Source organism: Pseudoalteromonas sp. SG44-17 (genome assembly GCF_014164235.1).
Classification (GTDB): Bacteria; Pseudomonadota; Gammaproteobacteria; order Enterobacterales; family Alteromonadaceae; genus Pseudoalteromonas; species Pseudoalteromonas rhizosphaerae.
Window position 1 is genome coordinate 1 of sequence record NZ_JACJEV010000006.1, and the last position, 57671, is coordinate 57671.

Genomic DNA, 57671 nt, shown 5'->3' on the forward strand with positions numbered 1-57671 from the left:
CTAACAATACCATCACCAACCTTTCCCTTACTCACTTTCCCCTTGCTAACTTTACCCTCGCTATCTTTACCCTTGCTAACTTTCCCCTCGCTAGCTTTGCACCATAAAAAAAGCCGCTTAGTTTAACTAGGCGGCTTTGGAGGTTAGTCTCACATTATTTTGGGCGTGTCTCCAAAATACTGCGAATACGTTACCAAGGAACTTTTTGTTTATTACGCTTAGATTGACTCTAAGGCAATTTTAACCATTTCATTGAAGGTGCTTTGACGCTCTTCACTTGGGGTTGCTTCACCGGTGATCACGTGGTCACTCACGGTAAATAATGCCATGGCCTTTGCACCATATTCAGCAGCAACGCCGTATAAACCGGCTGTTTCCATATCTACCGCTAACATGCCTAGTTTATCAAGTTCTTGATAAAAGCTGTTATCGGCTTGATAAAAGGTATCTGTGGTAAATACGTTACCCACTTTCGCTTTAATACCTAGCTCTTTTGCTGCATTAACGCCGTTTAATAGTAAATCAAAATCAGCAATTGCTGAGAAATCATAACCACGTACACGTGCACGGTTTACATTTGAATCTGTGCTTGCGCCTTGTGCAAAAATAACGTCACGAATTTTAATGTCGCTACCAATACCGCCACAGGTGCCGATACGAATTAGATTTTTAACGCCGTAGCTGACGATTAATTCGCGTGCATAAATCGACATTGATGGAATGCCCATACCAGAACCCATAATGCTTACTGGTTTACCTTTATAAGTGCCAGTAAAACCATACATGTTACGAACGCCGGTTACTTTTACAGCATCATCAAGAAAATTTTCAGCAATGTATTGCGCACGTAATGGATCACCCGGCATTAATACCGTTTGTGCAAAATCGCCATTATTTGCGTCAATATGTGGAGTACTCATTATTCGTTTCCTTTTACTTTTAGCGCGTTAAGCTTATCAATAAAGCCATCGCCATATTCAAGTGCAGGTAAGTTAAACCACTGGGCAAGTGTTTGACCTATATCTGCAAAACTAGCACGTTCACCAAGCGGGGTATTTTCAAGCCCTACCTGATAAGCAAGTACAGGCACATATTCGCGGGTGTGCTCACTGCCCGGGAATGTTGGATCACAACCGTGATCCGCCGTAATAATTAGTACGTCGTCGGCTTTAAGCTGCTTAAGTATCGTTGGTAAGTAATCGTCCAACTGTTTAAGCGCTTTTGCATACCCAACAGGGTCGCGGCGATGACCAAATTTTTCATCAAAATCAACTAAATTAGTAAATATCAAACTGTGATCTGGCGCTGATGCCATTACCTCAGTGGTTTTTGCTAACAAGTTTTGTAAGCCTGGGGCTTTGTGTTTTTGGGTAATACCTTGATGCGCATAGATGTCAGATATCTTCCCTATGCTAATCACTTCACCACCGTCATCTGCTAGTTTGTCTAGCAATGTTGGCGCTGGCGGTAACACTGAATAATCTCGACGATTGCCCGTTCTGGCAAAGTCTTGATTATTGGAACCCAAAAATGGCCGCGCAATCACTCGTCCTATGTTCATTTCATCAAGCAGCGCCCGTGTGATTTCGCAGACCTGATAAAGTTTTTCTAGACCGAAAGTTTGTTCATGCGCGGCTATTTGAAACACGCTATCAGCTGAGGTGTAACAGATTGGTTTACCTGTTTTTATGTGCTCTTCACCTAGCTGTTCTAAAATCGTAGTACCCGAGGCATGGCAGTTGCCTAAAATCCCTGGGATACCGGTACGAGCAATCAGCTCGTCAATTAACTGTTGTGGAAAACTCGGTTGTGTTTTAGGGAAATATCCCCAATCGAATAACACAGGTACACCTGCCATTTCCCAATGACCTGATGGAGTATCCTTGCCGCTAGAAAGCTCTTTTGCGTAACCCCAAGCAGCAATCGGTGTTTGACGGTCGCTAACAAGGCACGGTTCATTGCCTGCAGCTTCACATGCATCAACTAAACCTAATAACGATAGGTTAGGTAGTGATAGCCGTTCGCCGGTTTCTTCAAAGTATGCTTTAAGCAAATGTGCAAAAGTGTTTGCGCCCAAGTCGCCAAACTTGTCAGCGTCTGGTGCTGCACCTATGCCTAGGCTATCTGCCATTAATATAATTGCTCTTGCCATACTCACCTCGATTATCCAATGTAGCTACTTTATATTTTTGTGCTTTTTAACGTACAGGACATAAGTCCTGTTTCATAAAACCTAAACATTATAAATTTCACACCTTAAAGCGAAGCAAGAGAGATTATTCGTGTCTTTTTTGCTATTGTGATCTACCAACAATGTATCCTTCTGTGTGGATGAGAACTTTAGTGACACGAACAATAATAGCCATTGCTGGCGCTTCTGCGTCTGGCAAATCTCTTTTTAGCCAAACAATTTATAATGAATTGGTGAATGAGCTTGAACCAGGCGCCATCGCCGTGATTGAAGAAGATGCGTACTATAAAGACCAATCGCATTTGCCGTTTGATCATCGTACGCAAACGAATTACGACCATCCTGATGCGTTTGAACATGAGTTAATGTGTAAACATTTAACACAGTTACGTGATGGCGAAGCGGTAGAAGTACCTACCTATGATTATGCGCAGCATACTCGCAGTGACAAAACACGCACTGTGATGCCAGCAGAAATTCTCATAGTTGAAGGGATTTTATTGCTTAGTGATAAAGCGCTACGTAAAGAATTTGATATCAAAGTGTTTATTGATACACCGCTTGATATTTGCCTGATGCGCCGTATGCAACGTGATATGGAGCAACGAGGCAGAACATTACAGTCCGTTGTTGAACAATATCAAGCTACTGTGAGACCGATGTTTTATCAGTTTATTGAGCCTTCAAAGCACAAGGCTGATTTAGTGGTTACACGTGGTGGTATGAATCGTGTTGCGATTGATATAATTAAAAGTAAAATAAAATATTTACTGCAAAAATAACAACGGGAATAAGCAAAGATGACAACATTTATGAGCTTAGTCGGCATGTGTATGCTGCTAGGCATTGCATTTGCGGCTTCGACAAATCGCAAAGCAATTAGTTTTAGAACTGTCGGTATCGCTTTTGCCCTGCAATTTATAATTGGTGGTTTTGTCCTGTTTTCAGACGCAGGTAAAAATGCATTAGTTGGCATGTCAAAAGCCGTATCATCAGTGATCGGGTTTGCTAATGATGGGATCAGCTTTTTATTTGGACCGTTAGCAAATCAGGATACGTTAGGGTTTATTTTTGCTATTCAGGTATTGCCAGTTATTGTGTTTTTCTCAGCATTAGTTGCTGTGTTATATCACTTAGGCATTATGGATTGGATAATTAGAATATTAGGCGGTGGTTTACAAAAACTGTTGAAAACCTCACGCACGGAGTCGCTTTCAGCAACCGCAAACATTTTTGTTGGTCAAACTGAAGCGCCACTGATTGTTAAGCCGTTCATTGCAACGATGACTAAGTCAGAGTTATTTGCAGTAATGGTAGGTGGCTTAGCAACGGTAGCGGGCTCAGTAATGGCCGGTTACGTGATTATTGGTGTAGAGCTTAAATATTTAATTGCAGCCAGCTTTATGGCAGCGCCGGGTGGTTTCTTAATGGCCAAGATGATTGTGCCAGAGACCGAAACACCAAAAGATACTTTAGCTGATTTAGAGCTTGACGAAGACAAGCCTGTTAACGTAATTGATGCAGCAGCATCGGGTGCAGCAAACGGTATGCATTTAGCCTTGAATGTAGGCGCAATGTTACTGGCATTTGTAGCTTTAATTGCGCTGTTAAACGGTTTATTAGGTGGTATTGGTGGTTGGTTTGATTATCCAACCCTAACACTACAAGAAATTTTAGGTTATATATTTGCGCCGGTTGCCTGGTTACTAGGTGTACCGTGGAATGAAGCAATTATAGCTGGTAGCTTTATTGGTCAAAAATTAGTAGTAAACGAGTTTGTTGCTTATTTAGACTTTATGAATTATCGCGATACGTTAAGTGCGCACACACAAGCGATTGTCACATTCGCGTTATGTGGGTTTGCTAACTTATCATCGATAGCCATTTTACTAGGTGGATTAGGCGGTATGGCGCCTAGTCGGCGAAAGGATATCGCACGCTTAGGGCTCAGAGCAGTGTTAGCAGGATCTATGGCTAACCTCATGAGCGCCGCAATTGCAGGTTTTTTCCTCTCGCTAGCTTAGAAACTTTGAGATGAGCCTTGGTTGCAAAACAATAGGATAAGCCTTTAAGGGGTTAAAGACTTATCTTACTTGAACGATACTTCACAAAGGGCCTTTATGGCCCTTTTATCGTTTTTAATTCACTGTTTACTTTCATAATACTTTTCCTAGTTATTGCTATACTCAAAGTTCTATCGTCAAAAAGAGAAAATAAATGCGGCTATTTATTAATCTGCTACTTCTTTGTATCAGTGTCCATAGTACTGCAAATCAAAACTTAATGGTTGTGACCGAGTTGTCACCGCCGAATCAAGTTTTGCTGAATAATCAGGTAACTGGTTATAGTACTGAGTTAGTAAATATGATTATTTTAGAGGCTAAGCTCAATGCCCCAATCAACATGTACCCTTGGGCACGTGCTTATAAAATGGCGGTTAATAATAGCAACACCTTAATTTACAGTATGGCACGCACAACGGATCGCGAGACACTATTCCATTGGATAGGGCCAGTAGCACAGTTTGAAATGGGCTTTGTAAAACTCTCTGAGCGCAGTGATATTAACTTTGATAATACAGAGCAAGCTAAGCAATATAAAATTGCCGTACAGCGCCATGACCTTGCATCGCAAGTATTAGTAAAACGTGGTTTCGAAGTATTGCTGACCACTGATATTCAAAAGTCATATCAGTTACTACTAGCAAGAAAAGTTGATCTGGTAGTCGACGATGCTAATTATCTAGCTTCAATGAGTGAGCAGCTAGCGATCAATGCTAACGCACTGACGTTCGTACATGCCATAGAAGGACTGGCAGTTGCTGGTTACTTAGCTGCAAATATCAATACTGATGAAGATATTATAAAAGCACTGCAGCAGGCTTTTTTAAAGGTTAAAAGTACTGAAAAATACCGTCAATTAATAACGGCTCATTAACTAGCTATTGTACATAACGATGCCGATAAGCGTCAAAGTTATCCACCGCTTTAAGTTTTTCTAACTGCTCATTGAAGCGTTCAACTATTTCAATAGGCATCTCTTTATTAAATACTACGTAGTTACCCTGTAATGTATTTACTGGTAGCTCAACTAGTTTGACGACTTCTTTACCACCATGACCAAATTGCTGCAGTTGGTAATCTAAGGCAAACTCTGAGCCGAGAATTAAATCGATTTTATTTTTAAAAAATAGGTTCATATATTCATAGTGATGAGCTACTTTTAATAAGTTTTTATCTTGTTGGAAACCAATACTCTCCACTAGCCCCTCATAAATATTGCCTCTAACGACACCTAAGGTGTATGCACTAACTTGAGTAATATCAGTTGGATTAATGTGTTTGTTGTCGCGAAGACGATAAAAAAATGTACGTGAAGAAACCAATGGGCCAACCCAGTAAAATAAATCTTCTCGCTCAGCACTGCGAGCGGTTGATACTAGCCCTGAGAGCTGATTTTTTTGCACTAAATCGTATGCCCTTGCCCAAGGCAACAGCTCAAATTTGCACTCCACTTGTGAAAGCTCACACAACGTACGCACAATATCTAAATTAATCCCTTGCAGCTGCCCTTTATTCGAAAAATTATAAGGGGGAAACTGTTCAGTAAAAATAGTAATTATTGGCTTTGCAGCGCAAGTAAAAGTGAATCCAAGGCTAAACACTAGGATAAGTAATCGGTAGATAATCTATCTCGTTACAGAATAATAATAATAGATAAAGAATAGGAGGGGGAGCAAGTTACGTCAATTTTAAAACACAAAAAAGCAAGCCTAAGCTTGCTTTTATTATTCTACCTAAAAGGTAAAATTATACAGCAGTGATGTTCTCTGCTTGTGGACCTTTTTGACCTTGTGAAAGAGTGAACTCTACACGTTGGCCTTCAGCTAAAGTTTTGAAACCTTCGCTTTTGATTGCTGAGAAATGTGCGAAAACGTCTGGGCCATTTTCTTGCTCGATGAAACCAAAACCTTTAGACTCGTTGAACCACTTAACTGTACCTGATACGATGTTTGACATTGTAATATCCTGATATAAAAATAAAATAATTGCTCTAGTGAGCGATGTAGCAAAAAATGAGATGGTACTTTAAAAACTTCAGGACGGTACTACAAGTATTACTTATACAACATCGAAATGGAGATTTATAGCTTTCATGCTTTCTTTCTAGCTGCAGCAAACTATACAGGGTTAATAAGTTATGTCAACCCCCTTTCGAGTCTTTATTTACCTTAGCCAATACTTAAGGCGCGTTGAGTAATTTTTTCTATCACGGATGAGTGTTACTTTTTTTGTTACAGTTGATTGCTCAGCATCATTTTTTGCAATCTATCACATATTTGAAAACTCACTGAAAAAATTGCGTAAAAGTAAAAATATATTCCATTCTTAGTGAGATTTCACCACTTATCGCAGCTAATAATCGCCTTATCTCAATAGGTGAGATCATTAGTAGTTATCTGCAGTATGCTTGGGCCATTGAGCACATAGTGATGTTTGCCCCATTTAATTGCGCTTTGCTGCTATTTTTTGTGCACTTCAACTTTTATGACAGCAGGCACCTGCTGATTTACAAAGCGCTTACTGCGCTTATATCGGCACAATTTAATTTTTAAAAATGATAAGAGAAAAATAATGAAACACTTATTAGCAACCGCGATCAGTTCAGCGTTATTATTAACAGCCTGTTCTGAGCCCCAAACAACAGCAAACAACATTAAAGCCGAACAAACGGCTACAGCTGATCAAGTACAGCAAGCTAATCCACTGTTAGTGAAAAGCGTTTTACAATACGAAACGCCAGATTTCAATGCGATTAAAGACGAACACTTTATGCCGGCTTTTAATCAAGGTATGGCTGAGCAAATGGCTGAAGTACAAACGATTATCAATAATCCTGCTAAGCCTGATTTTGCTAATACAATTGTTGCGCTTGAAGAAAGTGGGGAATTATTAACCCGTACCCGTAGCATTTTCTATAACCTAGCAGGCAGTGACTCAAACCCAACGCGTCGTGAGATACAAAAAGAGCTAGCGCCAAAAATGGCAGCACACAGCGACAACATTTTCTTAAATAAAGCATTATTTGAAAAAGTAGCAACATTACACGCAGAGTCAGACACTCTGGCTTTAACAGCTGAAGAAACTCGCTTACTCGACGTTTACTACAAACGCTTTATTAGAGCGGGCGCGAAATTAAACGCAGAACAAAAACAACAAATTCGTGATATCAATACCAAGCACTCAAGCTTAACCACTCAGTTTTCACAAAACTTACTAGCATTGACTAACAGCAATGTTGTTATCGTTGACGATAAAGCGCTGCTTGATGGTTTATCAGCAGGCCAAATAGAGCAACTTGCCAATGCTGCAACACAAGCGGGTCACTCAGGTAAATATCTGATAAAAATCACTAACACAACGCGCCAACCAATTTTAGCAGCGCTTAAAAACCGTGAACTACGTGAAAAAGTATGGCGTGCATCATCAGAGCGTGCGCTATCGGGTGAAAATAGTAACCGCGAAATCGTGGCTGAACTAGCTCAGCTACGTGCTCAAAAAGCAAAACTACTTGGTTACGACAGTTGGGCTGCGTTTGGATTAGAATCACAAATGGCGAAGAAACCAGAAGCAGTATTTGATATGTTTGCCAGCATGATCCCTGCGTTGATGCAAAACGTTAATGCTGAAGCTGCTGCGATCCAAGCGAAAATCGATGAGTCTGGCGATCAATTTAAGCTACAGCCTTGGGATTGGCTATTCTACGCAGAGCAAGTACGTAAAGATAAGTACAACTTAGACGAAAATGCAGTAAAAGAATACTTTGAGTTTAATCGTGTATTAGAAGACGGCGTATTCTTTACCATGAACCGCTTATATGGCATTACTTTCAAACCACGCACTGATATTCCGGTTTATCACCCAGATGTAAAAGCATATGAGCTATTTGATGCTGATGGTAAGAGCCTTGCGATTTTCTTTGCTGATTACTTTGCGCGTGAAGGCAAACGTGGTGGCGCATGGATGAGCTCGTTTGTAAAACAATCTGGCTTAAAAGAACAAAAGCCTGTGGTTGTGAATGTAATGAACATTCAAAAAGGCGCCAAAGGTGAACCAACGCTAATCAGCTATGACGAAACAACAACTATCTTCCACGAATTGGGTCACGGCCTACATGGTATGTTCTCGAACGTGAAATACCCAACTTTATCGGGTACTTCAGTATCTCGTGACTTCGTTGAGTTCCCATCAACGTTTGAAGAAGATTGGGCTATGTATCCTGAAGTTATCGCAAACTATGCAAAACACCACGAAACAGGTGAGCCAATTCCTGATGAGTTACTGACTAAAGTAATTCAATCACGTAGCTTCAACCAAGGCTATGACACCCTTGAGTACGTTGCAGCGGCACTTTTAGATATGGAATGGCACTCATTGCCTGCTGATGCCCCGTTACAAGATATTGAGAAATTTGAGCAACAAGCACTAACTAAGCACGGTGTAAATGTGCCATTTGTGCCACCGCGTTATAAGTCTGCGTTCTTCTCACACTCAATGGGTGGCGGTTACTCAGCGGGCTACTACGCATACATGTGGAGTGAAATTTTAGCGGCCGATGCATTTGCTTACGTTCAAGAGCAAGGCGGTTTAACCCGTAAAATGGGCGATAAATACCGTAAAGAGATCTTAGAAGTTGGTAACTCACGTGACCTAATGGAGTCGTTCAAAGCGTTCCGCGGTCAAGAGCCTGACACCTCAGCGTTATTAAAACGCCGTGGTTTAAAAGCAACCGTTCAGTAAAAACAAGCTACGGAGGGGAAAGTTAGAAACTAGCTATTTCCTGCTTAACGATCAAGGCGCGAAACTAATTTCGCGCCTGTAACTAGCAATGGCTATATACCGCCTCATTATGAGTGTATAAATTAGTAGGCTGAATAGATGTACTTAGTTCAGCTCACTAACTTTACTGTTTTTAACTCGCTAGCCCCTCACTGCACCACAAAATCAAAATAAGTATTTGGATAGGCTTGTGGCTGATAGGTAAAGTGCCACCACTCCATTGCGTAAGGCGAAAATCCAGCGGCCAGCATGATATTTTTTAACTTATATCTGTTTGCTTGTTGGTCTTGAGTAATACGCGGATCATCGGTATTTGAGATGGTATCGAACATATCAAACAATGAGCCCATATTTAATGCTTTGCCTTGACTATCAGTCAAAGTTAAATCAATTGTTGAACCACGGCTGTGGCCTGATTTAGCTGCGATATAATCACCGAGTAACTGATCTTTTCCTAAATTAGGGTAATACGCTGCTTTGGTTTTTGTGTCAGTTGCGTCGTTAACCCAACGCACAAAGTGGTCAACGGCTCGTTGTGGTCGATAACAATCATAAATTTTAAAATTATAACCTGCTTGCTCCGCCTGAGAATGTGCTTTTACCAGCGCTGCAGCTGCCGTTTTATGCAATAAGCATTTAGGCGCGTTATAACCTTCGATTGGTTTACCAACAAAGTTTTGCCCACTAAAATAGCGAATATCAAATAATGCGGTCGGTATTAACGTTGCAACATCAACAAACTCACTACGATAGCTTTGAGCTGGGTCGGAATATGTAGCGTTAGCGTCATGGGCAATTGCTGCACTGCTTAAAGCATACACTCCAAGCAGTGACATTAGTTTAAAACTGATATTTAACAACATTGTAGTAGCTTATAACATTAAAAACAGGCTATTAATATTGCATAGTTAAAAGCCATTGCCAATAAATTATTCCTGCTCGACAAGTTCAGATTGGATAAACTGAGAATCAATAATACACCGATTACGACCCGTTTTTTTCGCTTTGTATAAAGCCTGATCCGCTTGTTTGAGTATCTCTTCAACACTCAATTGCATCAGTGGCCAGCCAGAAATACCTATTGATATGTTGATACTTCCTACTGGTTCGATGATTGTTTCTGATACACGCATACGTAATCGTTCCGCAAGTTGATAAGCTGATTTGGCGTTAATATTTGGTAATATAACAATAAACTCTTCTCCCCCCGTACGTGCAACAAAATCATTTTCACGGGTTACATCAACAATAATTGTAGCCAACGATTGCAAAACAATATCACCAATATCATGGCCAAACTCATCATTAACACGCTTAAAAAAATCAATATCGATAGCAAGCACAGTGAAAGGCGTTTGCTGTAAAGTTAATTGATCTAACATGAGCTCCAGGCTACGTCGGTTATGTAAGCCCGTAAGTGGATCTGTTTGTGCTTCATGCTGTAATAGACCAATCTGGTTTTGTAATAAGCCGACTCCTTTTAGCATAGCTAAACGCAGTTCAGAGCTTTCATAATACCAAGACCGCACTTGCTTTAACTGTTGCGAAGTTGACGGGTTATCAAGTGTTTTAGCCGTTTCTGCAAGTTGCCTTAACGGCTTTGAAATTAACCGAGCTAGCACCCAAATAAATATAAAGGTTGCCAACCCTACTGGCAGGGTTCGATATAAAACATTCATCATTAAATCGTCTAATGGCGCAAATGTAGCGTCTAATGGTCGTTGTGTGACAATGCCCCAAGAGGCACTTTTTAATGGTGCATAACCTGCCAGCATGACAATGTTTTGACTATTAATTAACTGCCTAGTGCCGCTTTCACCTCTTAGCACCGCTTCGATCACTGGATTGCCAAAAACTTGTTCACCGATCCGAGCAACATCAGGGTGATAAAGTAAGCGCCTATTCTTATCAACAACATAGATATATGAGCCGTCTTTATGAAAATGTACTTGCAGTAAGTCGTGTAAAATCCCTTTTTGTTTTAGATATAATGTCCCTCCTATGTAGCCAAGGTATTCACCTTGAGAGTTAAATATCGGATGCGAAATAACTATCACGAGGTTCCCTACCGCAGAAATATAAGGCTCACTGATCATTGGCTTTTTATTCGCTAGTGCTTGTTTTGCACCATCACTTTCTAAAAGTTGACCTTTTAGCTTTAGACTCAATGGTGAATGGGCTAATACCACACCATTTTTGTCAACGACAACCGTTGAGTTAAAGCTATCAGTTTGCAACCTAAGTCGCTGCGCCTCTTGCGCAAGAGTGTTTGCATCATTAAATTGGATTGCAAGAATTTTTGCTGAATAAGCGAGTTGCTGCTGAGCAGCCAGTAGAAACCGGTCAGTGGCAGAGACAAGTTTAGCGGCATACGCATTATGGTTTTTTAAGGTTTGCGATTGTAGCTGCTGTTTTTGTACTTGGTAGCTGGAATAAAAGCCATTTAGAAAGGTGATCACAGTCACTGAAATAGCTAAAAATAAGATTAACTTTTTTAAATCAAGATTGATATTAACACGGCCTAGCAAAATACTTACTTCTCTATGCTGGCCTTGTATTTCCTTGGCAATTATACTAACGATAAATGATAGCAAATAGCTCCCATACGATCCAGCTAAAAGCTCGTAAAGTACTTATTTCTGTTGTTCCCAACGGCTAATAATTTATCTCTATGCAATTTTTAGACCGCGCTCAGCTTGGCTCTCGCGACATAAAAATTTTAAATTCAAATACTTGTAATATTATTTGAATTTTCACTACATGCCAGTTGAACTTATGCAACAACTTGTTGCTGAGCTTGCGCTAAGCGATTGCTGTTTCCCCATAGAAAAATCAATTTATCTGTTTGCGCTTTTAACAAAATAAGCGAAGAAAATTTACCTTGCTCAAAATGAATAAATTATTACAATTAAAAGACAAATAACAAATAAAAGAACATTATGGTTAAACATCACTGCCAGAATATATTGTCACAATTACCCAGTCATCGTTTGCTCGCCTTAGATGTACTGCGAGGGCTCACTATCACTGCGATGATTCTAGTAAATAACCCAGGGAATTGGTTATATATGTACTGGCCGCTTAAACATGCTGATTGGCATGGCCTAACACCCACTGATTTAATTTTCCCATTTTTTATTTTTATTGTTGGGATGTCGATCACACTATCGGTTAATGCCATGCAGGCAAAAGGAATTACGAAACAAAGTATACTCAGATCTGGTGTAGTGCGTACGGTAAAGCTAGTTGCATTAGGTTGGTTTTTAGCCCTGTTCTACTATAATTTTCGCGATCCTAATTTCAGCTGGCTAGATGAACGTTTAGCAGGTATTAGGATCATGGGCGTTTTACAACGCATCGGTCTAGTTTATCTGATTGCCTTAGCTTGTTACCTTTATATAAAACCAAAGTATATTGCGCTTACCTTTGTTAGCTTACTCATCGGGTACGGCGCATTAATGATATATACGCCCTATTCATTGCCTAACGGTGAAATCGTTAAAGGGCTGTGGCTGCATGGTAATAACCTCAGCGCTTGGCTTGATAATTTACTGCTCGGTGCAAATCATGTTTACTATGCTACAGCAAAACCTTTAGCATTTGATCCAGAAGGAATACTCTCAACCTTACCTGCAATTGCAACGGCATTATCAGGAATATTGTGCGGATACTATATAAGCACTGAAAAAAACCTTGGCAAACAAGTCAGAATATTTACCCTAGTGGCTATTACAAGCATTGTTTGCGGGTGCTTACTTTCACTTTTAATACCAATAAACAAAGCACTATGGACACCAAGCTATGTAATAATCAGCTCAGGACTAGCGATGTTATGCTATGCACTGTGTAGCTATATTCTCGATATTCGTAAAGTTCGCTTGTGGAGTGCGCCGTTTTTAGTGTTTGGCGCTAACGCTATTTTGTTCTTTATGTTTGCTGGCATCGTAGCGCGAATTTTAATTATGATCCCAGTGGCTGATACAAGTTTAAAAAGTGCTATATTTAATCAAGTATTACAACCGCTATTTGGTAATTATTTAGGCTCTTTTAGCTATTCGTTGCTATTTTTACTCGCCTCTTATCTAGTGATGTATGCGTGCTATAAACGCGGGATTTTTTGGAAAGTATAATGTCTAAGCCTCATCAAGAGGCTGCTTGACTCACTTTATCTAATAAATACAGCACAGATTGGTAGTTAATACCACTGTGCTGAGTTAAGCCAATTTCACAACTGCGGCTATTAGAAATACCGCTACTGCAATTTTGAGGCACTTGGTTACGCAGCGTTTTTAATGCATTAGCATTTAGCTCTGGCAAGTTAAAGCCCTTATCGCCGGCAAAGCCACAACATTCAATATCAGCCGGAATAATTACTTCGTTACTGCATGCTTTAGCTACGGCAACAAGTTGTTGTTCACTGCCACGGCGCTTGCTACTACAGGTAACATGTAACATAACCGGCTCTGGTTGGGCTGTGATGGTCAGCTTAGGCAATAAATATTGATAAGCAAACTCAGCGCTTTCGAGTACTGTTAAACCGCGCTGTTGCGCTGCTTCATTGCTTGTTAATGCACATGGACTGGCGTCAAAAATAATCGGGTAACGACCATTTTCAGACACCTGCTGCGCGATATCGAGTAACTGCTCAGCTTTACTTTTTGCCTGTTCAGGTAAGCCTTTACTGGCAAAGGGCATGCCACAACATAGCTCATTAATTTGCATCGGCAGTAACAGTTCAATTCCCGCTTTAGTCGCGAGGCTATGCATAACTTGCATAATTGAGCGGCGATCATCCGCTTGCTCATCGGCTGCAAACACCCTGCTGGCACAACTGGGAAGATAAACCACTTTATCAGGCTGTTGTGCGTGTACTATGCTGTGATTAATTGGCTGCTCCCCCCTTGGCCACGCTGAATAATAAAGTGGGGTGCCAATCAGCTTATTAGTAGGTTTGGTTAAAGTACGCAGTGCCTGTGCACCAATGATGTTTCGCACCATCGCCATACTGGTTAAACCAAAGCGTGCTGTATTTGCTAATACCGCAAAATGTTTGACCGCAAAACTGGCTATGCGCGGCGCCACTTTTGCATTGAGTTGCTTTTTTGCCCTCAGGGATTTTATAAATTCACCGGTGTTAATACCGACGGGGCATTTCATGCCACACAGCCCGGTTGCTGCACAGCTATCAATACCTAAATATTGAAAATCTTTTTCGATACTGCTGAGCTGACGATTAATGTGCTGTTTTTCGCTAATATCACCGGTGTTACTAAGTTGATTAACCAATTCAGCGCGACGTCGCCACAGCGTAATACGTTGGCGCGGCGTTAAGGTGAGTCCTTTTGATGGGCATACGGTTTCGCAAAAACCACACTCAATACATTTGTCGATTATATCGTCGCTGCTAGGCATGGTTTTTAAATGTTGAATATGGCAGTTTTCATCGGTATTGATGATCACTCCTGGGTTTAAAATGTGGTCTTTATCAAACAATTGTTTAATACGTTGCATCACAGCAAAGCCATCAGTGCCCCATTCAGTTGCCACAAACGGCGCCATATTTCGCCCAGTACCATGCTCAGCTTTTAATGAGCCATTAAGTTCAACCGCCACCAGTTGCGACACGTCCCGCATAAATTGCTCATAACGCGCTACTTGCGCTGGTGTATCGAACGCTTGGGTAAATACAAAATGCAAATTACCCGCTAAGGCATGGCCAAAAATAATCGCTTCATCGTAACTGTATTTATCAAATAATTGATGCAGAGCTTTAACACCCTGAGCTAATACATCCAGCTCAAAAGCCACGTCTTCAATGATCACAGTGGTGCCATTTTCGCGCACTGCACCGACTGCCGGGAACGTACCTTTACGAATATTCCATAATGATGCATTGCGCTTAGCATCTGTTGAAAACGCCATAATCGCTAATTGATGGGCGCTAAAATGTGCGACAAGCTGATCCACTTGTTGTTGTAAATTAACTAATTTTGTTGCGTCTTCTGCACGTACTTCGATTAACAATGCTGCACTATCTGCTGGGTAGTTATGAACATCTTTAGGCATGATGTCATGATGCGCGACGCACAGGAGCGAGCGCTTATCCAATAACTCAACCGCCGCTACATCAAGCATTGCTAGCTGCTTTACTAATTCACAGACTTGGCTTATATCATCAAAAATAATAAACGCTGAGCTTTTATGAGCATGATCAATCACCGTGTGGTAAGTAATATCAGCAATAAACCCCAGCGTACCTTCAGAGCCAATCATTAAATGCTTAATGATCTCAATCGGATCAGTGTAATCAATTAGCGCGTTTAAACCATAACCCGTGGTATTTTTTAAGCGGTATTTATGAGCGATACGCTGTGCCAACTCAGGATTATTTGTAACCTGCTGGGCAAGCGCAGTGATATCGTTAATAAACGGTTGATGGCTATGTAAAAATTCAGAACGGCTTTGCTCACTGCGTGTATCAAGCACTGTACCGTCAGCGAAGATTAAGGTCATGTCCTTTATTGTATGGTAACTATTTTGTGCCACGCCACAGCACATACCTGATGAATTGTTGGCTGCCATGCCAGCGATTTTACAACTATTGATTGAAGCGGGATCAGGGCCAATTTTACGGCCAAAAGGCGCAAGTACGGCATTGGCACGAGCACCAATAATCGCTGGCTCTAACCGAATAGCAGCACCGTTATCTTCAATTTGATAGCCAGACCAGCAATCACTAAGCAGCACTAATACAGAATCTGTAATTGCTTGGCCTGATAGGCTAGTACCGGCGGCACGAAAAGTAATGGCAACTTTATATGTTGCAGCGGCACTGATGACCTGTTGCGCTTGTTGCTGATCAGCAACCAGTACTATTAATTGCGGCACTAAACGATAAAAGCTGGCATCAGTGCCAAAAGCATAGCGCCTAGGGTAATCTTCAATAAACGCCGAGGCAGGCAGCTTATCACTGAGTTGTTGTTGAAATAGTGTCAGTGCTGTTGCCATTATTTGCCCCTTTGCGTTCTGTTAATTTACTCGCTTGGCGACCCACCAAGCATTATGGAATATATTATTACTTGAAATAAGAGCGAATTACCATTAATAAAAGCTTGTCTAATATTATTTTTTTTCATCTAAATAACTATTAAATCTTAATATTTATGTAATGGTCAGGCAAGCATGTGATTCGTCGGTGGTTTTTGCAGTTCTGCAAAAAAACCGTTAATGTGATAAAAATATGTTGTATTTTAATCCAAAATGGCATTACCATCAGGAATAAAATATTCATAAATAAAATAAGCAATTCAGCTTTGGAGCCTACTGTGTTAAATAAGTTTGCCATATCATCAATTCTCTTTGGACTAGGGTGTTTATTACCAATGAAATCGACCTTTGCAGCGACCAATTTAACCCTTGAGCAACAGCTTGGCCAAAAGCTGATGCTCGATTTTCGTTATTATTGTGAGCAAGACAGCGAGAACACACCTGAGCAAAAGTGCCGTAATGCAGTCACTGAATTACCTGCAGATTTAGCCAAGGTGATCACTAAACATAATATTGGTGGGGTGATCTTATTTGCTGAAAATATCGATAATATTGCGCAAATCGTTAAATTAAATAATGCTATGCAACAAGCTGCGGCAAAGTCGAGCTTAGGCGCACCTTTATTTATTTCAATTGACCAAGAAGGCGGACGTGTTGCACGTATTCCTCGTGATATTGCCACTTCATTTACTGGTAATATGTCGATTGGCGCAAGTTATGCGGTTCACGGCACCAAGTTTGCTACACAATCTGCACAGGTGATTGCTGATGAATTAAAAGCCATTGGTGTGAATGTTAACTATGCACCAACTGTTGATGTAAACATGAACCCTGATAACCCGGTTATTAATGTGCGCTCATACGGTGAAGATCCAACACTTGTGAGTATTTTAGGTGGCGCACAAGTTGCTGGCTTTGAAGGTAATGGCGTAATTACCTCACTGAAACACTTTCCAGGCCATGGTGATACAAACGTTGATAGCCACACCGGCTTGCCAAAAGTAATGCACGATAAAGAAACTATCTGGGAAAAAGATTTACCTCCGTTTCAAACTATTATTAAAAAGCAAAACCCTGGCATGATCATGACTGCGCATATTCAGTACCCAGCACTGGATAGCAGCACATTTGTTAGTAAAGATGGCAAAACCATGATCAAACCTGCGACGATGTCGCATAAAATCATCAGCGAATTATTACGCGATGAAATGGGCTATCAAGGTGTAGTGATCACCGATGCGCTAGATATGGCTGGTATTAGCCACTTTTTCGAACCAATTGAAGCCGTTGTAAATACTTTTGCTGCCGGGGTTGATATTGCTTTGATGCCAATTGAAATTCGTAGTCCAAAAGATTTAGTCGTATTAGATAAACTGATCAGCCGCTTAGTGAGCGAAGTTAAAAAAGGTAATTTACAAGCCGACGAAGTCGCTATCTCTGCTCAACGCATCATCAATTTAAAAAGTAAATTTAAACTGACCACAGAGCTTGACGAATCGTTAGCAATGCAAAAAGCACAACTTATTCTCGGTGATGATAATCATCGCAAAGTCGAAGCTGAGCTGGCTCTTGCCGCCATTACCCAAGTTAAAAATGACCAGCACACTTTACCGATTAAACTGACGAAAAATAGTAAAGTACATATCATCATGCCTGATACCCGCAAGTGTTTGGCGCTACAACAGGCAATTGCAGAAAATACTCAGCAACCACTTGCATTTAGCTGCACCAGTTTACAAGGCTTTGAGCCCACAGCGACGTTAAAAGCAATCAATGAAGCGGATATCATCATTGCAGGCAATGCATCACCAAACCAAAGCGCGGTAGAAATTGGCGGCATGGATGACCTTGCTGATAACCCTGCATTTGCAATTGCAAAATCGGCGCAAGGTCCGGCACTTGAAAAACTGCTTCAGCAAGCGCAACAAGCTGATAAGAAAACCGTTTTTGTTAGTTTACGAGCACCATACGATATTGCCACATTTGGCCAATATGCGGATGCAATTTTAGCAACTTATGCGTATAACATAGATGTAGATAATGATGTTAAAGTAGCAGGGCCAGCTTTTACTGCTCTTGCAAAAGTACTAGTTGGTAAAAAGCCAGCGCAAGGTACTTTGCCTGTTACCGTCAGTGGCATTAACAACAACTAAAAGTTTACGAGGATACTATGCAACATAACGCATCACTTACTACGCCTTACGCTATTCGTAATATGATCAGGAATGAAGATTATACCGGTAGTACATCGGGCTTTGTTCCCGGCTTTGTACAGGCTAATTTAGTGATTTTGCCCCAGCGCTATGCGTTTGATTTTTTACAATTTTGCCAAGCAAACAAAAAAGCGTGCCCAATTGTAGCAAGTAGCCGCACGCCTGGAGCTACCAGCATTCCAAATGTTGCTCATGATTTAGATATTAGGACTGACATACCTCGCTATCGTATTTTTAAAAATGGCCAATTGATTGAAGAAGTAACGAATATCAAAGAGCAATGGCGCGACGACTTGGTCACTTTTTTAATTGGTTGCTCGTTTTCATTTGAAGAGTCGTTAAAGTTGGCGGGCCTAGAAATACGTAATATTACGGAAAATAAAAATGTACCTATGTACATGACTAATATTCCTTGCGAAAGCGCCGGTATATTTCATGCTAACATGGTCGTTAGTATGCGACCGATGAAGCCCGCCGATGCAATTCGGGCAATCCAAATATGTAGTCGCTTTCCAGATGTGCATGGAGCGCCAGTTCACTTTGGGGATCCAGCTGCAATAGGTATTAAAGATATTAATCGCCCTAACTTTGGTGAATCTGTCACCATTAAAGACGGTGAAGTACCGGTATTTTGGGCCTGTGGTGTCACGCCGCAAGTAGCCATAGCTAATGCTGCGCCTGATTTTTGCATTACACATAGTCCAGGTCATATGCTGATCACCGACATTCAAAACGCCCATATCTCGGCTTTTTAAACGGGAATAATGATGAAGCTCAATTGTGATTTAGGGGAAAGCTTTGGTGCATGGCAAATGGGCCTTGATGAAGAGGTAATGCCGCATATTGATATGGCTAATATTGCTTGTGGTTTTCATGGCGGTGATAGTGATGTTCTAGCACGCACCCTGATGCTTGCTAAACAACATAATGTCATTATAGGCGCGCACCCCAGCTATCCTGATAAACAGGGCTTTGGGCGTCGCTCCATGGCATTAACACCACAAGAGCTAAGCAATTGCCTGCATTATCAAATAGCCGCAATTGAAGGCATGGCAAAAGTTCAAGGCCTCACTTTAGAGTATGTGAAGCCACATGGCGCGTTATATAACGATATGATGGCCGATAAAACAATTTTGACCACTGTGATGCAAGCTGTTGCCAGTTACCCGAGCCCTTTAAAACTAATGCTTCTCGCCACTGCGAAAGCAGCGCAACATCAACAACTTGCTCAAAAATATCACCTTGAATTAATTTTAGAAGCATTTGCTGACCGCCAATATACCGATGACGGTCAATTAGTATCACGGAAAATTGCTGGTAGTGTGCATGATAAACCTGCGCTAATAGCGCAAGTTAAACAGTTACTCGCCACCGGCTGCGTAACCACACAATCGGGCAAACAACTGCCTTTACACGCCGACAGTTTATGTGTGCATGGCGATAACGCTGCAGGCATTGCCCTTATTCAAGAGATCAAAGCGTTATGCCACACTCGTTAAGTGATGAACAATTAAGTCAAGCAATCGAAACCATGATGGTAGAACAAAACCTACGTGGTATGCAAAATCTCTATGCCTATCAACAGACAGGTACTTATCTGCGCGCTGCAAAGTCGTTATTTGATGCCAAAAGTACGGTACTCATTGGTACCGGTTTTGCCGTCAAGCAAACCTTTGAAACCGATGGCCCTGTTGGCGCCATTGCTTTATACAATGCTTTAATTACGCTGGGTAAAAATCCTATTTTAGTCTGTGGAAACCCCCTTTACAGTGCACTGAAAAATGAATTTAACTGTTTTGAATTGCCACTGAATAATTTTACTGATGCAATGGCTTTTAGCAAAGCTGCGCTGGCTGAGTTAAAACCAGATTGCGTATTGTCTATCGAGCGCCCCGGGCTGTGTCACGGCAATAAATATTACAATATGCGTGGTATTGATATTTCGGCTGATTGTGGTTGTTTTGATTTTTTTGTCAGCCAAGCCTCCTGCCCAACTGTAGCTATTGGTGATGGCGGTAACGAAATAGGGATGGGCAATTTATCACAATATATGACCGAGCTGAGCATTATGCCGTGCCTTACTTGCTGCGATGAACTGCTGTTAGCGGATGTATCAAACTGGGCAGCTTACGGCATTATTGCGTTTTTAAGCCGCTGGCATAGCCAAGACTTACTCGCAGAAGTCGATACTTTAGCAATCCTGCAATATTTGAGTGAACGTGGCAGTGTAGATGGCGTTACTCACAAAAACGAATTAACCGAAGATGGCTTACATGCTATGCATGGCCAACAACTCATCGCAAGACTACGTCAGCTTAGCGGTGTTGCCAATCAGAATGAGGATTTATAATGAGTACGGTGTATTTAAACGGCGACTATATGAACGCAGAGCACGCAAAAATATCGCCAATGGACAGAGGCTTTTTATTTGGCGATGGTATTTACGAAGTGATCCCTGCCTATAATGGCAACATGCTTGGCTTTGCAGCGCATATTGAACGCATGAAAAATGGTTTAAATGAACTGGAAATTGTACTCGATTATACAGCAGATACATGGCGTGAAATCTGCCAGCAGCTGTGTGAGAAAAATCACGGCGAAAACCTTGGTATTTATTTGCACGTTAGCCGTGGCGCTGATACTAAGCGTGCTCATGCCTACCCGAGTGGTATTACGCCAACGGTATTTGCCTACGCCTTTGAAATTCCAGCACAACCCGTTAGTGATATCGACAACGCCACGACTTATACTGTATCCGTTGAGCAAGATAAGCGCTGGCAGCGTTGCCACATCAAGTCAACCGCATTACTCGGCAACGTGATTCATTACCAGCATGGTGCGGCGGCTGGCAATAAAGAAACCATTTTATACAATCGCTTAGATGAGCTTACCGAAGCAAGCTCAAGTAATGTGTTTATTGTTAAAGATGGTGTGATCAGCACACCCCCATTGGATAACCAAATTTTACCGGGCATCACTCGCTGGTTAATTTTAACGATATTACACAGCCACAGTGACTTTAAAGTTCAAGAACGTATTATTACTAAGCAGGAACTATTTGCAGCCGATGAAGTGTGGATCACCAGTGCCACAAAAGAAGTTGGCCCAGTGGTAAAACTCAACGGTCAACTGGTCGCTGATGGCAAACCAGGGAAAATATGGCAACAAGTACAGAGCTTATTTACTGAACATAAATTTGATTATTAATAGCGCTAAGCGGTAATTATAAAAGCCGTGTTTGTTATGTAAACACGGCTTTTAAAATCCAATTAAATTTTCGCTTACTTAGGCTGATACGGCCAAACTTCTAGTACTCCATCACTGCTTTCGCTGACAATTGTTTTATTTTCTTTATCATACGCTACAGCTAAAACTGAGCCACGAATGCGCTGTTGTGTCGCTTTATACTCAGCCAATAATGTACCATCTTTTACACGCCATAATTGTATCGTGCTTTTCGGTGAGCCGGTTAAAAACCATTTATCATCATTTACAAACCGCGAGTGGTTAAACTCTATAAAATTAGTAAATATATTTAGCTCAGCTTTTTTAATACCGGTGTTTAAATCAAGAAATATACGATCATCAACAGAATCTATCGCAAAACCTAAACTTGCATTTTCGTTTATACTGACATGATTAACACGAGTCGCTAATTTGAACTCTTTTAAAATAGTGCCATCTTTCGTTGACCATAAATAACTAAACTTATCGCTTGAACCGCTTAATGCTGTTTTTCCATCGGCAGATAGTGCTACAGAATTAATATCAAGGCGATGAACTTGAAATAGCGTATTTTGCTTCGTTAGAGAGTTGATCACATCAGCTTCACCGCTACGATAGCCTACCACTATTAACTGACCGTTTGCTGATATTGCAATATCACGAGCAATGTTTTTCCCTGTTGACCAACTACCCAGTAGTTGACCATTTGCAACTGAAAATAAATGTACTGACATGCGGTTAGAAATATAAAACTTAGTTTTATCATCACTAAAGCCAAGCAGTTCAATATGTTTTGCATCATCACCGGAAATGCAACTAAACAAGGTTTTGCTTATCTTATTATCCCATACACATACCTTACCTTGCTCTGAGACAACACTTAGCTGGCCATCATTAGATAACGCCGCTGACTCAACAATTTCTTGCGTATGACGAAATTGTGATGTTGATGGAGCTTCAAAAACTGATTCTCCTGAGCAGCCAACCAGTGCCGATAAAATCCCTATTAAAACGAGTGTTAAAATACAAAAGCGCACACGTGTTCTCACTTATATTATTGTTATTAAAAGGTAATTAAAGATCTTACAAGCTATAAAGTAAAGTCTATACTCTCATTTCATCGCCATTTTAGTCATCTGTTTTAAGCACTTAGCCCGCTACTTTGTCGTTGAACTGATGATTGGACCAATATGCGTTATTTTTAGCACTTTAATGCCACACAAGCCTAAAATTGTGTGCTTTAACTGCTTTGTCATGCAGCCTCCTTGAAAATAACGATAATAAACGGGGGTATCAAGCGTTAGTATAACCTCTGCGGTAAGTACTTTAAGAAGTTTTTCAGGAATGCTTTTATTAGGTTGATATTGAAAGGCAAAGCCATTAACGCAGGCCAATCTAAGTCATGTCTAGTGACTTTTAGCTGTTTTAATTGAGTTAAACTTAACACTAATAATTGTGCACGTTTTATAAGCGAAACAAATTCCACATCAGCGTTATCATAAATACGGTAACAACCTTGACGTTCTATGTTTGTCAGTAGACCTATACTTTCATAATGCCTAATTGCTTTAATTGACACGCCTGAACGCTTGCCATTTCACGTAGACCGGCTGCGCCCTTATCAGTAGCGCCAAGCTCAATCGCTTTGTTATCCCTGAAAATTTCCGGCTGGGGAGTAAAATAATATTAATGCTAAAATAAATATGTTAGTAAATCTCTTAACCAAAGCTCAGCTTAAATAGTCATAGCCTTTACTTTATTTATGAAGTTATTAGCGTATTATCAAAGTCTTACTAATGACACTAAACAAAACAGCAAAATGTTATGGATTTTTCTCTTTATACTAAACTGAGCCCACAACTTAGTCATAATAGTTATTGTTGTGAGTTTGACAGTAGCAGTTTTATTGACAGTGACTTTTTAAATTATCAGATTGTGTTACCGCAACAACTACAAAAGGCTGTTGTTAAACGAAGAGCTGAATACCTCGCCGGCCGTTTTTGCGCAAAACAGGTGTTAACCGCCCTCAATATCCCCTGTTTTGATATTATCTCAGGCCCCGATCGCGCGCCCATATGGCCTAAAAACATTATTGGTAGCATTACCCACACGCAAGGGATCGCAATGGCTATAGCATGTCAGCACACTGATATCGCTGGAATTGGTATTGATATAGAGCAACTAATGAGTGCCAAACAAGAGCTAGAGCTACAAAAGCAAATTTTGCATCCCGATGAATATCCACTGTTTAGGCGATTGGCTGGGCAGCTTTCACATCCATTAACCGTCATTTTTTCAGCAAAAGAAAGTATTTTTAAAGCACTATATCCAAGCGTAAAGCAATTTTTTGGTTTTGAAGCTGCACAGCTAATTGCTTTTAATCAGCAACAATTGCAGTTTAAAATTACTAAAACGCTCGCAGAACAAGTGCCTCAAGACACTTACGTAACCGTTTTCTATCAATGTAATAAAAGTGTAGTACTCACCGAGTGTGAATTTACTATCGCAGCTCAACCACTCAAAAATACTAATGTCGGCAAGTAGCCACTAATAATCAATCAGGTATTCATCGCATGATGGTGTACCTTTGGGTTTTGTTATTCTATAACGGTTAGGTGCGATAATTAATAACAAGGAATTAAAATGAAATTGATTGCCCCCGCAGCCCTCCTAACCTCGCTGTGTTTTTCAGTATTAGCCAATGATAACCTGCAAACTTTTCAACTAGAAAATGTATTCGACCTTGAATATGCCAATCAAATTGAAATGACTAACGACGGTAAAACCGTCTACTTTGTTCGAAATCGGATGGACATTAAATCAGATAGTAAAGTTAGTAATATTTGGTCTGTCGACAGTAGTTCAAAGCAATTACAACCGCTTACATCGGGTGTACATATGGATTACTCCCCTGTCTTGTCGCCAGACCAATCACGTTTAGCGTTTATTTCAACTCGTGATGGCAGTAGCCAAATTTATGTAAAATGGCTAAAAACAGGCGCTGTTGCAAAAATTAGTAATCTTACTCAAAGCCCTGCAAGTTTGCAGTGGTCACCTAATGGTCGGCAATTACTGTTTAGCCAATTTGTACCGAGTAAAGTTAGTTCTCCTATTAACTTACCAGGCAAGCCTGAAGGTGCCAGCTGGGCAGAGCCTGCTAAATTTATTGATGACGTATATTATCGTGCCGATGGCGGCGGTTATACCAAGCCTGGTTTTCGTCATTTGTTTACTATTGATGCCAATGGCGGTAATGCCCGTCAGTTAACCTCTGGCGACTTTGATCATGGCGGGCCAGTTAGCTTTTCTGAAGATGGTAACAGCCTTTATTTTTCGGCTAATCGCCATGCTGACTTTAAACTCAAACCAACAAATTCTGAAATATATCAGCTGACATTAAATGATCTACAAATAACAGCGCTTACCGACCGAGAAGGTCCTGATCAGCAACCGCAAATATCACCAGATGGGCGTTATCTTGCCTATACCGGTTATGATGATAAACGTACCAATTATGAAAATACCCAGCTATATATTCTCGATTTAAAATCGGGTGATACCACAAGTTTAACCGCTGATTTTGACCGCAGTGTCGAGCAAATTAAATGGGCTGATAATTCTAGAGGGCTTTATTTTAGTTACGCCAGTGAAGGCCAAACCGCACTCGCTTATCAACCACGTAGCGGCAAACGAAAAGTGATCACACAAAAAATAGGGAGTGTTTCATTCGGTCGCCCTTATTCTGGTGGTGACTTTGATATAAGCGACGATGGTGATGTGGCAATCACGCTTGCTGATACCCAACGTCCTGCTGATATAGCAATAGTTAAAAATGGTAAAACACAACGTTTAACAAAATTAAATGACGACGCGCTTGGTAATAAACAGCTGGCAAAAGTAGAAGAAATTTGGCTGAAATCAAGTTATGACGACTTACCAATTCAAGGTTGGGTCGCCTACCCTCCTGGGTTTGATAGTAGTAAAAAATATCCCCTTATTTTAGAAATACACGGCGGCCCTGTCGCTAACTACGGTCCACACTTTAGCGCTGAAATACAATTATTTGCCGCTAAAGGTAATGTGGTTTTATATATGAACCCGCGTGGTAGTGATTCATATGGGAAGCAGTTCGCGCAAACTATTCATCACAATTATCCTAGTAACGATTTTGATGACTTAATGACTGGCGTTGATGCGCTTATTGGCAAAGGTTTTATTGATCAGTCAAAACTGTTTGTAACCGGTGGCTCAGGTGGCGGTGTACTTACGGCGTGGATTGTTGGCCATACCGACAGATTTGCCGCCGCTGTTGTTGCCAAGCCGGTGATCAATTGGATCAGCTTTGTACTAACTGCTGACTTCTACCCATTCTTTGCCGATTACTGGTTCCCAGGTAAGCCATGGGATCATATTGAGCATTATATGAAACGCTCGCCAATTAGCTATGTTGGTAATGTTAAAACACCAACCATGCTACTCACTGGTGAAGCGGATTACCGCACTCCTATTTCTGAGACCGAGCAATTCTATCAAGCATTAAAGCTACAAGGAGTTGATACAGCAATGGTACGTATTCCTGATGCATCACATGGCATAACAAAACGGCCGTCAAACTTGATGGCTAAAGTAGCTTATATTCAATGGTGGTTTGATAAGCATAGTAAATAGAAATTAGTTAGCGGCGAGAGTAAAGTTAACAAGTTGCAAGTGTGAAGCTAGAAACCGTAGCTTGGTCCTTAACAACTTTTACTCTCGCTAATTTGTCCCTAGTCAAATCCCCTGTAAACCCCCTTTACAAAAAGTGAGTGCTCATTCACATATTCTAAAGTTTACACAAATATCGGACTTTGTAAAAAATCGAGTTAGTAAAATTTCGGTTTATGACATTTTTTGGTCATTGAGTTAGTAAAAAATCGGTTTGAGTCACTGTTTATGGCGTTCAAGTTGGTAAAAAAGTGGTTTGTAGTCGGTTAGAGTTGGTAAAAAATCGGTTTATATTTTCTGATTAATGGCTAATAACGGCCATTTTTATCAAAATCCCCCCTTTCCAAAGAGCTAAAAGCTGATTAAATCGCTAAATTGATAAGAAATACCGCCAAAAAATTTACTTGATAAAACTCTGATCCAAAAATTGAAAATAAATCTGATGCTAGTTAAATACTGATCCAAGCCTTAGTTAAAATCTGATCTGAGCGGTAAAGTTAGCAGGTGTAAAGCTGTATATCCTCTGTAATTGCTAGCATCAAAAAAAGGGCCTTGCGGCCCTTGGTAACATTGTTGAGTTGGACTGTTATGTTAGAACTGGTTCATAGTGTTTGCTTCGCCGCCAGCTTTAAGCGCATTTTCACCTGAGAAGTACTCTTTATGGGTATCTCCCATGTTAGAACCTGCTAAGTCTTGATGCTTAACGGATGCTTGTTCGCGGCGAATTTCTTGACGCTGCACATCACGTACATAAGCCAGCATACCTAAGTCACCAAAGTAGCCTTCTGACAGAATATCAGTGCTCAATGCAGCCGTGTGATAGGTCGGTAGCGTAATTAAGTGGTGGAAAATACCAGCTTCGCGCGCGCCATCACGTTGGAAGTTTTGTACTAACTCATCTGCTGCGACTGCAAGTTCAGTTGCATCCATCTCTGGTGCCATTAGCGCCTTATTATCATCAATGCTTGGATAAGCAGATAAGTCTTTACCTTCGTCTAACCACTGTTGATAAACTTGCTCGCGGAATTTCAATGTCCAGTTGAAAGAAGGTGAATTGTTATAAACCAGTTTAGCGTCAGGAACTTGCTCTTTAACCCGATTAACCAGTTCAGCAATTTGTTTTACATGTGGTTTTTCAGTTTCAATCCACAGTAAATCAGCACCCGACTGCAAGCTGGTAATACAATCTAGTACAACACGGTCTTTTTCTGTGCCTTCGCGAAATTGGTATAAACCATTATCAAGGCGAGTCGGCTTACATAATTGGCCGTTCAGCTTCATTGCCGTATCACCTTCATTTAAATCTTCAACACCGTTAATTGGTGTGGTTTCTAAAAACGCATTGTACTGACTAGCAAGGTCGCCAGGTGTTTGTGATACCGGCACTTTTTGGGTCAAGCTGGCACCAAGTGAGTCAGTACGTGCGACAATAATACCGTTATCAATACCCAGTTCTAAAAAGGCATAACGCACGGCGTTAATTTTTGCTAAAAAGTCTTCGTGTGGCACAGTTACTTTACCTGCTTGGTGACCACATTGCTTCGCGTCTGAAACTTGGTTTTCGATTTGGATAGCACATGCCCCCGCTTCAATCATTTTTTTAGCGAGTAGGTAGGTTGCTTCTTCATTACCAAAACCAGCATCAATATCTGCGATGATCGGCACCACATGACTTTCAAAGTTATCTATTTTATCAAGTACCGCTTGTACATCACCACCAGTTGCTTTGGCGTTATCTAAGTCTTTAAATAAATGGTCAAGTTCACGAGCATCGGCTTGTTTTAGGAAAGTATAAATTTCTTCAATCAACGCCGGTACTGAGGTTTTTTCGTGCATACTTTGATCCGGTAGTGGGCCGAACTCAGAGCGCAGCGCAGCAACCATCCAACCGCTTAGGTATACGTAGCTACGCTTAGTGGTTTTTTGGTGACGTTTAATCGCCATCATCATTTGTTGGGCAGTAAAACCATGCCAACAACCAAGCGATTGTGTGTATTGGCTGGTATCAGCATCATATGCAGCCATATCTTCACGCATGATGTCAGCTGTAAACTGAGCGATGTCTAATCCCGTACGAAAACGATTTTGCAAACGCATACGACTTGCGTATTCAGGATTAATTGCTTGCCATGTTTTACCTTGTGCTTGACAAAGTGTAGCTAAAGTATCGGTTTCACGTTGATAAGTAGTCATAATAAAAAATCCTCTGAACGGGTTAAAACTAAATTTTATTTATATGGTTGTGTGAGAGGCTAAGAGTTAATGCTCTGTAGCGCTTAAATCAACATTAGGCCGATTTATTGGATTTAGTAAATTTATAGTTGTTATGCTGGCTATATATTTAGTGAATGGCTAAAAGAACACCTATTGCGTATTTTTAGGTTATGGTTAACAAAAGATTGCTCACATGCAGTCAATTGCACCGCGACCGTTTAAAAGGATATCGATTATGACACTCTCTCACAGCCAATTTGGATTAACCGTAGATAACCAATTAGCCGATTTTGTTAACCAGCAACTGCTACCCGGTACAGGTATTAGCGAACAACACTTTTGGCAAGGATTTGCTGAAATTATTGATGACCTTAGTCCGCTTAACCGTGCATTATTAGTCAAGCGTGAAGACCTACAACACCAAATTGATAGCTATCACCTAGCAAATAAACACTGGGATGCAGCGCAATACCAACAGTTTTTAACTGACATTGGTTATTTAGTCCCTGAGCCCGATAATTTTTGCATTGAGACAGAAAATGTTGAGCCTGAAATAGCCCGCACAGCTGGCCCTCAGCTGGTTGTGCCAGTAAGTAATGCACGCTTTGCACTTAATGCCGCTAACGCACGCTGGGGGTCGTTATACGATGCCTTATACGGCACTGATGTACTTAGCGAAGAAGATGGCGCTGAAAAAGGCAGCAACTATAATCCTGTTCGCGGTTTTAAAGTAATGGCCTACGCAAGGCAGTTTTTAGATAAAGCGTTACCACTTGAAAATGGCTCACATATTGAAAGTACTAATTATTCGGTAGTTAATGGCCAGCTCATCATCACCTTACGTGATAGCTCACAAACAGGCTTAAAACAACCAGCGCAACTTATTGGTTTTCAAGGTGAAGCACAAAACCCCAGTGCAATTTTATTACTCAGTCATGGCCTCCATATAGAGCTACAAATAGATCATAATCATAGCATTGGTGCAGCCGACAAAGCGGGCTTAAAAGACGTCCTCCTCGAAGCTGCACTTACCACCATTATGGATTGTGAAGACTCCGTTGCCGCCGTTGACGGCGAAGATAAAGTGCAAGTGTATCAAAATTGGTTAGGCTTAATGAAAGGAACTCTCGCTGAGTCATTCACAAAAGATGGCAAAACGATTGAGCGTACACTCGCTAAAGACCGCAGTTATTCAGGTATTGATGGGAAACCGCTAAGTCTAAAAGGGCGTAGTATGATGTTTGTGCGTAATGTTGGCCATTTAATGACAAACCCTGCGATTCAAGATAGCCAAGGCCGCGACGTATTTGAAGGTATCATGGATGCAATGATCACGGTCACTGCCGCACTGCATGACTTAAATGGCAATAGCCCGGTAAAAAATTCAACTGCAGCCAGTATCAATATCGTCAAACCGAAAATGCATGGTCCTGAAGAAGTTGCTTTTACCAATACATTATTTAGTCGTATTGAACAGCTTTTACAGTTACCCAAAAACACCATCAAAATGGGCATTATGGATGAAGAGCGCCGTACATCGGTGAACTTAAAAGCCTGTATTAATGCTGCTAAACAACGTGTGGTATTTATCAATACTGGCTTTTTAGACCGTACAGGTGATGAAATTCATACCTCAATGCAAGCAGGTGTAGTATTACCAAAAGCAGCCATTAAACAACAACCTTGGATCAATGCTTATGAAGACAGAAATGTCGATATCGGTTTGCAAACCGGGTTAAGTGGTCGCGCACAAATAGGCAAAGGTATGTGGCCAATGCCCGATAAAATGGCGTTGATGATGGAGCAAAAAATTGCCCATCCGCAAGCAGGCGCTAATACTGCTTGGGTGCCCTCCCCTACTGCAGCCACCTTACATGCTATGCACTATCATGACGTTGATGTGTTTGCCTGTCAAAAAGCGATTGCCCAGCGTCAACAAGCTAGTTTAACAGAACTATTAACTCCGCCTTTGATGGTTGATCCTAATAGTTTGAGCAAAGAAGATATTCAGGCAGAGCTGGATAACAATGCTCAAGGTATTTTAGGTTATGTAGTACGTTGGATTGATCAAGGTGTAGGCTGTTCTAAAGTGCCTGACATTAACCATATAGGATTAATGGAAGATAGGGCTACACTGCGTATTTCAAGCCAACATATGGCTAACTGGTTGCAGCATGGGGTATGCACGCAGGCACAAATAGAAACTACTATGGCGAAAATGGCAAAAGTAGTGGATGGCCAAAATGAAGGGGATCCGGCTTATGTTAATATGGCAGATTCAGTGCAAAGCTTAGCACAAAGTATTGCATATCAAGCTGCATTAGCCCTTGTATTAGAAGGAGTTAAACAACCCAGTGGTTATACTGAACCATTATTGCATGCGTTTCGTATAAAATATAAAGCGCAACAATAGCTCCCCTTCGAGTTTGTTAGTGTCATATTGCCAGCCCTCGGGCTGGTTTTTTTTGCTTAAATTATCCTTTAACCATAACTTTCCTGAATAATCAGCATTCAGAAAAATAAGCTATCAACAACAAAAAAGCACATTCCAGCAATGAAATGCGCTTTTGTATCTTCTCGAAACTACTAACTTGCTAACTTTATAACTTCAGCCTAATTCACTACCGTGGCGTTATGATAAACGTTTTGTACGTCGTCACAATCTTCCAACATTGCAATAAATTTATCAAAATTAGCGATAACATCGGCATCAGTAATTTCTATATGCACTTGTGGCACGAAGGTGATTTCGTCAACTTCAAAAATAATACCTTCAAACGCCTCTTCTAATGCTGTTTTTGCTTTGTAATACTCGGTATGTGGAGCAAAAACCGATACTTTGCCATCTTCAACTTCTACATCGGTTACATCAACATCAGCCATCATTAAAGCTTCAAGTACCACTTCATCATCGTCACCACTAAAGCCAAGTACAGCTAAATGATCAAACATATGTGCTACACAGCCTGGCGTACCTATTTTTGAATCAGTTTTAGTAAACGGTAAGCGAACATCTTTAATAGTACGATTTGGGTTATCTGTTAAACAGTCAACAATCACCATACAGTTACCTGGGCCATAGCCTTCGTAACGGGCTGTTGCATAATCCTCACCAGCTCCGCCAGCAGCTTTTTCTATCGCTTTTTCGATGACATGTGCTGGTACTTGATCTCGCTTTGCGCGTTCGATTAAGCGTTTTAGCGACTGGTTTACTTCTGGATCAGGTTCACCATTTTTTGCTGCTACGTAAATTTCTTTACCGTACTTAGAATTAACTTTGGTTTTAGCATTGGCTGTTTTCGCCATGGAGCTTTTACGTACTTCAAATGCTCTGCCCATCTTATGCCTCTATTGGAAACTCGATATTGGCAACATTTTAACAATTAGCGCGGTATTGAGCTAGTGATTAAATGACTGCAAAATCACAATTATGACATTTCATTTGACAGTACTCATGTTTATAAAAGTTAAACAACGCACTATTTAACATAACATATTTAATACCTTTAAATGGAGACATTTAAAATACGTGATTGTCGTGTTTGCCCTAAATTATTTATTAAGTTAGGCAATTCAGAAAAATGGTGCAGAATATAATCAGCTTGATCTGCATATGCAGGCACATCACTCGGTGCATATAAGCAAGCACGCATATTGGCATTATGTGCAGCCTGGATATCATAAAGATAATCACCAACATAAAGTATGTGTTGCTGATCTATTCCCCATAACGTTGCAATTGCATTCAAAGCGCTCGGATCTGGCTTAGGGGGGGCATCACTACGCGTGAGTACTGTTTGAATTGGCAACGGATTATTTTTTAATTTCAGCGCAGTAGCGCGATCGTAATTGCGAGTCACGATTGCCATTGGTATTGCTTGCTCTTTTAAACACGCGATAGCTTGCGCTACGCCGGGTAACAACGTTGCATGTTGAGCATCTATAAGCTCATGTTGATGGACAATATTCATTGCTTCCTCACGCATGTAAGGCGAAGGAAGACCATCAATAAAACTAAGTAGATCAAGCTCGTCAGGACACCCGACTTGAGCTTTGATAAGAGTAAAATCAAGTTCAGATGATACTAAGGTGCCATCTAAATCAAAAATAACCCCAGCTACTGCACTTTGATACGTGTTCATACCACTCCTTGTATATGATTTAATTTTCATCCAAATTACTTACTTTAAGATAGTTTAAGCAATTGGATATGAAAAGAAACATATTCGTATTTAATTAAAAATTAATAAAAAACGCGCACAAAACCACTGTGCGCGTCGGTTGGGGGACTATTAAACTTGCCTACTTTGTTTGCTCTACCGCTGTATTAGCTGGTTCAAAGCGCGCTTCTAGCCAAGTGTCATCTTGAGTAAAGTGCAGTGTTTTCACTTTGCCTTTACCTTCAACATTAACCATATTCACTTGCGCAGGCCATAAATCGCGCAGCGCGCCGTGACTCATACGGATACCTTTAATATCCTTTGGGATCGGTGCTTCTTGGTAAACCCAAAAAAACTTACCATCAACTTGCGCACCCACTTCTTTCAACACTAGCGGCTCTCCATCGAGTGTTTGTAAAGCAACATGTGATTCGATGTAATCTACAAAGCGTTGTTGATCTTCTTTATTACTAATAATATCGGCGCCACCGGCAAATAAATGCTCCACAGCATGCTCGGTATCATGTAAATAAAAACGATGCATTAGCTCAATATTGCTAGTACGTTTATTGAATAAAACAGTAGTTACTGATGCTTTAAGTTGATGTGCCGTCGCAGGCATAGCAACTATAAAAGCAAGAATAATAAGCATAAAACGCATTATTCTTGTTCCTTAGCGTCATCTTTTTCGTCATCTGTTTTTAGTTCAGTTTTAATATCATGCATGATATCGCGGCTGACTTTGGCTTTACTTTGCTCTTTTTTATACACTTCAATACGTGAAGGAATAATACGACGAGGGTAGTTATTATTTTCAACATCTACGTCTGCAGTTTCCCAACGAGGATCAACCGTTACAGATACCAAAGGCTTGTTCTTATCAGTAATAATAAGTTTTTGCACATGTTTGTGGTTGCGACGCCAGATTTCGGCAGGGATCATACGATCTTCTTTAGTACCATCTTCATAGGTAAGCTCAAGTAAAATTGGCATTACTAGGCCGCCTAAATTCGAAAATTCAAGCACGTAATAGTTTTTATCTTCTGCAACTGCGCGATCGAGTACTTTACGCTCCCATGGCTCTAAGCCTTTTAAAAATTTATTATACGAGTTGCGCTCTTTGTTAGTAACAGTGAAGCGGTCGTTTTCATCGTAGAAATCAGTTACGTCGGAGTTTTCTTCAACCCATAGCTTTTTAGCTTCAGCCTTATTGCGTTCCACAAATAGTGGCATAGGTTTAGCCGCTTCAATATCACGTAGGCGATTAAAATCTATATCAGGATTTTTAGTATCTAAACGTAATTGATAGACTTTATCGAGCGAGATATCAACATGATCAGTGCTATAGAACCAGCCACGCCAGAACCAATCTAAATCAACACCTGATGCTTCTTCCATGGTACGGAAAAAATCAGCAGGGGTAGGGCGCTTGTACTTCCAACGCTGGGCGTACTCTTTAAACGCAAAATCAAACAGCTCACGGCCTAAAATCACTTCACGCAAAATATTTAGTGCGGCCGCAGGTTTGGTATAAGCATTAGGCCCTAAACGCAGTACGCTGTCTGACTGAGTCATTACCGGCACTTGATTTTCAGACTTCATGTAGGCAACAACGTCACGCGGTTCAACCCCCCATGGAATAGTTGGATCCCATTCACGCCCAGCAACACCATCTAAAAAGCTGTTTAAACCTTCATCCATCCAAGTCCATTGGCGCTCATCAGAGTTCACCACCATAGGAAAATAAATATGACCAACCTCGTGGATCACCACGCCAATTAAAAAGCGCTTTTCAGCTTGTGAATAAGTACGCGAACCGTCATCCTGTAACTCAGTTCGTGGGCCATTAAATGTGATCATTGGGTATTCCATACCGCCTACTGGACCATTGACTGACTGCGCAACAGGGTATGGATAATCAAATGAAAAGCGCGAATAAACTTCCATTGTATGTACGATTGCTTCGGTCGAATACTTCTTCCATAGATCGCCACCTTCTTTGGGGAAAAATGACATAGCCATCACTAATGGCTGATCATTACCTCCTTGTTGGTAACCTTTTGCATCCCACATAAATTTACGCGACGACGCCCATGCAAAGTCACGCACATTTTCCGCTTTAAAGTGCCATGTTTTGGTCTTGTCTGTGCCTTCTTTTTCATTTTCTAAGGCTTCATCTTCAGTAACGATAAATACTGGACGCTTTGTATTTTTGGCTTGTTCTAAACGGTTTCGCTGAGTACGGGTCAGCACGCTACTAGCATTATCAAGCTTACCCGTTGCTGAGACGATATGATCGGCAGGAACAGTGATCTCAACATCATAATCACCAAATTCTAGCGTAAACTCACCACTGCCTAAAAAGGCTTTATTAGTCCATGCTTCGTAATCTGTATAAGCAGCTAAACGTGGAAACCATTGAGCAAGTAAGAATATATCGTTGCCATCTTTTTCAAAATGCTCGTAACCAGAGCGAGCGCCAACGGCATCTTCTTCAACGATGTTAAAAGCAAAGTCCATGCTGAATTCGGTGTCTTTGCCTGGTTTCAGTGGTTCATTTAAGTCAATACGCATTAGTGTATCAACAACTGTGACTTTTAATTCTTTACCGTTGTCATCTTTAACATTAGCAATTGTAAAGCCAAGTTCATTGTCACTCATAAATTGTTGACGACGTAGCTGGCTTAAACTTAATTTAGTTGCTTTGGGTTGTGGATCTCCCTGCAAGGCAGAACCATTAAATGTAGCAGTACGTTCTGCAATAGAGTCACTTTTAAAAATATTTTGATCGAGTTGCAACCATAAATACTTGAGTGTGTGTGGTGAATTATTTTTATACTCTATGGTTTGACTTGCTGTTAAGCGACGCGCTTTTTCATCAAGCTTTACATCGATGTCGTAATTAACATGCTGTTGCCAGTATTTTTCACCAGGTTCACCTGCTGCACTGCGATAAACATTCGGTGTAGGCAGCACTTCATCGAGTTGGCGAAACTTATCAACATAACTGCCTTTTGTTTGCTCAACTGCAGAAGCCATGACAGTACTTGAGAGAGCTAACGGTAAAAATATAGCCCCTAAAGTTACAACTGCTTTTTTCATAATTAATCCTGTTAATTTTTCGTAAGCATACTTTGTCAAAATAGTCAGATATATTCAATAAAATAGCGATAAACCGCCGCATTTATAGGGTAAAAAATAACTTATTCTTAAATACTGATGATTAACAACAAGGCAATTATTGTAAAGGGGGTTTACAGCAACTTTTGTACGAAATTCAGGCTTAATTAATGCAAGTCTATTACAGTTAGCTTTACAATTTGTAAACACGTTAACCTAAACGATGAGTAGTAAACCCTCTTACCATAGTATTGAATAAGCTAGCTGACAGCTTGCAGGGGTAACCAATGAAATTTTACATTGTAAAAAAAGATAATAGTGTTGCGGCAATTCCAGCTCAGACTGAGCAACTAAATGAATATCAAAAGCGGGGCTTCGAGTTTGTTGAAGTCGTTGCGGCTTGCGATAAAAACGACGCACTCGATCGCTTTCCAAAACATAGTAAAAAACGTAAAAAGTGGCTTGTTTTATGCAGTAGTTTGGTGGTTATAAGCATAACTTTTAGCTTAATTTCGGCTATTTTTGTATTAATGGCTAAATAATGAAATCTTTAGTTGACCTTTATAGTCATTTGTATTTAAAATCGCCCACTTTTTTGATTTGAGGGGGTTAAAAGCATCGCTTTTCTCCTCAAAAGTGTTTCAACATACTAGTAAAATGCGGTGGGCATATGGATTTTTATATCCTAAAAAAACAACAAGAAGTAATTGCAATTCCAGCAGATGAACAAAGTTGTAAACAGTATTTAGATTCAGGTTATTTTTATATTGATAAAGTAGCTGCCTGTAACGAAACGAATGCGTTAAAAGTACTGCAGGCCAAACAAACCAAAGCACTCAAAGTACCATTAGTGCTGGCATTGTTAGCTTTACCCATGGTGATCTTTGCTTGGTATAACCTAACAAGTTAAAGATTCAGCTTGTGCCCTTGCATCTTAATTTAGCTTGGGTATATTGACGCTCTTAACTGTTTTTTAAGAGCGTGACATGAAAGTCTTACATACCTCAGATTGGCATTTAGGCCAACAATTTTACGAACACAATCGCTGCCAAGAGCATCAGGTGTTTTTCAGTTGGTTGATAGACACGCTCGTCACACAACAAATAGATCTGCTGTTAGTCGCTGGTGATATTTATCACACAGCTACCCCACCTGCTAGCAGTGAAAATCAACTCTACCAATTTATAAAAGATGCCAAAAAACAATGCCCTGCATTACAAATAGTACTTATTGCCGGTAATCATGATTCTGCAAATCGCATAATGGCCGCCCAGCCCCTGCTTGCACAGTTTGATACTCAGGTCGTAGGCCGTTTTGATGCGAATAGTCCAGCAGATGTAGTACTGCGTTTAAATAGCAACTCTGTAACAGCTCATATCGTTGCAATGCCATTTTTACGTGCCAGTGATGTTAGTTCACTTAGTCACACTGAAAACGGTCACGATTACGCTCAAGGCATAGCTAAGGCGTACCAGCTAAGTATTGATCATGCGCTCATTGATAAGCCTGCAACAACGCCGCTGATAGTGATGGGGCACTTACATGCCAAGGGCGGCGATATCTCCAGTGATTCTGAGCGAAATTTGATAATTGGCGGAGAAGAATCAGTCACAGCAAACGTGTTTAGCAATCATGCTGATTACGTTGCGCTGGGCCACTTGCATAAAGCGCAAATAGTCGCAAAGTCCGAGACAATCCGCTATAGCGGTACACCAATGCCGATGTCGTTTTCAGAGCGTAACTATAAACACCAAGTATGTGTTGCTGAGTTTACAACCACCACTGATGATACGATTGCAGTGACTGTAAACCCCCTTTACATTCCTCGCCCAACAGAAGTGATTCTATTACCTGAAGGAGAGTGCGTACCTCTTGAACAATTATGCCAACAACTATCGAGCCTAGACCTAAGCCAATATAGCCAAGCTCCGTATTTAAGAGTAAAGCTCAGTGCAGGGGATACCGATACAACTTTTCGAGAGCAAATTGAAAAAGCACTAGAGAACAAAGAAGTGCGCTTTTGCGGTATAGAACGCGTGCGACAGCATAATAAAGAGCAGCGTTTAACTGTCTTTGAAGATTTAAGCCAAGTCGAGATGCTCAACCCGCAAATGTTATTAGAGCAAGCGTTTGCCAATAACAAAGACATGGCGGGGCAAGCTGTCCCGGATGAGCTAAAAACCCTTTTAAACGATGTAATAAGCGAACTTGCGGAGCAAGAACAACTATGAAAATAACCGCAGTACGCATCCATAACTTAGCCTCAATTGTTGACGCCGAAATCGACTTTACCAAAGCACCGTTAAGGGATGCTGGTTTATTTGCCATAACGGGCGACACCGGTGCAGGAAAAAGCACTTTTTTAGATGCGATTTGCTTAGCCCTTTATACCAAAACAGCTCGATTAAGAGGTGATAAAGGTAACTTAATAGATTTTAATGGCGACAGTATAAAGTTAAATGATCCACGTAACTTATTACGTAAGGGTAAATGGGAAGGTTTTGCCGAGGTCGATTTTTTAGGCCAAGATAAACAGCTCTATCGCGCGCGCTATACCATTCAAAGAACTCATAAAAAAATAACCGGCAAGTTAAAAGTAGCTGAGCACAGCCTCTATACTTTGCCAGACGAAACGCTAATAGCTGATAAAAGCAACACCATAAAAGAAGTCGAAAGTAAAATAGGGCTCAACTTTGAACAATTCTCGCGGGCGGTATTATTAGCGCAACATGAGTTTGCGGCATTTTTAAAGGCCACGGGTGATGAACGAGCCCAGCTTTTAGAATGCTTAACTGGCACAGATAAATTTAGCTTGATTGGTAAACGTATTTTTGAGCGCCATAAAGAACAGCTAAATAAACTCGAATTGCTCAAAGCCAGTTTAGCCAGTTATACCTTACTCACTGACGAAGAACTTGCCGCGAAAACTCAACTACTTGATGATTTAAAACAGCAAATTGAAGATACTACAAAAACCTTAGCTGGCATCGAGCAGGGTATAAACTGGTATAAGCAAGCCAATAGCTTAGAGCAAGCACTGAATCTAGCACAACAAAATCAACAACAAGCCAGTACAGCGCTTAAAGCCATTGCAACACAAAGTGAACAGGCTAAACAAGCGCAAAGTGCACTGGAAATTAAAGACAATCGCAATCGTTTTAAAAGCTTAACGGCGCAAAATAATGAACTAAATACCAAGGTAAATGATTTAAAGAGTATCGATCACGCGGCACTCATTACTGATCTTGCCAGCGCACTTGAAAAGCACAACGAGAGCTTGCAAACGGCGAAACAACAGCAAAAAAGCGCAGAACCAATCATTGCTAAAGCGCGTGAGCTCGACAATCAACTTGCGATGCAAACACAAACAATAACCAGCATTACAAGGCAAAATGAAAAAGAGCAAAAACAACTTACTCATTTACAGCAGCAATTTAAACAAAGCCAAGCAAGTCATCAACAAGCAAAAAAACATTCCGAGCAACAACAGCAATGGCTAACCCAGCATAGTCAACTTAAGCAACTAGCGAGTGATTGGAATTACTATCAGCATAGCTTTAATCAGTTTTTGCACGCTAAGCAGCAATTTGCAACAACGACTGAACAAAGTACACAGCTAGCAGCTGAGCTTATACGGCAAAACGAGCAGCTGGAAACACAAACTAAAAAACTGACGCTAAGCGAACAAACACTTTTAAGCGAACAACAAAAGCTTGATCAACTCAACAAGCAACACGGCCAATTTAATATTGAGCAATGTGATGCCAAACTTAAAAGTATCGATTACTTAAAAGAGCAACGCGAGCGTTACAAACAGTTTAATCAAGAGCTAAAGCAAAGCACGCAACAACAAAGTGTTATTGCAAGCAAACTAAGTCAGGGCGAGCAAACACAAACAACGCTAACCCAGAACCTAGTAACGCGAGAACAAACGCTTAAACACAGTGAATACGCACTAAATCAAGCTCGCTTGCGTGCCAGCGAAAGTGTCGAACATTTACGTGCTCAACTTATGCCAAATGAACCTTGTGTGGTATGTGGAGCAACCGAACACCCATTCGCAGATCAGCAATTAACTAACTTAATCGCTGCTTTTGAAAATGACTATAAAACTGCAAAACAGCACTACGAAAATGCCCTAGCAGAGCTTCACTCGCATCAAACTCAGCATGCTGTACTCGTTGCTGAACACACACAACACAGCCAAGCGGTACAGACTGCACAGACTAAACAGCTTGAAATAAAACATACCATGCAAGCGGCCCGCACTGAACTTAATGACTTAACCTCAGAGCAATTGGAGGCCAGTTACATTGCGCTCAATGAACAAAAAACACAGTATTATGCAACACAAAAACAACAGCGCAACTTGCAAGAGCAGGTAAACCAACTGCAAAGTATCTTTAAAAATGAGCAGCAAGCTCAACAACAGTTACATACACGCCACCTTGAACTAAGCAATCAACAAAGCCAGCTCAATAGCAAGCTAAGTGAGCTAAGCACACAAATTAATGAGCTAACCGCGACCCTTGGTTCACAATTTCAAGAGGCTCAATTTTGGCAACAACTGCAAAATAATACGCTTGATTTAACTGAGTTAAACCAGCAAGTTGAGCAATATCAGCACAACCAAGAGCAACTTGAGCAAGCGCAAAAACAACTCGATAGCGCTGACCAACAGATGCAGCAGTTTACACCGCTGATCAGTGATGCGGAGCTGATCTTAAAAAACCTAAATGATGATTTAGCCAAAGCACAGCAACAACATAGCAGCTCGCAAAGTGAGCGCTTAGCGCTATTTAATAATGAACACATTAGTGCTGACGACTACCAAACGAAGCTAGCTGCTCAACAAGAGCAATGCCAAGCTCAGCTTCAGCACAGCCAAAAAGCGCACGATAACGCGATAAAACAACGCGACGAGCACGCGATAACGCTGCAAGGCCTCGAGCAACGGCTACTTGAAAATGCGCAAGAACAAGCCGACCTCGATACTCGCTATAATCAATGGTTTGCTGAATTTAAAAGCCGCTACAGCGATGCAAGCCACGAACAGGTCACAATTTTACTAACACTAAGTAGCGATGAAATTAAAACGCATTTAAAGCAACATGAACAATTAGCGCAAGCTTTAATAGATGAAAATGCCGCGTTAAAGCAGCACAAACACGCTTACTTACAGCATCAAAACAGCGATAAACCTAAGCAAAGCCATGCTGAGCTTATTCAACAGTTAGCCAATTTAAACGATCAGCAAGCTGCGCAGCACAAAGCACAGCTTGCAACCAATACTGTACTTGAACAGCACAATCAAAACCGTCAGGCGCTGCAAGGCAAACAAACTGAATTGGCAACCTTGCAAAAACACGTCGAGCAATGGCATGTACTTAATAAAGTCTTGGGTGATGCAACGGGTAAAACCATGCGTAACTTAGCACAAACGCAAACGCTAAAAATATTATTACACTATGCAAACAGCCACTTACGAACGTTAAACAAACGCTATGAACTTACAGCTATTGAGCAAACCTTGGATATCGCCATTGTTGATAAGGACATGGCCGATGAGCAACGTTCAGTTAATACCTTATCCGGCGGCGAGTCGTTTTTAGTCTCGTTGGCACTTGCGCTGGGCCTTGCATCTTTGTCATCCAATAAAGTAAGTATTAACTCTTTGTTTATTGACGAAGGCTTTGGTACGTTAGACAGTGAAACATTAAGCATTGCCATGGATGCACTTGATTCATTACAAGCGCAGGGGCGCAAAGTGGGCGTGATCTCCCATGTATCTCAAATGACAGAACGTGTTGCTACCCAAGTTCATGTCGCCAAGAAACCTGGTGGCTATTCGACTGTTACAATTATTTAAGGAATAGTAATGCCAACATTTACACAAGACGAAGCAACGCAGTATGATTCTCGCATTCCTCGTTTAGTACCGGGGTATGAATTGCTGCACAGCAGTACCGCAGCGCAACTACAAGCAACGCTCGGCGATGAAGCGCATATTTTGGTAATAGGCGCCGGTACCGGTAAAGAAGTCGCCCTCCTTGCTGCCTTGCAGCCTAAGTGGCATTTCACTGCACAAGACACCTCACAAGACATGCTCGATATCGCAAAGCAACGATTTGTTGAGCTTGGGATCAGCGAACGGGTTACTTTACACTTAGGCTCGCCATCCGAACTTAAACAACAAGCGGATGCCGCATTATGCTTATTAGTGATGCACTTTGTGGCAGATAACGGCGATAAAAAAGCCATGTTGCAAGCAATTAGCACACAGCTAAAAGCACATGGGCAATTATATTTAGCCGATTTAATGCGTCCAGAAACACTTTTTGAGCGTGATGCCCAATTGATACTCAGCAAACAATTAGGCTTAACTGAAACAGGGGTAGAGCGCATGCAGCATAATTTTGAGCATGAGTTTTTCCCACTTGATAGAATTCGTCTTGCCGACTTACTCGATGAAACAGGCTTCAATAGTGGCAAGTTGTATTTTAAAACACTTGGTTTTAGTGGTTATGTGGCACAAAAACGCTAAACGTAAACTAATAATTTACCTTTCACAATGCTCTATTACTACTTAGACATGCATTAAAGCATTTTTAAAACCGTTTACCCAACGCTGGTTAACGGTTTTAATATTGACACTTTATTTTTCAATATTTTACCCTAACCAAATAGATTCGTATTAGGTCTAATAAAACCACCATTACTTGGGATTGTGTATCATCCCACTAACAACAATGTACTGACACACTTAGAATCAACAATAATTTTTTCATGTGCTTTTAAGCCAAATATAAGCTTTTAACGGTTACCGTCTTATTTGGTTGTACCTATAAAGTTTGCAATAACAAAAAATAATGGTAGGCTGTACGTTCATCTTTTACAGGACGTAACTAATGAAAAAATGGATTTTTATATTAATCTCCCTCAGTTTCAGCCCGCTATGTACTGCATCCGCTGTTTACTCCCCTTTGACACAACCCCAATTAGAACAACCTGACACAACACTATTCACTCGACTAGCAGATTTTTGTAATCGCAGAGAAAACATCACAACATCAACCGATAAAGACAGCTTCGCGAATATAATTGAATCACCAATAACAGCTGGTTTTTATCTACACTCATATAACAACACGGCAAAACAGACTGCATGGCGCAATTTTTATGAGTTGCCAGCGCGCTGTAAAACTAAAGAAAACGCCACCATTAATGCACTTTGGTGTACGGAGCATCAGCGAAAAAAACGCCAACAGTTTGAGTTACAATGGCAAACAGCGGGCAACTTACAACGTGCCGAAGTACAACCTAATGATCATGTCTATGAAATCATCCTACCCAGAAAAGGCATGCAATCGATTAGTTTAGCTACTCAAAACGTAAAGTCACTCCCCCAAACAAGCTTATTACAACATGCTTCTTCATTAATGGGGATTGTCTGTATTTGTTTGTTTATTACCGTTTTGATTTTATTTTTTAGTTGGCGACATGCTAAAAGGGTGAAGCGGTTCGTAATCTTAACTCATACAAATAAAGTAATTTATAGCAGCAAGTAACAGCCCAGAGCAGGCTGCTACTAAACGAAATAGCCTGAGCTTTGGAGAATCAATCTCCAGCGACAATTAATAAATTAATCGTCGGTTTTTAACTGTTTTGCACGCTCTTGTGCTGCAATTAATTTGGCTGATTTTGGCACTGTTTTTTTCGGGACAATCGTCGGCTTTTCTTTTGAATTTGGATCCCAAGTAGGGTCGAGTGATAAATTAGCAAATGGATTAGCTTTACTCTGATTTGGATCTGCTACAGATGCGCCAGATATATCATCTCTTTCATCTTGCTCTGATACACTATGCTGCTCTGCTGCTAATTCATCGTTTAATGCAGCAAGCGCCTGTGCTATTTCATCATCACTGTCAGTTACCGTTAAAGTATCAGCTTGTGGTTGAACATCCACGGTCGTTGATAGCTCAACTTCCCTCATTTGCGAAAGGCCTGATGTGAGCACTTGGCCACTACTATTAACAGCATCCGAATGGACAATTTCATTTGCTACTTCATTCGTTGCGCAATGAATAACGTTTTCATCATCCATTTTAGGTAATTGCTCAGCTTCGCTATCGAGCTCTGTTGTGGTCGTTTGGTGTGGTTCTAAATTAGTTTCAAGATCAGCTTCAACATTTATCGTCGCAGACTTTATGACATCTTTAGGTTGTTGTGGTTTCTGACCTGGTAATGGCGCATCAGGATCAAACATACGCACTTCAGGCTCTTTAAAATCATGCTCATTTTTAAAAAGCCGCTGCGTTAGCTCAACTTTTACGTTCACATCGTCTGCACTTATCACTTCAGTTTGTGGAGTTGCAATCGCTACTTGCTCTGCTATAACCGCTTTTTTTGGCGCAACAGTGGATTCGCTTGCTACGGGCTCAGCCTTTGCGGGGGTTGGTTTTGATACAGCGGCTTCTGTACTTGAAGCCTTATCAGTTGCAGGAATTAGCGGTGCAGTTTCAACTGCTGCTTTTTTGTTAGCGCGTAAGCGCAGCAGCAACATTGCAGCTAATAATAAAACTACTAACAACAATAAACTTGGCATTAATAACGAATCCGACTCAGTGCGCACTGGTTCTGGGGCTGTTACCTTTATCGTCGCAGGTTCGCTTGTTATTACTGCTTCGGGTGTAGCGTCAACTTCATCATTGTTTTGCCCAAGCGGCTGTTCGACTGTGGTTTCTGCGCTGCTCTTTTGCTCAACTTCAATACTTTGGACATTCTCAACATTTTCAACAATTACAGACGCCTCCCTTTGAACTTCTGCTGGCTTATTTTTGGCTACTGCCGAATTGCTGTCAAGGGGGTTTACAGTCGAGTTTTGCGTCTCTAATGTAGATTTTATTTTATTATCAACATGTGTTTTTGGTGCAACCACTACAGGTGCTGGTTGCGCTTGAGACGCTGGAGGTGGGTTACTGCAGTTGTTTTTATAATCTTTTGCCGCATTTCGATAACTACGGCTACTTGTATTATCGCTGTATTGTTGCATTTGTTGTTTATACAAAATGCACATAGCTTCACTGTATTTAGCAAAGCTATTGAAACTAAAAGTAAATAAAATAAATAAGCAAAGTCGTAATACGTGAGCCATCATAAATCTATTAAACAAAATAACACAATAAACCCAGTTTAATAGTTGTGCGCAAATTTATCTAGCAGTGTGTTTTGCTAATCAATTACCATCAAGGTACGGTATTCATCGTAAGCAAATTGATCTGTCATGCCGCTGATATAATCTTGAATAAATCGACAGCGATAATAAAACTCATAAGCGAGTACATGATCGGGTTCAGCTTGCATCGCTTCAATGGCTTGTAAATAGCTATTTAAATGCTTTTTCGAAAGTTTTTTGAGCAACCGTGTTTCAATTAAGAAGCGACCATCCCCTTTGACCACCCGTTTAAAGTCATCATGACTTAACAGCAGTAATGGCTTATAACAATCAAGTAATCCATTGATAATTCGATAGCCTTGTAATTCAAGTTTACCGACTTCCTTATGTGAAAACACATACTCAAACGCCACTTGTTTCAAAGTGGTGGTTATAGCGTGTAAATGACTGCGGTCTTCTAACAAGGCTTGATTAAAATCACCATGATAAACCGCTTCAATATTATCTATAAAACGTTTGGCCGCATAATTAACCAGAGGGTGGAGTAGAGTTACCCGTAAATAAATAAAAAACTCGCTATTAAAGTTATAAGGTTGCTGAGCGGCCTTATCGAGGGCATAGTTAACTGCTTTTTCAACCACGTGCTGATGTTCTGCATCGTCAATAGTAAGATTAGTTAACACTTTTTGATAATGCTGTTTGAGTTTATCGCATAATAACTCAACAGTGATGATGCCCTTTTCTACGGCATCTTCAATATCAGCTAAGCAATATGAAATATCATCAGCCGCTTCCATTATATAACTGGCGGGGTGGCGACATTGTGGCTCTATCAATAGCTCTTTTTGCAATCTTTCAACAAAGTTTTTTTCACTGTAGTAAAAGCCTACTTTTTTCATCAAATAATTTTTAGTTCGTGGTATATCTTCTTTAGCCATACTTGCCGGACGCGTGTATTTTAAAATACCAGCCGTTTGGCTATAGGTTAAATTAAGTGATAACAGTGAGTGTACAATACGGATACCTTGCGCATTACCTTCAAAGTTACAAATATCTTGTGCTAAATGTTTAAATATTAAGCCAATTCCCGTGTGTGGATCGGCGCAGCGCTGAGGGGTAAGCGTTGCTAAATTTGCGTTAAACCAGTGATTAATCGCCGCTTCACCAAAATGACCAAACGGTGGATTACCTATATCGTGCATCAAGCAGGCCATTTCAACCAGACTTTCAAGCGGCCTCTCTAACCCTGTTAGGCCATATTCAGCTTGTTGTTTGGCCGTTAAATTCGCAAAGATGCGTTGCACTATAAAACGCCCAACTTGTTGTACTTCGAGGGAGTGAGTTAACCGCGAGCGTACCGCAGCATTGCGCTCCAACGGAAACACTTGCGTTTTTTGTTGTAAGCGGCGAATTGCAGCACTATTGATGATACGGCCACGATCGCTTTCTAACGCCATCTGTAAATTAGGGGTTGAGCGCAGCTCACGCGCTGACGTTATTTTTTTGCTGAAATCGATCATAGACGCTCCTTTTATTGTCTACTTTTAATCTAACAGCTTGTTTACTAAATTAATATCCATGACTGCTGTTCGCACATAAATTTATCTATTAATAATTATCATGGTCATAAAATAGCGGTACACTGCATATTAAACATAAGCATATCGTAACGTATTTGTTTATTTTCTGATTATTAATAAGGTAGTAATACAATGAAGCCTATTTTAAGTTTTCTGTTATTAGCATTGCTCATTTATAGCTCTTTTAGCCACGCTAAAGACGATAAAAACTCTGCAAGTAATACCGTAGTACTTGTTTCTCTTGATGGATTCCGCTGGGATTACATCGAAAAACACGGTGCTAAAAATTTAGCCGCAATAGCTAAATCGGGGGTTCGCGCAACTAAAATGCGCCCGGTATATCCGACTAAAACGTTTCCTAATCATATATCTATTATTACAGGTTTATTGCCAATTAATCATGGCGTAGTAGATAACCGCTTTTGCGATACTCAAAGAAATGAATGCTATAGCATGGGAAAAGGGAAAGACGACAGCACATGGTTCAACGGTATTCCACTGTGGAATTTGGCGTCGATGCAGGGATTAAAATCAGCCGCTTATTTTTGGCCAGAATCAGATGCGCGATTTAATGGCATGCTGCCGGATTACTTTTACCATTATTCAAAATACAGTGATTATCAAAATCGTGTTGATCAAATTATTCAATGGCTAACATTGCCAGCAGCGCAGCGCCCGCAATTAGTTGTTAGTTATTTTTCACTGGTAGATAGTATGGGCCATGAATATGGGCCTGATGCAGAGCAAACCAAGCAAGCGGTAAAAGAAGTAGATGTATTAATGGGGCAATTACAGCAACGCCTTAATCAACTAGAGCAAAATGTTAACTTAGTGATTGTCTCCGATCATGGTATGAGTACCGTTGAGCCAAACCAAAGTATTGCTATCAGCAGCTTACCGAAAGACGACAAGTTTATGGTTAAAAATACCGGACCGAGAGTATTGATCTATGCTAATAAAGGCACTACAAAAGCTGAGATCACAGCATATAAACAACACTTAACGAAAGCAGCAAAAGGGCGCTATACCGTGCTAAGTGATGAACAACGTAAGCTTTATCACTATGCTAACAATGGCCGAACTGGTGATATTATTTTACAAACCACAGCGCCAAGAAGCTTTGCTGATACCGGTAAAGTAAGCTATTTAGGTACCCATGGCTATGCTTATAGCGAAGATATGGCGGCAACCTTTATTGCCAATGGCCCGGCATTTAAAAACTCATTGGTAATCGATGAAGTAAATAATTTAGATATATATCCACTTATTGCCAAAGTACTGGGAATTAAAGTACTCAATGCAATCGATGGCGATGGCGCAACACTTTGGCCTGCTTTAAATTAAATAATAAAAAGAGCGCTAATGCGCTCAAAAGGGAAAAACTGTTCACTAAAAATAAACGCTATTTAAAGTTAGCAATACTGTCTTTAGTGGCATTTACTGTACGCCATGCAAACGATTCACCAGTTACACCGTAAGGAATACCATTAACACTCCAGTTCGGGTTAGAAAAATAATCATACTGCGTGGCACTACCAAATACATGAGGGTACGCCATAATACTGGCAAACTGATTTTGTACGCCATGGCCCATACCATCAACATAAACACCACCTGATGTATCACCTTGCTTACGAGAGTGTGCTAAGCCTTGATTGTGGCCTAATTCATGTACAAAGGTTGTTGCTCCACAATCTACCGCTGTAATACTGTACATACTGTTACTTACTGAGCTATATAAATTACCATTACTGCCATTGCCAACCCACGCAATACCACACGAAATTAGGTTACTGCCAGCACTTTGACCAGTACCAAGCACCGCAACCATATCTGCCCCCCAACTATTGCGTAAACCTTGAATATAACTACTGTTAGTGACTGAATTTAGCCAGCTGCTAGAAGGTGTAATTGCATGATTACCTAAGTTTTCGCTGCCTACTAAACGCAGTGAAATATCAATACCATTTTGGCTATAAACCTGATTACTAAAAGCAATATACTGGTTAATTTTAGTATTAATGTTTGCAGTGGCGGCCGCCGCTTGATCTGTATATAAAATCGCAATATCAATAGTCGCGGCGTGGCTAGTTGCAGTCATACCTAATGCACATAATGCAGCTAAAGTAGTTAGTCGTTTATTCATAGTAGTTCCTTGTCAGGTTGTGTTGTATTACTGTGTTAAAGTCTGCTCTGAAAAATTTCTATAAGTTATTACCTTCTGCTTTTGGTGCAAACGGATCCTCACCATTGCTTGGCTCTAATGTGGGTTGATTAGTGACTTGATGTTCCATGTGGTTTTTATAAAGATCTCGCTTTGCCGCAAGCCAACCATATTGCCCTTTACCTTCAAATACATAATTACCGCTTGGTGCAGTTAATTGGCCATATATAGCGTCTGCGCCAATAGTCATCACGGTGGTGTGAAATCGCCCATCAGCACCAAGCACTCGGCCAAAAATACTTTTATCACCATTGCTAGCAGCAATTACATTGGTAACCTCTGCGCTAAAGGTTTCAGCGGTTTGTGGAATAGCTAGATCAAAATTATCGCCTTGCTTTAGCTTTCTGAGCGCAACTAAGTCAAATTCTATATAAACCTCATTATGTAAATCTGTAGGCAAAAATCCTGAGGCTTTGAGAATCTGCTCTGCTTTCTCTGAGAGTCGATTAATAGCATCAAATTCATCATGTGTTTGATTTACAGCTACTTTAGGTTTAGCTAAAACTCTTGGTAACGATATATCTGGTGATGTTTTAGCCCCTAACTTAGGCGCTATAGTCGATAACTGAACGTCACTCGTAGGAACCGAATGGGTTACATTGCTTTCTTTGTAGATAACGAACTCATATAGCAAAAAAGCACTGATCGGAACGATAACAATAAATGCAATAGCCCTTTTCATTTGTCTCTCTTTTAGATCTAAAGGTTAATATATTGTTATTTTTACATCAGAGTAAATTAAATCGCAAGCATAAATTTGTTACCGAAAACAAAAACGAAACTTTCAATATTTATCATATTAATCTTACAGTTAATAAATTAAATATATAAAAGTTATGAATGAATAACTTTAATACTAAAAATACAACGCGTTAAGTTAACATTAACTTATCAATTATACCTTTTGTAGTTACATACTTTATTGCAATAAAAAAACACCTACTATTGATTAACCAAAATGAGATATGAAAAATAATATTATCGTGACGATAAAATTTATTTGTTTTACTGCACATCAGATGAACCTCATACTCCGCGTCTTTTGCCGCAGACTCTCATCATCATAAGTGACTGTGAACATCTATAACGTAGTGAGCCTATTTTTTCTGTGAGCTGCGGATCAATACTCAAGAGGAAATACCATGCGTGGCTGGATCATTTATAAAGACAGTGCTGGATTACTAAAACAAGAGACCTACGAAGTAGAGCGTTTACTGGCCGCAGCAAAAGAAGAAGGTATCGATTTACAAGTTTTCTCTCCCGATCAATTTGATTTAACTATCACCCGCGAAGATGGCAAAAGCATTCTAATTGACGGTGTAACCACAACTTTGCCTGACTTTGTTATTCCTCGCATGGGCGCCAGCACCACCTATTTTGCACTAGCAATTATTCGCCATCTCGAGCGACTAGGGGTGTACTGCGTTAATAGCTCACAATCAATTGAGACGGTAAAAGATAAACTGTTTGCACAGCAAATTTTAGCTGAGCGTAACTTACCTACACCAAATACTATGCTGGTAAAATTTCCAGTAAATATCGACTTAGTAGATAGGCAAATAGGCTTTCCAGTGGTGATTAAAACACTTTCAGGCTCGCAGGGCAGTGGCGTATTTTTATCAAAGTCAAAAAGCGAATTTGACGATTTAATGCAATTAATTGAAGCCGCCAACCCGCAAGCTAATATCATCTTGCAACAGTTTGTTAAATCTAGCCATGGTCGTGATTTGCGAGTACTCACTATTGGTGGCCGTGCTGTCGCATGTATGGAGCGAAACTCTGGCGGTAAAAACTTTAAAGCGAACGTGAGTGCAGGTGGCACTGGTAAACCGCACCCAATTACTCCAGAGATTGAATGGTTAGCTACACAAACAGCTAATGTACTCAATTTAGACGTTGCTGGTATTGATTTATTATTTGATGATAATCACTTTAAAATTTGCGAAGCAAATTCAAGCCCTGGATTTGAAGGCTTAGAAGCTGCACTCGGGATCAATGTGGCTCGTGAAATCTTGCATTTTATTCGCATTCGCTTGGGTATTTTTGACCGCCCAGAGAATTTAAGCTTAGCCTTGGATGAAGACAGTAAAGCAGCGATGGAACAGCCTACTCCAAGCCCCATATTAAGCGCTGTAGTACAGTAAAATTTTAGTCGTAAATAACGACTATTGCTTTGTATACTAAGCTGTCATTGGTGACGTGTGAAAACTGTTACACCGTCGCCATTACAAATCTAACACTTTATCACTACCTCAGAACATCAATACTTTCTCCAACCAGTAAGACCTTAGTCATAAGTAACCTCGAAAGATAAACACGCCCTAGCATCAAAGTAATATTTGTGTATAAATAGAACGATTGAATTCAACGATTTAGGAACCACATGCAACTCTCAAATCAACTATTAAACCGTTTAACTGCGGGCTTAGTTGCGGTGATCATCGGTTTTACCAGCTCTATCGCACTTATTTACCAAGTCGTTATTGTGCTAGGTGGCACAGCGGAGCTCGTTGCAAGTTGGGTACTTATGTTAGGTCTTGCGATGGGTGTCACTTCAATTGGCTTATCGTACTACTATAAAATCCCAATTTTAATTGCCTGGTCAACAACCGGTGCCGCTTTACTCATTACCAGTGCCCAAGGTTATAGTTTAAATCAAGCTGTAGGCGCATTTATGTTCAGTGCTTTACTGGTATTTATATCAGGGATCACTGGCTGGTTTGAAAAAATAATGCAACGTATCCCGAGTCAAATTGCCTGTGCAATGCTTGGCGGTGTTTTAGTGACTTTTGGCATAGATGTATTTAACTTTATGGGTGAAAAACCATTGCTAATTGGTGCGATGGTGCTGGTTTATTTAGTCTGTAAGCGTTTAATGCCACGTTTTTCAATGCTTATGGTACTGATTGCTGGGTTTGTAATGGCTGGCGTTACAGGGCAAATAGATACCAGCAGTTGGCAATGGAAAATGAGCGAGTTTGCGTTTATCGCTCCTGAATTTAATTTACAAGCGATGATCAGCGTAGGTATTCCGCTTTATATCGTCACCATGACTTCACAAAACTTGCCTGGCATTGCAGTGTTAAAAGCACATAATTACCCTGCACCCGTCTCTGCAGCGCTCAATGTCACTGGTTTTAGTAATATCCTTATTGCCCCCTTTGGTGGCTATGCCATTAATTTAGCTGCTATTACTGCGGCAATTTGCATGAGTGAAGATGCCGACAGCGACCCTAAAAAACGTTACTGGGCAAGTATCGCGGGCGGTGGCTTTTATATCCTGATGGCGATTGGAGCAGCGACTCTAGTAGGTTTAGTGGCAAGTTTGCCACAAGCACTTATTTTAGCCTTGGCGGGGATTGCTTTATTCACCACCATTGCCTCGAGCTTACAGCAAGCTTTGTCTGATAGTTACTACACTGAAGCGGCAATGATCACTTTTTTAGTCACCGCCTCTGATCTTACTTTATTTTCTATTGGCTCGGCATTTTGGGGGATATTGTTAGGCGCGCTGACTTTATGGTTGATCCCGCGAAAATAACACTCGCAATAAATCAGCTTAACGCATCGTTGAGTAGCGATTGTGTTAATTAGTGGTTTATAAACTCACGCCTAAAGTGATCATTATTTAAACACAGTTAGTATAACAAAGTAATAACCGCCCTAGTGCATAAGGAACTGACTAAGGCGGTTATTATATTAGTCGAAAGTATGATGACGGGTGACACTAAACCGATTAAGAATATGATGCATAATATACACCGCACATAAACTCACGATTATCGCAACCGATACAGACGAAAACCGATAAAGCGCACTGTAAACCAAGTCTTGCCCAGGTCCGAGAGACTGACCAAATAAAATTCCAAATGTGGTAATAACCCCAAATCCAACACCAGGAATACCGCCACCTAAAATATGATAACGGCTAAATATAAAAGTTAAAATCCACAAGATCAGCGCCGGAAAAATCAGAATATCGGTGTGATTATACAAAAACAGCTGCGATACTAACGCTAAATTACAACCAATTAATGTGCCAATTGCTCGTTGCCAGCCAGCCATGCCAGCGGCTTTCCAGCACAAAGGAAACAAAATTAAGATCGATGCCGCTTGTGCTGAAATTGAATCTTGTAAATCAAATACCTGAAAAATCACAAACGACAGTGTAGCAACCGTAGCGCACAACAGTACTTCGTGGCGAATACTCTCTTTTGCTTTTGTTGGCATCACCCGACCTTGGCGTGGTGCAACATCAGGAAATACAAAGTGCATTAATACCGTCGCTAACACGGTCACTACGACTGCTAAACCATTGCTGATGATCAACGGATAAATACTCGTGCCATTACCAACATAACTAGAAAAGTGCAGTTGAATAGATAAACTAACGACACTTAAAGCACCAAACAAAAAGTTAGCACCACAGCTCATTTGATAAAACAAAAATGCAAACGCTAAAAAGCACAGCAAGGTCATCGCCACTGGTAAATGAGAAAATAAACCCTGTACTATTAATACAAATAACCCACTAAATGCCGCGCTGGCAAAAAACTGACGAATGATATGTGCATTTAAAATCGGCACTAATCCTAATAACAACATAGGATAAACGGTGAAGAAAATACCATTTGGCCAATTCATCAATTTACATAAACTAAATCCCAACGCGCTGCCGCCAGCGATACGCAACGCTTGCCGAAGGCCATTCTGGTCTAGTTTTACAGGGACTGATGCAGACATAATAAAGCCTTATTAGTAAATGTAATGCAGTAAACTGATAAAGCGAATTTGCATGACACCAAACCATTGCCCAATTACTGACTCAGGCAGTAGCTGCACTGTTGCACGTGCACCACTAGGTAGTTTACTTAATAGCTGTGCTTGCTCTAAATCAATGTGAATACGTTGGCGCTGCGCATCACGAACCCAGCGATTACTGCTTTCAGTACTGCTTAATAAGCCATTAGCATTGAGCTGCCCATTACTTACGCCAGCTTCAAAAGAGCTCACTGTAGCTGCAAATACTTGGCCTGGCAGAGCATCAAACGTTACTTTTGCTTTGCTGCCCACTTTGATATTAACTAACGATTTTTCACGAAAATCAGCCACTAAATCAGCTTTATTGGCCACAATAGCTAACATCGGTTGACCTTTATTAGCAAATGTTCCGGTGCTTACTTGCAAGTTTGCGACTTTACCATCAGCATCAGCAGTCACTATGCTGTATGATAAATTGAGCTTCGCTTGTGCCAGTTGGTTTTGCGCGTGGCGTAATGCTAGGTTGTCTTCGCCTAATTGTCCACGCGCCAGTTTTGCCTCGGTTAACTGTGCTTCAATAGCTGCGACATTCGCTTGACTTGATTGATAATTAGCACTAATTGTTTCGTATTCTTGCTCCGAAATAGACCGTTTTTTCAATAACAATTCACTGCGATCAAATAACAACTGTTGCTCATGCAGCTTGGCATTTCCAGCAGCTAGCTGAGCCTGTATCGCTTTAACACTGCTATCTAAGCGCTGGTTTTGCAACTGCGCATCAGCATAAGCCAGTTGTGCTTGCTCTAGTGCTAATTTAAAAGGGGCTGCTTCTATTAAAAATAGCGCTTCACCCGCTTTAATCGCTTGATTATTATTCACCAATACTAGGTTCACGCGGCCACTTACTTGTGGCGTTACTTGTACTACAGGGTGATATACGCGCGCTTGCGGAGTAACCGGTAAAAACATATCGGCAACGACAAAGTAAGCGAACAATAAAATAAACCCAACTAATGATATTTTTACATAGCGGGCAAATTTCTGATCCGGTGTCATGAATTATTTCTCTCCAGAAAAGTGGCTAATACAACGTCGAGCATTGGCTTCCATTTGCACTAAACCATAGGCCATAGTATCAAGCTGCTGCGTTGTAAGTTCTGCATAAAGTTGTGTTTTAACTTCAGCCATAATGTCTCTAAGCGCATCTAATAATAGTAATCCTTGCTCAGTAAAATAGATTTTACGACTACGTTTATCATCGCTGTCAATGCGACGGACAATAATCGCTTGTTGCTCTAACTGTTTAACTGTTCGCGTTAGTGAAGGCATTTCAATCCCCAAACTGCTAGCCAGTTCTTGTTGTGTAACACCTTGTTTTAAATGATGGATATGGATCATCGCAGTCCAACGAGATTGTGTTAACCCTAAAGGCTCAACAGCGAGAGTAACGGCATCGCGACAGAGTCGAAAAACGCGCCCCATGCTACCGCATAAACTTAAATCTAAAGTTTCATGAAAAGGAGGTGATGAAATCATAATAGTACCTAGTTACTTAGCATGCTAACTAGTTTAACATTACTTAGCATGCTAAGTAAATATCGAAACGATTTAATATCTCTGTGTTGAGCAAATTAGCGAATGATCCAATGGGGGAGGGGTTGTGAATCGAGCAATATCTGCGCATCGCGACCTTGTAGCATGGCCAGAGTTGCTAACATGCCTGCTTGTATACATTGCGGCGCAGCGACGGTAACAGAGCGCGGTGCATCAGTGATCGAACAGCCAGTGCGAGGGTTAAGAATATGGCTATAACGAATGCCGTCTTTTAATAAATAACGCTTGGCATCGCCACTGGTTGCCATAGCGCCGCTGCGCAAAGACACCACCATAGTTTGTTGTTGTACAAAGCCCGGATGTTCAATGCCAATTTGCCAGGCTTGCCCGTCACTACGCTCAGTGGTGACAGCTAAGTCGCCCCCTAAATTAACTAACGCTGCAACAGGGCTGTGTGCTTGGAGTAACTGAATGCATTTATCAACTGCATACTCTTTGCCAATCCCTCCAAAATCAAGCTCCATACCTTTAGGCAAGGTAATACTGGACTGATCAAACACAATTTTGTTGAAACCGATATTAGGCAATAATGCACTTATTTGTGCCGGAGTTGGCAGGTTGTCGGAACAATCAAAATGCCATACACGCCGTAAAATACCCGAGCTAATATCAAACAGCCCGTCGCTTAAATCAAAGCATAGCTTGGCAAAATTAAGTAAAGCATAGGTTTCGTCATCGATGGCAAGTGGCAGCCCTTGGCTTTGATTTATAGCAGAGCAAACACTTTGAGTATTGTAACGACTGTATTTCTGTTCAATACGCCACACTTCGTTTGCAACCAGCTGCCCAAGTTGCTCGCCAAGCCGCTGATCGACGCTATCGACTAACAATTCACAAGGGCTGGCCATAGCGTTAAATTTTACACTTAGTCCAGCGGCTTGCGGATGAATTGATATTGCTTGTGCAGCCACGTTAGTAACTTAACCTATAACTCGTTAGAATGAATAACTAAATTGTAGCACTACCGCATCCACACTTGGGAATAAATCAAGTGATGCCAGCGCACCAGGTTGCTCAAACCCATTATTGGTAGGCTGCTGAGTGTAATATTCAGCACGTACCGACATACTGTGGCCATTACTAAGCTTAGTACCGTATTCTAAACCCAGCGTGTAAGTATCCATTTCACCAATACGATAATCAGCACTAGCAAACTGCGGCAAAGGCGCTGCTGCATTTAAAAATGGCTGATAGAACTCTGCCGCCGATTGCTGATAGTAGCGAAAATGCGGTTCTAGGTAACTGTCGTCCCCCAGTAATAGACGCCAACGTGAATCAACCGTATGCGATGTTATCTCCCAGTCATCCCACATATAACGATATGAAAGGTCAACAATACTGTTGTCAAAATGGTATTTGGTTTGCCAATATAGGCTTTGCTTGGTACGTTCATCAGGGCGGTTCTCGTATTGATAATCTTGTGTTAAACCATCATTATTTACCACACTAAGCACTTTAAACGGATCCGTTTGGTAACCATCCACCATTGAATATGAATAGTTAAACTGCATTAGCATTCTACGGTTGATGATTTGCGTAACACCGACAAGTAAATCGGTGGTCGTTTTATCATCTTGATCTGTGCGTCGCGTACTGTTAAAAGTGTCGTCCCAAGCCGCACTTTCACTGTCACCAATTGGCATAGATGCAAATGCTTTCGGGATACCACCTTCGGGGGTAAAGGTATCGCTAAAATAACTGCCGCCCAACGACAAAGTAGTGTTCTTTTTATTAAAGTCGATGGCTAAGTTACCATTAACACCTAACGATAAATAATCATACTCTTTTGAAATATGCACGCCACCACTGACGGTATAATCCTGCGCCAAGGGTTGAGTCCACTGGGCATTAAGCTGTACACGCGTATCACGAAAGGTATCATCCAGCGGTGTTTCACCAGGCTGAATATCATACTGGCCATTGCCTGAAGGACGGGTAAATGTTTGTACATTCGGTTGTGCTACCGCGCCATTTGCTGAGGCACCCGTTAATGTATCTAAGGTTAGCCGTAAATTTAAAAAGTGCTCGTCAGCAAATTCTTTATTGGCGTTGATCATCGCCTCTGTTGCCATAACACGATCTGTTTCACCGTAATACAACACAGCGGTGTCAAACTGCCAATCTTTGTTTATTTGCGCCTCTGCAGGCGCTGTGCCTAGTAATGCGCAAGCAGCCAGCCCTAGTGCTGAAGCAATATTACTGGTTTGGTTCTTTTCGGTTTGTGAGTCGACTAGTTGCATCCGCAGCCTCCACCACCAAAGCTGCGTCCACCACTGGAGGCTTCTTTACTAAAGTAAATATGATCGTCAACCGCAGCATCTAATCCGCCACTGAGTGACATTTCATCTTTAGCTAATAGATCTCGTTGCCACGGTTCTACGCCAATACTGACACACCCAGTTGCAGATAGTATTAACATCGTTAGGAGACTATTTTTTATTAATTTTTTCATCATTACCTCTTAAGGCTGAACGGCTAATAACTGAGTTATTTCTTGCTCGTATTGCGCTTTTTTACTGTTCTTAAAGCCAATATGGCGATATTTTATTTTGCCATCACGGCCATACACATAACTACTTGGCATACCGAGTAAATCGAATTGTT

Annotated in this window: 47 protein-coding genes (1 of these 47 running past the window's edge); 22 read left to right on the top strand and 25 right to left on the bottom strand. The window is 40.8% G+C overall.

Annotated elements, in window-relative coordinates; all coding sequences use genetic code 11:
* Positions 1-218 precede the first annotated feature (218 nt).
* On the bottom strand, positions 219-920 hold the full coding sequence (gene deoD / locus H5182_RS06330; RefSeq protein ID WP_145238795.1) for a purine-nucleoside phosphorylase: 702 nt from the start codon (positions 918-920) through the stop codon (positions 219-221).
* The gene (locus tag H5182_RS06335) at positions 920-2152 is read right to left on the bottom strand and encodes a phosphopentomutase (RefSeq protein WP_145238798.1); all 1233 of its coding nucleotides are present in this window, start codon (positions 2150-2152) and stop codon (positions 920-922) included. The genes deoD and H5182_RS06335 overlap by 1 nt, the downstream gene beginning before the upstream one ends.
* 191 nt (positions 2153-2343) lie before the next feature.
* Between H5182_RS06335 and udk the strand changes: the two genes are divergently transcribed.
* The 3 genes from udk (at position 2344) to H5182_RS06350 (ending at position 5128) form a co-directional block, all read left to right on the top strand.
* Positions 2344-2973: a uridine kinase gene (udk, locus tag H5182_RS06340; RefSeq protein WP_145238801.1), complete on the top strand. Its 630-nt coding sequence runs from the start codon at positions 2344-2346 to the stop codon at positions 2971-2973.
* Between the two features lie 18 nt (positions 2974-2991).
* Positions 2992-4215: a NupC/NupG family nucleoside CNT transporter gene (locus tag H5182_RS06345; protein ID WP_182731970.1), complete on the top strand. Its 1224-nt coding sequence runs from the start codon at positions 2992-2994 to the stop codon at positions 4213-4215.
* A gap of 193 nt (positions 4216-4408) precedes the next feature.
* Positions 4409-5128, top strand: a complete 720-nt coding sequence (locus tag H5182_RS06350; RefSeq protein ID WP_182731971.1) for an ABC transporter substrate-binding protein — start codon at positions 4409-4411, stop codon at positions 5126-5128.
* 4 nt (positions 5129-5132) lie between these two features.
* Here the strand turns inward: H5182_RS06350 and H5182_RS06355 are convergent, their stop codons facing one another.
* Together H5182_RS06355 and H5182_RS06360 are read right to left on the bottom strand one after the other, a co-directional pair.
* Positions 5133-5855 carry an ABC transporter substrate-binding protein gene (locus H5182_RS06355; RefSeq protein WP_145238810.1) on the bottom strand — a complete coding sequence of 241 codons (723 nt, stop codon included), beginning with the start codon at positions 5853-5855 and terminating at the stop codon, positions 5133-5135.
* Between the two features lie 145 nt (positions 5856-6000).
* A complete protein-coding gene (locus H5182_RS06360) occupies positions 6001-6210 on the bottom strand; it encodes a cold-shock protein (RefSeq protein ID WP_058559473.1) in 210 nt (69 codons plus the stop codon).
* 615 nt (positions 6211-6825) lie between these two features.
* On the opposite strand from H5182_RS06360, the gene H5182_RS06365 reads away from it, so the two are divergent.
* Positions 6826-8991 (top strand): M3 family metallopeptidase, encoded by a 2166-nt coding sequence (locus tag H5182_RS06365; RefSeq protein WP_145238813.1) that lies wholly within the window; start codon positions 6826-6828, stop codon positions 8989-8991.
* A 188-nt stretch (positions 8992-9179) separates the two neighbouring features.
* Here the strand turns inward: H5182_RS06365 and H5182_RS06370 are convergent, their stop codons facing one another.
* The gene (locus H5182_RS06370; RefSeq protein ID WP_182757842.1) at positions 9180-9893 is read right to left on the bottom strand and encodes a M15 family metallopeptidase; all 714 of its coding nucleotides are present in this window, start codon (positions 9891-9893) and stop codon (positions 9180-9182) included.
* A 66-nt stretch (positions 9894-9959) separates the two neighbouring features.
* Entirely contained in the window at positions 9960-11558 is a 1599-nt protein-coding gene (locus H5182_RS06375; RefSeq protein ID WP_182759785.1) for a sensor domain-containing diguanylate cyclase, read from the bottom strand.
* A gap of 411 nt (positions 11559-11969) precedes the next feature.
* Here H5182_RS06375 and H5182_RS06380 point away from each other — a divergent pair, with 411 nt between their 5' ends.
* A complete protein-coding gene (locus tag H5182_RS06380) occupies positions 11970-13160 on the top strand; it encodes an acyltransferase family protein (protein WP_182759729.1) in 1191 nt (396 codons plus the stop codon).
* 13 nt (positions 13161-13173) lie between these two features.
* Here the strand turns inward: H5182_RS06380 and H5182_RS06385 are convergent, their stop codons facing one another.
* The gene (locus H5182_RS06385; protein WP_182759730.1) at positions 13174-16038 is read right to left on the bottom strand and encodes an FAD-binding and (Fe-S)-binding domain-containing protein; all 2865 of its coding nucleotides are present in this window, start codon (positions 16036-16038) and stop codon (positions 13174-13176) included.
* Positions 16039-16412: 374 nt separating this feature from the next.
* Here H5182_RS06385 and H5182_RS06390 point away from each other — a divergent pair, with 374 nt between their 5' ends.
* The 5 genes from H5182_RS06390 to H5182_RS06410 are packed head-to-tail and all read left to right on the top strand — an operon-like array spanning position 16413 to position 21497.
* The gene (locus H5182_RS06390) at positions 16413-18230 is read left to right on the top strand and encodes a glycoside hydrolase family 3 protein (protein ID WP_182759731.1); all 1818 of its coding nucleotides are present in this window, start codon (positions 16413-16415) and stop codon (positions 18228-18230) included.
* Positions 18231-18247: 17 nt separating this feature from the next.
* Positions 18248-19045 (top strand): putative hydro-lyase, encoded by a 798-nt coding sequence (locus tag H5182_RS06395; protein ID WP_149980357.1) that lies wholly within the window; start codon positions 18248-18250, stop codon positions 19043-19045.
* Positions 19046-19057: 12 nt separating this feature from the next.
* The gene (locus tag H5182_RS06400) at positions 19058-19789 is read left to right on the top strand and encodes a 5-oxoprolinase subunit PxpA (RefSeq protein WP_182759786.1); all 732 of its coding nucleotides are present in this window, start codon (positions 19058-19060) and stop codon (positions 19787-19789) included.
* On the top strand, positions 19774-20640 hold the full coding sequence (locus H5182_RS06405; RefSeq protein WP_149980356.1) for a glutamate cyclase domain-containing protein: 867 nt from the start codon (positions 19774-19776) through the stop codon (positions 20638-20640). The genes H5182_RS06400 and H5182_RS06405 overlap by 16 nt, the downstream gene beginning before the upstream one ends.
* Entirely contained in the window at positions 20640-21497 is an 858-nt protein-coding gene (locus tag H5182_RS06410) for an aminotransferase class IV (RefSeq protein ID WP_145238837.1), read from the top strand. The genes H5182_RS06405 and H5182_RS06410 overlap by 1 nt, the downstream gene beginning before the upstream one ends.
* A 74-nt stretch (positions 21498-21571) precedes the next feature.
* Here H5182_RS06410 and H5182_RS06415 read toward each other — a convergent pair whose 3' ends face one another.
* Complete coding sequence (locus H5182_RS06415) at positions 21572-22564, bottom strand: WD40 repeat domain-containing protein (RefSeq protein WP_182759732.1); 993 nt, start codon at positions 22562-22564, stop codon at positions 21572-21574.
* Positions 22565-22815: 251 nt separating this feature from the next.
* Entirely contained in the window at positions 22816-23094 is a 279-nt protein-coding gene (locus tag H5182_RS06425) for a MerR family transcriptional regulator (RefSeq protein ID WP_182759734.1), read from the bottom strand.
* A gap of 245 nt (positions 23095-23339) precedes the next feature.
* Here H5182_RS06425 and H5182_RS06430 point away from each other — a divergent pair, with 245 nt between their 5' ends.
* Together H5182_RS06430 and H5182_RS06435 are read left to right on the top strand one after the other, a co-directional pair.
* On the top strand, positions 23340-24059 hold the full coding sequence (locus H5182_RS06430) for a 4'-phosphopantetheinyl transferase (RefSeq protein ID WP_182735471.1): 720 nt from the start codon (positions 23340-23342) through the stop codon (positions 24057-24059).
* A 99-nt stretch (positions 24060-24158) separates the two neighbouring features.
* A complete protein-coding gene (locus H5182_RS06435) occupies positions 24159-26183 on the top strand; it encodes a S9 family peptidase (RefSeq protein ID WP_182735472.1) in 2025 nt (674 codons plus the stop codon).
* Positions 26184-26810: 627 nt separating this feature from the next.
* Here H5182_RS06435 and H5182_RS06440 read toward each other — a convergent pair.
* A complete protein-coding gene (locus tag H5182_RS06440; protein ID WP_145238853.1) occupies positions 26811-28412 on the bottom strand; it encodes an isocitrate lyase in 1602 nt (533 codons plus the stop codon).
* 256 nt (positions 28413-28668) lie between these two features.
* Here H5182_RS06440 and H5182_RS06445 point away from each other — a divergent pair, with 256 nt between their 5' ends.
* Complete coding sequence (locus H5182_RS06445; protein WP_182731980.1) at positions 28669-30846, top strand: malate synthase G; 2178 nt, start codon at positions 28669-28671, stop codon at positions 30844-30846.
* Positions 30847-31046: 200 nt separating this feature from the next.
* Here H5182_RS06445 and H5182_RS06450 read toward each other — a convergent pair whose 3' ends face one another.
* The 4 genes from H5182_RS06450 to H5182_RS06465 form a co-directional block, all read right to left on the bottom strand.
* Entirely contained in the window at positions 31047-31772 is a 726-nt protein-coding gene (locus H5182_RS06450) for a YebC/PmpR family DNA-binding transcriptional regulator (RefSeq protein WP_145238859.1), read from the bottom strand.
* A 167-nt stretch (positions 31773-31939) separates the two neighbouring features.
* Positions 31940-32575, bottom strand: a complete 636-nt coding sequence (locus H5182_RS06455; protein WP_145238861.1) for an HAD family hydrolase — start codon at positions 32573-32575, stop codon at positions 31940-31942.
* Positions 32576-32735: 160 nt separating this feature from the next.
* Entirely contained in the window at positions 32736-33254 is a 519-nt protein-coding gene (locus H5182_RS06460; RefSeq protein WP_145238863.1) for a DUF6702 family protein, read from the bottom strand.
* Positions 33254-35695 (bottom strand): M1 family metallopeptidase, encoded by a 2442-nt coding sequence (locus H5182_RS06465; protein ID WP_182731982.1) that lies wholly within the window; start codon positions 35693-35695, stop codon positions 33254-33256. The genes H5182_RS06460 and H5182_RS06465 overlap by 1 nt, the downstream gene beginning before the upstream one ends.
* A 305-nt stretch (positions 35696-36000) precedes the next feature.
* Between H5182_RS06465 and H5182_RS06470 the strand changes: the two genes are divergently transcribed.
* The 6 genes from H5182_RS06470 (at position 36001) to H5182_RS06495 (ending at position 43281) form a co-directional block, all read left to right on the top strand.
* Positions 36001-36255 carry a hypothetical protein gene (locus H5182_RS06470; RefSeq protein ID WP_182731983.1) on the top strand — a complete coding sequence of 85 codons (255 nt, stop codon included), beginning with the start codon at positions 36001-36003 and terminating at the stop codon, positions 36253-36255.
* A 128-nt stretch (positions 36256-36383) separates the two neighbouring features.
* Positions 36384-36623, top strand: coding sequence for a hypothetical protein (locus H5182_RS06475; protein WP_145238872.1), 240 nt, complete (start codon positions 36384-36386; stop codon positions 36621-36623).
* A 76-nt stretch (positions 36624-36699) separates the two neighbouring features.
* The gene (locus H5182_RS06480; RefSeq protein WP_182759735.1) at positions 36700-37944 is read left to right on the top strand and encodes an exonuclease SbcCD subunit D C-terminal domain-containing protein; all 1245 of its coding nucleotides are present in this window, start codon (positions 36700-36702) and stop codon (positions 37942-37944) included.
* Entirely contained in the window at positions 37941-41582 is a 3642-nt protein-coding gene (locus tag H5182_RS06485) for an AAA family ATPase (RefSeq protein ID WP_182759736.1), read from the top strand. The genes H5182_RS06480 and H5182_RS06485 overlap by 4 nt, the downstream gene beginning before the upstream one ends.
* A gap of 9 nt (positions 41583-41591) precedes the next feature.
* Positions 41592-42257, top strand: coding sequence for a class I SAM-dependent methyltransferase (locus H5182_RS06490; RefSeq protein ID WP_182717327.1), 666 nt, complete (start codon positions 41592-41594; stop codon positions 42255-42257).
* A 364-nt stretch (positions 42258-42621) separates the two neighbouring features.
* Entirely contained in the window at positions 42622-43281 is a 660-nt protein-coding gene (locus H5182_RS06495) for a hypothetical protein (RefSeq protein WP_182759737.1), read from the top strand.
* Between the two features lie 74 nt (positions 43282-43355).
* On the opposite strand, the gene H5182_RS06500 is transcribed toward H5182_RS06495, so the two are convergent.
* The gene (locus H5182_RS06500) at positions 43356-44870 is read right to left on the bottom strand and encodes a hypothetical protein (protein WP_182759738.1); all 1515 of its coding nucleotides are present in this window, start codon (positions 44868-44870) and stop codon (positions 43356-43358) included.
* Between the two features lie 74 nt (positions 44871-44944).
* Entirely contained in the window at positions 44945-46408 is a 1464-nt protein-coding gene (gene dgt, locus H5182_RS06505) for a dGTPase (RefSeq protein ID WP_182735479.1), read from the bottom strand.
* A 192-nt stretch (positions 46409-46600) separates the two neighbouring features.
* Between dgt and H5182_RS06510 the strand changes: the two genes are divergently transcribed.
* Positions 46601-47812 (top strand): ectonucleotide pyrophosphatase/phosphodiesterase, encoded by a 1212-nt coding sequence (locus H5182_RS06510; protein ID WP_182759739.1) that lies wholly within the window; start codon positions 46601-46603, stop codon positions 47810-47812.
* 58 nt (positions 47813-47870) lie between these two features.
* Here H5182_RS06510 and H5182_RS06515 read toward each other — a convergent pair whose 3' ends face one another.
* Both H5182_RS06515 and H5182_RS06520 read right to left on the bottom strand, forming a co-directional pair.
* A complete protein-coding gene (locus tag H5182_RS06515) occupies positions 47871-48614 on the bottom strand; it encodes a zinc-dependent metalloprotease family protein (RefSeq protein ID WP_145238895.1) in 744 nt (247 codons plus the stop codon).
* A 58-nt stretch (positions 48615-48672) separates the two neighbouring features.
* Positions 48673-49374: a hypothetical protein gene (locus H5182_RS06520; protein WP_145238898.1), complete on the bottom strand. Its 702-nt coding sequence runs from the start codon at positions 49372-49374 to the stop codon at positions 48673-48675.
* A gap of 460 nt (positions 49375-49834) precedes the next feature.
* On the opposite strand from H5182_RS06520, the gene H5182_RS06525 reads away from it, so the two are divergent.
* Together H5182_RS06525 and H5182_RS06530 are read left to right on the top strand one after the other, a co-directional pair.
* Positions 49835-50836 carry a RimK family alpha-L-glutamate ligase gene (locus H5182_RS06525; RefSeq protein WP_145238901.1) on the top strand — a complete coding sequence of 334 codons (1002 nt, stop codon included), beginning with the start codon at positions 49835-49837 and terminating at the stop codon, positions 50834-50836.
* A 239-nt stretch (positions 50837-51075) separates the two neighbouring features.
* The gene (locus tag H5182_RS06530; protein ID WP_145238904.1) at positions 51076-52233 is read left to right on the top strand and encodes a benzoate/H(+) symporter BenE family transporter; all 1158 of its coding nucleotides are present in this window, start codon (positions 51076-51078) and stop codon (positions 52231-52233) included.
* A gap of 158 nt (positions 52234-52391) precedes the next feature.
* Here the strand turns inward: H5182_RS06530 and H5182_RS06535 are convergent, their stop codons facing one another.
* The 7 genes from H5182_RS06535 to H5182_RS06565 all read right to left on the bottom strand — a co-directional run.
* The gene (locus H5182_RS06535) at positions 52392-53435 is read right to left on the bottom strand and encodes a DUF2955 domain-containing protein (RefSeq protein WP_182759740.1); all 1044 of its coding nucleotides are present in this window, start codon (positions 53433-53435) and stop codon (positions 52392-52394) included.
* Between the two features lie 12 nt (positions 53436-53447).
* Positions 53448-54509 (bottom strand): HlyD family secretion protein, encoded by a 1062-nt coding sequence (locus tag H5182_RS06540; RefSeq protein ID WP_182759741.1) that lies wholly within the window; start codon positions 54507-54509, stop codon positions 53448-53450.
* Positions 54510-54512: 3 nt separating this feature from the next.
* Positions 54513-54989 carry a MarR family winged helix-turn-helix transcriptional regulator gene (locus H5182_RS06545; RefSeq protein ID WP_182731992.1) on the bottom strand — a complete coding sequence of 159 codons (477 nt, stop codon included), beginning with the start codon at positions 54987-54989 and terminating at the stop codon, positions 54513-54515.
* Positions 54990-55084: 95 nt separating this feature from the next.
* Positions 55085-55978: an FAD:protein FMN transferase gene (locus tag H5182_RS06550; protein ID WP_310741276.1), complete on the bottom strand. Its 894-nt coding sequence runs from the start codon at positions 55976-55978 to the stop codon at positions 55085-55087.
* Between the two features lie 24 nt (positions 55979-56002).
* Positions 56003-57307, bottom strand: a complete 1305-nt coding sequence (locus H5182_RS06555) for a DUF3570 domain-containing protein (protein WP_182731993.1) — start codon at positions 57305-57307, stop codon at positions 56003-56005.
* Positions 57298-57519: a DUF4266 domain-containing protein gene (locus tag H5182_RS06560; protein ID WP_182731994.1), complete on the bottom strand. Its 222-nt coding sequence runs from the start codon at positions 57517-57519 to the stop codon at positions 57298-57300. The genes H5182_RS06555 and H5182_RS06560 overlap by 10 nt, the downstream gene beginning before the upstream one ends.
* 9 nt (positions 57520-57528) lie before the next feature.
* On the bottom strand, positions 57529-57671 hold the 3' portion of the coding sequence (locus H5182_RS06565) for a TlpA disulfide reductase family protein (RefSeq protein ID WP_182732002.1). It continues 331 nt past the right edge of the window; 143 of the gene's 474 nt are visible here — the last part of the coding sequence; its start codon lies off the right edge, out of view — the gene reads right to left on this strand; the stop codon is at positions 57529-57531.

Excerpts from the sequence above, each read along its gene's own strand:
- deoD (WP_145238795.1), bottom strand. The coding sequence starts at position 920 with ATGAGTACTCCACATATTGACGCAAATAATGGCGATTTTGCACAAACG.
- H5182_RS06335 (WP_145238798.1), bottom strand. The coding sequence starts at position 2,152 with ATGGCAAGAGCAATTATATTAATGGCAGATAGCCTAGGCATAGGTGCA.
- H5182_RS06345 (WP_182731970.1), top strand. The coding sequence starts at position 2,992 with ATGACAACATTTATGAGCTTAGTCGGCATGTGTATGCTGCTAGGCATT.
- H5182_RS06350 (WP_182731971.1), top strand. The coding sequence starts at position 4,409 with ATGCGGCTATTTATTAATCTGCTACTTCTTTGTATCAGTGTCCATAGT.
- H5182_RS06360 (WP_058559473.1), bottom strand. The coding sequence starts at position 6,210 with ATGTCAAACATCGTATCAGGTACAGTTAAGTGGTTCAACGAGTCTAAA.
- H5182_RS06365 (WP_145238813.1), top strand. The coding sequence starts at position 6,826 with ATGAAACACTTATTAGCAACCGCGATCAGTTCAGCGTTATTATTAACA.
- H5182_RS06370 (WP_182757842.1), bottom strand. The coding sequence starts at position 9,893 with ATGTTGTTAAATATCAGTTTTAAACTAATGTCACTGCTTGGAGTGTAT.
- H5182_RS06380 (WP_182759729.1), top strand. The coding sequence starts at position 11,970 with ATGGTTAAACATCACTGCCAGAATATATTGTCACAATTACCCAGTCAT.
- H5182_RS06385 (WP_182759730.1), bottom strand. The coding sequence starts at position 16,038 with ATGGCAACAGCACTGACACTATTTCAACAACAACTCAGTGATAAGCTG.
- H5182_RS06390 (WP_182759731.1), top strand. The coding sequence starts at position 16,413 with ATGAAATCGACCTTTGCAGCGACCAATTTAACCCTTGAGCAACAGCTT.
- H5182_RS06395 (WP_149980357.1), top strand. The coding sequence starts at position 18,248 with ATGCAACATAACGCATCACTTACTACGCCTTACGCTATTCGTAATATG.
- H5182_RS06400 (WP_182759786.1), top strand. The coding sequence starts at position 19,058 with ATGAAGCTCAATTGTGATTTAGGGGAAAGCTTTGGTGCATGGCAAATG.
- H5182_RS06405 (WP_149980356.1), top strand. The coding sequence starts at position 19,774 with ATGCCACACTCGTTAAGTGATGAACAATTAAGTCAAGCAATCGAAACC.
- H5182_RS06410 (WP_145238837.1), top strand. The coding sequence starts at position 20,640 with ATGAGTACGGTGTATTTAAACGGCGACTATATGAACGCAGAGCACGCA.
- H5182_RS06430 (WP_182735471.1), top strand. The coding sequence starts at position 23,340 with ATGGATTTTTCTCTTTATACTAAACTGAGCCCACAACTTAGTCATAAT.
- H5182_RS06435 (WP_182735472.1), top strand. The coding sequence starts at position 24,159 with ATGAAATTGATTGCCCCCGCAGCCCTCCTAACCTCGCTGTGTTTTTCA.
- H5182_RS06440 (WP_145238853.1), bottom strand. The coding sequence starts at position 28,412 with ATGACTACTTATCAACGTGAAACCGATACTTTAGCTACACTTTGTCAA.
- H5182_RS06445 (WP_182731980.1), top strand. The coding sequence starts at position 28,669 with ATGACACTCTCTCACAGCCAATTTGGATTAACCGTAGATAACCAATTA.
- H5182_RS06450 (WP_145238859.1), bottom strand. The coding sequence starts at position 31,772 with ATGGGCAGAGCATTTGAAGTACGTAAAAGCTCCATGGCGAAAACAGCC.
- H5182_RS06455 (WP_145238861.1), bottom strand. The coding sequence starts at position 32,575 with ATGAACACGTATCAAAGTGCAGTAGCTGGGGTTATTTTTGATTTAGAT.
- H5182_RS06460 (WP_145238863.1), bottom strand. The coding sequence starts at position 33,254 with ATGCGTTTTATGCTTATTATTCTTGCTTTTATAGTTGCTATGCCTGCG.
- H5182_RS06465 (WP_182731982.1), bottom strand. The coding sequence starts at position 35,695 with ATGAAAAAAGCAGTTGTAACTTTAGGGGCTATATTTTTACCGTTAGCT.
- H5182_RS06470 (WP_182731983.1), top strand. The coding sequence starts at position 36,001 with ATGAAATTTTACATTGTAAAAAAAGATAATAGTGTTGCGGCAATTCCA.
- H5182_RS06475 (WP_145238872.1), top strand. The coding sequence starts at position 36,384 with ATGGATTTTTATATCCTAAAAAAACAACAAGAAGTAATTGCAATTCCA.
- H5182_RS06480 (WP_182759735.1), top strand. The coding sequence starts at position 36,700 with ATGAAAGTCTTACATACCTCAGATTGGCATTTAGGCCAACAATTTTAC.
- H5182_RS06485 (WP_182759736.1), top strand. The coding sequence starts at position 37,941 with ATGAAAATAACCGCAGTACGCATCCATAACTTAGCCTCAATTGTTGAC.
- H5182_RS06490 (WP_182717327.1), top strand. The coding sequence starts at position 41,592 with ATGCCAACATTTACACAAGACGAAGCAACGCAGTATGATTCTCGCATT.
- H5182_RS06495 (WP_182759737.1), top strand. The coding sequence starts at position 42,622 with ATGAAAAAATGGATTTTTATATTAATCTCCCTCAGTTTCAGCCCGCTA.
- H5182_RS06500 (WP_182759738.1), bottom strand. The coding sequence starts at position 44,870 with ATGATGGCTCACGTATTACGACTTTGCTTATTTATTTTATTTACTTTT.
- dgt (WP_182735479.1), bottom strand. The coding sequence starts at position 46,408 with ATGATCGATTTCAGCAAAAAAATAACGTCAGCGCGTGAGCTGCGCTCA.
- H5182_RS06510 (WP_182759739.1), top strand. The coding sequence starts at position 46,601 with ATGAAGCCTATTTTAAGTTTTCTGTTATTAGCATTGCTCATTTATAGC.
- H5182_RS06515 (WP_145238895.1), bottom strand. The coding sequence starts at position 48,614 with ATGAATAAACGACTAACTACTTTAGCTGCATTATGTGCATTAGGTATG.
- H5182_RS06520 (WP_145238898.1), bottom strand. The coding sequence starts at position 49,374 with ATGAAAAGGGCTATTGCATTTATTGTTATCGTTCCGATCAGTGCTTTT.
- H5182_RS06525 (WP_145238901.1), top strand. The coding sequence starts at position 49,835 with ATGCGTGGCTGGATCATTTATAAAGACAGTGCTGGATTACTAAAACAA.
- H5182_RS06530 (WP_145238904.1), top strand. The coding sequence starts at position 51,076 with ATGCAACTCTCAAATCAACTATTAAACCGTTTAACTGCGGGCTTAGTT.
- H5182_RS06535 (WP_182759740.1), bottom strand. The coding sequence starts at position 53,435 with ATGTCTGCATCAGTCCCTGTAAAACTAGACCAGAATGGCCTTCGGCAA.
- H5182_RS06540 (WP_182759741.1), bottom strand. The coding sequence starts at position 54,509 with ATGACACCGGATCAGAAATTTGCCCGCTATGTAAAAATATCATTAGTT.
- H5182_RS06545 (WP_182731992.1), bottom strand. The coding sequence starts at position 54,989 with ATGATTTCATCACCTCCTTTTCATGAAACTTTAGATTTAAGTTTATGC.
- H5182_RS06555 (WP_182731993.1), bottom strand. The coding sequence starts at position 57,307 with ATGCAACTAGTCGACTCACAAACCGAAAAGAACCAAACCAGTAATATT.
- H5182_RS06560 (WP_182731994.1), bottom strand. The coding sequence starts at position 57,519 with ATGAAAAAATTAATAAAAAATAGTCTCCTAACGATGTTAATACTATCT.